This window comes from Streptomyces sp. ME19-01-6, assembly GCF_033793745.1.
Lineage (GTDB): Bacteria > Actinomycetota > Actinomycetes > Streptomycetales > Streptomycetaceae > Streptomyces.
The window spans coordinates 1-57671 of sequence record NZ_JARAXF010000002.1 but is presented as its reverse complement, the minus strand read 5'-3'; the positions used below and the strand labels follow the sequence as shown (position 1 = coordinate 57671).

Genomic DNA, 57671 nt, shown 5'->3' with positions numbered 1-57671 from the left:
CAGGCGGACAGGGCCGGCAGCAGCGCGTCCAGCGAGGTACCCGGCTCGACGTCGAGGAGCGTGGCGACGGCGTCGGCGTCCTCGCCTTCGACGGCCTCCCAGAAACGGGCCGCGGCGAGGTCCGGACCCGCCTCCTTGCCGGGGGGCTCCGGCTCCATGTCCTCGGTGGAGCTGTGGAGCCAGTAGTGGTGGTGTTGGAAGGGGTAGGTGGGGAGGTCGATGTGGTGGGGGGTGGGGTGGAGTGTTTGGTAGTGGTGTTGCCAGTTGGTGGTGTGGCCGTGGGTGTGGGCGTGGGCGAGGTTGGTGAGGATGTGGTGGGTGTCGTCGTGGTCGCGGTGGAGTGAGGGGATGACGGTGGTGGTGTGGTGGGTGGTTTCGGTGGGGGTTTCGGTGGTGGTTGTGATGGCGGGGGTGAGTGTGGGGTGGGGGCTGATTTCGATGTAGGTGTGGTGGTCGGTTTGGGTGAGGGTGTGGATGGCGTTGGCGAATTGTACGGGGTTGCGTAGGTTGCGGTACCAGTAGTGGGCGTCGAGTTCGGTGGGGTCGGTCCATCGGTTGTCGACGGTGGAGTAGAAGGGGATGGTGGTGGGTTGGGGGTGGATGTTGTTGAGGAGGGTGAGGAGGGGGTCTTTGACGGCGTCGATGTGGGGGCAGTGGGAGGCGTAGTCGACGGGGATGCGTTTGGCGTGCACGTGGTGGGTTTGGTAGTGCTGGAGTGCTTCTTCGAGTGCGTCGGTGTCTCCTGAGATGACTGTGGTTGTGGGGGAGTTGGTGGCGGCTACCCATAGCCGGTTGGGCCAGTGGGTGTGGAGGAGTTCGGTGACCTGGTGTGCGGGTTGGGGTACGGAGGCCATGGCTCCGGCGCCTCGTACGGTTTGGAGGGCTTGGCTGCGCAGGGTGATGATTTTGGCTGCGTCTTGGAGTGTCAGGGCGCCGCAGACGTGGGCTGCGGCGATCTCGCCTTGGGAGTGGCCGAGGACGGCGTCTGGTTCGATGCCGTAGGAGCGCCAGAGTGCGGCCAGGGACACCATGATCGAGAACAGGACGGGCTGGACGATGTCGGCGCGTTGCCATGCGGGGTCGTCGGCGGGCTGGTGGAGGATGTCGGCGAGTGACCAGTTGATGTAGGGGGTGAGGGCTTGTTCGCAGGCGGCCATCTGCTCGGCGAAGAGGGGTGAGGTGTGCAGGAGTCGTAGTCCCATTCCTGCCCATTGGCCGCCTTGTCCGGGGAAGACGAAGACGGTGTGGCCACCGGTGGTGGTGGGATGGGTCGCTGTTTGGTGGAGGGTTGGGTGGGGTTGGCCGGTGGCGAGGGCGTTCAGGCCGTGGAGGAGTTGTTCGCGGTCGGAGCCGATGAGGACGGCGCGGTGGTTGAAGGTGGTGCGGCCGGTGGCGAGGGTGTGGCCGACATCGGCGGGTGTGAGGTGTGGGCGGGCGGTGAGGTGTGTGTGCAGGTGGCGGGCCTGGTCGCGTAGTGCTTGTGGGGTCTTGGCCGAGACCACCCAGGGCAGGACGGGTCCCGGCTCGACGGCATGCCCCTCGGGAGCCGGCCGGGACAACGACGGCGTCGCTGCCGGCGCCTGCTCGAGGATGACATGAGCATTAGTCCCGCTGATGCCGAAGGACGACACGCCCGCCCGGCGAGGGCGCCCCTCCCGTGGCCAGGGCACGGACCGGGTGAGCAGCCGGATCGTACCGCCCGACCACTCGACGTGCGAGGACGGCGGGTCCGCGTGGAGTGTGGCGGGCAGGGTCTGGTGCTGAAGGGCCGTGACCATCTTGATGACCCCGCCCACGCCGGCCGCTGCCTGGGCATGGCCGATATTGGACTTGAGCGAGCCGAGCCACAGCGGCCGGTCGTCCGGGCGCTCCTGGCCGTAGGCCGCCAGGAGCGCCTCTACCTCGATGGGGTCGCCGAGCGGCGTGCCGGTCCCGTGCCCCTCGACGGCGTCCACGTCGGCGGGGGAGAGACCGGCGTTGGCCAGTGCCTGGCGGATGACGCGTTCCTGCGAGGGGCCGCTGGGGGCGGTGAGCCCGTTGCTGGCTCCGTCCTGGTTGACCGCGGAGCCCCGTACCACGGCCAGGACGCGATGCCCGAGCCGTTGCGCGTCCGAGAGCCGCTCCACCAGCAGCATCCCCGCGCCCTCGGCCCAGCCGGTGCCGTCCGCCCCGGCCCCGTACGACTTGCAGCGCCCGTCCACCGCCAGCCCCCGCTGCCGCGAGAACTCCACGAAGGTTCCCGGCGTGGACATCACGGTCACCCCGCCGGCCAGGGCCAGCGAGCACTCCCCGGCCCGCAGCGCCTGGCCCGCAAGATGCAGGGCGACCAGGGACGAGGAGCACGCCGTGTCGACCGTCACGGCGGGTCCTTCGAAGCCGAAGGTGTAGGCCACCCTGCCCGAGACGACGCTGCCCGACGTGCCCGTCAGCAGGTATCCCTCCACCTCCTCCGGGGCCACGCGGGAGTGCGGGCCGTAGTCGTGGTACATGACCCCCGCGAAAACTCCGGTTTGGCTGCCCCGTAGCAGCGCGGGATCGATACCGGCCCTTTCGAAGGCCTCCCAGGAGATTTCCAGAAGCAGGCGTTGCTGGGGGTCCATCGCGAGTGCTTCGCGAGGGCTGATGTCGAAGAACGAGGCGTCGAACTGGCCCGCGTCGTAGAGGAAGCCACCGTTCTGGGTGTAGCTGCTGCCGGGCTGCGCCTGATCGGGGCTGTACAGCGTTTCGAGATCCCATCCGCGGTCCGTCGGGAAATCGCCGATGGCATCGGTTCGGTTGGCGACGAGATGCCAGAGGTCTTGAGGGGTCCGGACCTCTCCGGGATAGCGACAGGCCATGCCGATGATGGCGATGGGCTCGTCACCGGCGGTGGCTGCGGTGGCTGTGCTGCGAACGGTCGGGGCGGCGGGGGATTCGTCGCTGTTTTCCTGGAGCCGGGCTTGAAGGTGGTCGACCAGGGCGGCCGGGGTGGGGTGGTTGAAGACGAGAGTGGAGGGGAGGCGCAGGCCGGTCGCCTCGTTGAGGTGGTTGCGGAGTTCGATGCCGGTGAGGGAGTCGAAGCCGAGATCACGGAAGGAGCGCTCGGGGTGGACGGCGTCCGGGCGCGAATGGCCCAGGACGCCGGCGATGTGGCTTTGGACGAGGGCGAGCAGGGCCTGGCGTCGTTGCTCGGGGGCTTGCTGGGCGAGGCTGTCGCGGAGCGCGACCGGGGCGGCGGGCGCATGGCCGCCGGCCCTGGCGAGCCGCTCGAAGAGGGGCGACGGGGGCAGGGCGGCGCGGTTGAGGCGGGTGGGAATGAGCGCGGGGCGATGGGTGGTGTGGACGGCGTCGTAGAGGCCCAGCGCGGTGGCCGTGGTGAGGGGAGTGAGGCCGGTCCGCTGGAAGCGGTGGCGATCCCCGGGGGTGAGGTGACCGGTGATACCGCTGGTCTCCGCCCAGAGTCCCCAGCCGAGGGAGAGTGCGGGCAGGCCCTGGGCGCGGCGGTGGTGTGCCAAGGCGTCGAGGAAGGCGTTGGCGGCGGCGTAGTTGGCCTGGCCCGGGGTGCCGACGGCGGCGGCGACGGAGGAGAACAGAACGAATGCCGACAGGTCCTCATAACGGGTGAGTTCGTGCAGATGGAGGGCGGCGTCGACTTTGGGAGTGAGGACGCTGTCGAGCTGGTGGGGGGTGAGGGAGGTGATGGTGGCGTCGTCGAGGACGCCGGCGGTGTGGATGACGGCGGTGAGGGGGTGGGAGTCGGGGATCGAGCGAAGGAGCCTGGCCAGGGCGCTGCGGTCGCTGACGTCGCAGGCGGCGATGGTGACCTGGGCGCCGAGCTCGGCCAGCGAGGCGTGCAGCCGGTCGGCGCCGGGGGCATCGGGGCCGCGCCGACTGATGAGGAGCACGTGCCGTACGCCGTGGTGGCTGACCAGGTGGTGGACGAGGGCGGAGGCGAGTGTGCCGGTGCCGCCGGTGATCAGGGTGGTGCCGTCGGGATGGGGCGGTGTGGGGAGGACGAGGACGTTCTTGCCGATGTGCCGACCGCCTTGGAGCTGGTGGACGGCGTCCCGGTCCTGGCGGATGTCCCACGTGGCCACCGGCAGCGGCGCCAGGGCGCCTTGCTCGAAGAGATCGAGGACGGTACGGAGGATCTCCTTGACGCGGTGGCCTCCGGCCCGGGCGAGGTCGCAGATCTGGTAGCGGACCCCGGGGTCTTCCTCCGTGACCGGCCAGGTGCCGCGGGCACCCGCACTCCCCACTTTCAGGAACCGGCCGAGCGGGGCACACAGGCGCAAGGACGCCTCGGTCGACTCCTCGGCATCGGCGCGCTCCTGAGCGAGGCAGTCGACGACGACGTCGATGCCGTGTTCTCCGGCGGTGTTGGCGAATCGGGTTTCGAAGTCGAGGGCGCGCGAGGAGGCGACACGCTCCGGGGGAACGCCCTGGGCGCGGAGGGCCTGTCGGCGGCCGGGGTCCGCGATGGCGTAGACCTCCGCCCCCAGGTGGCGGGCCAACTGCACTGCGGCCATGCCCACTCCGCCGGCGTCGGTGTGCACCAGCACCGACTCGCCCGGGCACAGGCCGGCCAGGTCCACGAGACCGTAGTAGGCGGTGGCGAAGGCGACGGGAATCGACGCCGCCTCGGCGAAGGTCCAGCCCTCGGGGATGCGGGCCAGACAGTCGCGCTCAGCGATGGCCATCGGCGCGAAGGCGTCGGGGAACACGCCCAGCACCCGGTCACCGACGGCCAGGTCCGCCACCCCGGGGCCGACCTCCAGGACCACCCCCGCGCCCCCGCCGCCCGGCTCGGGCGAACGCCGCGCCGGTTGTGCCGGATCGAGTGCGGGAGGTGCGTCCCACAAGCCGAGCCCCGCGGCGCGTACGCCGACGCGGACCCGCCCCTCGTCCAGAGGCGCCGTCGCAGCCATCGGCGAGACCGCGCCGAGCCCGTCCCTCCCGGGCCGGTCCCCACCGCCGGGCCGCTCATCGGCGGCCGGGGCGTCGGCGCTCACCCCCGCGCCGGCATCGGCGTGCACCAGCCGTGCCACGCGCACCTCACCCGCCCGCAGTGCGAGCTGCGGTTCAGCCGTGCCCAGAGCGGCGGTGAACACGGCGCGCGAGTCCTCGTGACCGTCGTAGTCCACGAGGCCGAGGCGGCCGGGGTGTTCGGCCTGGGCGGACCGCACCAGTCCCCACACCGCCGCACCCGCCAGATCCGGGATGTCCTCCCCGGCGGCCGCGGCGGCGGCCCCGCGCGTCACGACGACCAGCTGGGCGGCCGTGCATCGCTCATCCGTGAGCCAGCGCTGGAGCAACCCGAGCACTCGGCCGGTGGACGCGCGCACCGCCTCCGGCAGGGCCGTGCCGTCCGGCAGCGTGACGTCGTCCGGGACGGCGCCTTTCTTGGCACCACCCACAGCGTTCCGCGTGGCACCCGCGGCCAGCAGCACCACATCGGGCAGCCGCTCGCCCGCGTCCAAGGCCGCCGTCAGCGCGTCGAAGTCCCGGTATGCCGCGTCAGCCTCGGTTGCCGCGGCCAGCTCAAAGGGGTCCGTGCCCAGCACCGCGCAACGCAACGGGCCGACCGGCGTCGTGGGCCGCCGAAGCGCCGCCCACTCGATCCCGAACAGCGAGTCCTCAGGCACCCCACTGGTGGCCCGTAGCTCGTCCATCGACACCGGGCGCAGCGTGAGCGATGCGAGGCGGGCCACGGGCCGGCCGGAACAGTCGGTGACCTCCAGCGATACGGCATCGGGATCCTGGACCGCCTGCGCCGGGGACAGCCGTACGCGGGCAGCCGTGACTCCGGTGGTGTGGAGCGTGACACCGGAGAAGGCGAAGGGAAGGGCCGACTGGAGCACGCCGCCGGTCGAGGTGAGCGCGGTGGCGTGGAGCGCGGCGTCGAGCAGGGCGGGGTGGAGGCCGTACCGCCACGCATCGTGCGCGCTGTCGGCAGGAAGGTGCAGCTCGCCGAGGATGGCGTCACCGTGCCGCCAGGCGGCGCGCAGTCCCCGGAAGAGCGGTCCGTAGTCGAAGCCGGCGTCCGCCAGCCGCGGGTAGAGGCCGGTGAGGTCGATGGGCTCGGCGCCGGGCGGGGGCCAGCAAATCGCGGGCGGTTCCTCCGTGATCTGGGTACGGGTGAGGCTGCCCGTGGCGTGCCGGGTCCAGGTGGCATCCGTGCGGGAGTAGACGCCGATGGCCCTGCGTCCGGATCCGTCCGGCGCGCCGACGGCGATCTGAAGCGTGGTCGTGCCCCCGCCAGGAGGGAGAACGAGCGGGGTGTGGAGGGTCAGCTCCTCGACGTGCGGGTGCCCGGTGTGACGGCCGGCGTGGAGGGCGAGTTCGAGAAAGGCGGTACCGGGCAGCAGGACGCTGCCGCCGACGGTGTGGTCGGCGAGCCAGGGGTGAGTGGCCAGGGAGAGCCGACCGGTGAGCCGGTAACCGTCCTCGTCGGCCAGTTCCAAGGCGGCGGTGAGCAGCGGGTGATCGGCCCGTGCGAGCCCGGCCGCGGCGATGTCACCGACAGGTGTCGAGTCGTGGAGCCAGTAGTGGTGGTGTTGGAAGGGGTAGGTGGGGAGGTCGATGTGGTGGGGGGTGGGGTGGAGTGTTTGGTAGTGGTGTTGCCAGTTGGTGGTGTGGCCGTGGGTGTGGGCGTGGGCGAGGTTGGTGAGGATGTGGTGGGTGTCGTCGTGGTCGCGGTGGAGTGAGGGGATGACGGTGGTGGTGTGGTGGGTGGTTTCGGTGGGGGTTTCGGTGGTGGTTGTGATGGCGGGGGTGAGTGTGGGGTGGGGGCTGATTTCGATGTAGGTGTGGTGGTCGGTTTGGGTGAGGGTGTGGATGGCGTTGGCGAATTGTACGGGGTTGCGTAGGTTGCGGTACCAGTAGTGGGCGTCGAGTTCGGTGGGGTCGGTCCATCGGTTGTCGACGGTGGAGTAGAAGGGGATGGTGGTGGGTTGGGGGTGGATGTTGTTGAGGAGGGTGAGGAGGGGGTCTTTGACGGCGTCGATGTGGGGGCAGTGGGAGGCGTAGTCGACGGGGATGCGTTTGGCGTGCACGTGGTGGGTTTGGTAGTGCTGGAGTGCTTCTTCGAGTGCGTCGGTGTCTCCTGAGATGACTGTGGTTGTGGGGGAGTTGGTGGCGGCTACCCATAGCCGGTTGGGCCAGTGGGTGTGGAGGAGTTCGGTGACCTGGTGTGCGGGTTGGGGTACGGAGGCCATGGCTCCGGCGCCTCGTACGGTTTGGAGGGCTTGGCTGCGCAGGGTGATGATTTTGGCTGCGTCTTGGAGTGTCAGGGCGCCGCAGACGTGGGCTGCGGCGATCTCGCCTTGGGAGTGGCCGAGGACGGCGTCTGGTTCGATGCCGTAGGAGCGCCAGAGTGCGGCCAGGGACACCATGATCGAGAACAGGACGGGCTGGACGATGTCGGCGCGTTGCCATGCGGGGTCGTCGGCGGGCTGGTGGAGGATGTCGGCGAGTGACCAGTTGATGTAGGGGGTGAGGGCTTGTTCGCAGGCGGCCATCTGCTCGGCGAAGAGGGGTGAGGTGTGCAGGAGTCGTAGTCCCATTCCTGCCCATTGGCCGCCTTGTCCGGGGAAGACGAAGACGGTGTGGCCACCGGGGGTGGTGGGATGGGTCGCTGTTTGGTGGAGGGTTGGGGGGGGTTGGCCGGTGGCGAGGGCGTTCAGGCCGTGGAGGAGTTGTTCGCGGTCGGAGCCGATGAGGACGGCGCGGTGGTTGAAGGTGGTGCGGCCGGTGGCGAGGGTGTGGCCGACATCGGCGGGTGTGAGGTGTGGGCGGGCGGTGAGGTGTGTGTGCAGGTGGCGGGCCTGGTCGCGTAGTGCTTGTGGGGTCTTGGCCGAGACCACCCAGGGCAGGACGGGTCCCGGCTCGACGGCATGCCCCTCGGGAGCCGGCCGGGACAACGACGGCGTCGCTGCCGGCGCCTGCTCGAGGATGACATGAGCATTAGTCCCGCTGATGCCGAAGGACGACACGCCCGCCCGGCGAGGGCGGCCGTTCTCCGGCCAGGGCACCGGCTCCGTCAACAGCCGCACCGCCCCGGCCGACCAATCCACGTAGTCCGACGGCTTGTCCACATGCAGAGTGCGCGGCAGCACACCGTGCTGGAGCGCGAGCACCATTTTGATGACCCCGATGACGCCCGCGGCCCACTGGGTGTGTCCGATGTTCGACTTGATCGATCCCAGCCACAGCGGCCGGTCGGCCCGCCGCCCCTGCCCGTAGGCGGCCAGCAGCGCCTGCGCCTCGATCGGATCGCCCAACCGGGTGCCGGTGCCGTGCCCCTCCACCGCGTCGACCTCCGGAGCCGACAGCCCGGCGTTGACCAGGGCCGACCGGATGACCTGTTGCTGTGACGGACCGCTGGGCGCCGTGAAGCCGTTGCTCGCCCCGTCCTGGTTGACCGCGGAGCCCCGTACCACCGCCAGCACCCGGTGCCCGAGCCGTCGCGCGTCGGACAGTCGCTCGACGAGCAGCATGCCCACGCCCTCGGACCAGCCAGTGCCGTCCGCGGCGGCCGCGTACGCCTTGCAGCGGCCGTCCGGAGCCAGGCCGCGCTGCCGCGAGAACTCGATGAACATGCCGGGAGTCGAGAGGACCGTCGCCCCGCCGGCCAGGGCCAGCGAGCACTCCCCGGCCCGCAGCGCCTGGCCCGCCAGATGCAGGGCGACCAGGGACGAGGAGCACGCCGTGTCCACGGACACCGCCGGCCCCTCCAGACCGAGGACGTAGGAGATCCGCCCCGAGGCGGCGGCGCCGATGTTGCCCGTCAGCAGGTGGCCCTCCAGCTCCGGCGACGCCTGGTGCATCCGGGGGCTGTAGTCGAGCGGGGCCACGCCGACGAACACCCCGGTGCGGCTGCCGCGCAGCGTTGTCGGGTCGATCCGCGCCCGTTCAAGCGCCTCCCACGAGGTCTCCAGGAGCAGCCGCTGCTGGGGATCCATGGCCATGGCCTCGCGTGGCGCGATGCCGAAGAACTCGGCGTCGAACTTGTCGGCGTCGTGGAGGAATCCCGCTTCGCGCTGGTAGTACGTGCCGGGCCGGGCGGGGTCCGGGTCGTAGAGCTGCCGCGGGTCCCAGCCTCGGTCTTCTGGGAAGGGGGAGAGGGCGTCGGTGCCGGCGGCGACCAGTTCCCACAGCTCCTCGGGGGTACGCGCGCCTCCAGGGAAGCGGCCCGCCATGCCGATGACGGCGATCGGCTCGTCGCCGGCCGTGGCCGGACCGACCGCCGCCGCGGGGCCGGGGTGGCCGCCGGCGCCCGGCTCCTCGCCGCCCTGGTGACCGAAGAGAAGGGAGTGCAGATGGTCGGCGACGGCGGCGGGTGTCGGATGGTCGAAGGCCAGGGTGAAGGGCAGCAGCAGTCCGGCGGCGTCATTCAGGCGATTGCGCAGCGCGACCGCGGCCGCGGAGTCGAAGCCCGAGGCGACGAAGTGCTCATGCTCCGCGATGCCGTGGCCCGGTGCGGCCTCCTCGGCGACATCCCCGAGGACCTTGGCCGCCTCGATGCTCACCAGCTCGCGCAGCCGCCGCTTCCGCTCCGCGGGGGAGAGCCGGGCAAGCCGCTCCACCAAGGAGGACTGGCGGGCTTCCGCCAGGTCCGGGGCGTCGGCGAGCTCTACGGACGTGTCCTCGGGCAGCTCGATGGGCAGTTTGATCCGGCGGCCGCCCGGCACCGAGAACGCCGCGTGGTGATCATCCAGCGCGCCCTGTACGTACAGCTCGGCCAGCGCGGTTCGAAAGGACGCGATGGCGGCGTGCCGGCGGCGCAGCGTCGGCACGATGACGACACGCTCACCGCTGACCACCTCCTCGGCGGTGGCCTGCACACACATGGTCAGCATCGGGTGCGGGCTCAGCTCCACGAAGCAGCGTGTGCCCTGTCGCAGCAGCCCCGTGACGACGCTTTCGAACCGGACCGTGTCGGCGAGATTCCGGTGCCAGTAAGCCGCGTCGAGCCTCTGGGTCTCCAGCGGGCCCCCGACGACAGAGGAGTGGAACGGCACCCGCGACGCACCGGCGGTGACCGATGACAGCGAGTCGAGCAGGTCGTCCCTGAGTGCAGCCATGGACGGAGAGTGCGTGGCGACATCGATCGCCACCTCGCGGGCCCGGACACCGGAACGAGTGAGCTCCGCCAACAGCTCCTCGGCGGCTCGCCGATCGCCGGAGACCACCGTCGCCATGGGGCCGTTGACCGCGGCGATCGACAGCCTGCCCGGCCACCGCCGCCGCAGCAACGGAAGCAGCTGCGCCTCGGACCGCGCGACCGCGATCAGCGCACCCGACCCGGAGAGCGTCGCCTGGGCCCGGCCGCTCTCGATCACCACCCGTGCCGCGTCGGACAGCGACAGGGCGCCGGAGACATGGGCCGCCGCGATCTCCCCGATGCAGTGCCCCACGACCGCCGTCGGGCTCACCCCGTGAGATCGCCACAGTTCGGCCAGCCCCACCATGACGGCGAACAGCGTCGGCTGCACCACATCGGTTTGCTCCAGGGGCGGCGCGCCCGGTGTGCCCCGCAGCACCGCCTCCGGTGACCAGGCGACATACGGCTCGAACGCCTCGGCGCAGGCGTCGATGGCCCGACGGAAAGCGGGGGACGCAGTCAGCAGATCCGCGGCCATGCCGGGCCACTGGGTGCCCTGGCCGGGGAAGACGAACACGATCCCGTCGCCGGCCGCGACTGTCGTGTCTCGTACGACACCGGGGGCGTCCTCGCCCCGGGCCACCGCGTCGAGCCCCTGCAGATAACCCTCCCGATTTGCCGCGATCACCGCCGCGCGATGCGTGAGCGCAGCGCCGCTGCTCGCCAGTGTGTGGGCGATGTCTTGCGGACGGAGCCGAGGGTGGTCGGCGACATGGTCGTGGAGCCGCCGCGCCTGAGCTCGCAGCGCGGTTCCGGTGTGCCCGGAGAGGATCCACGGATGACCGGCCACTGCGAACTCATTCTGAGCTTTGGGCAACCGAACCGTCTCCAAATCGGAAGAGGCAGCAGTCAGAACTGAGGACAAGCGGACGCACGCACCGGGGCCGGAAATCGGTCCGATGATGGTTCTGCGGCAGAGCTGACGGGTTTATAGCGCAAAGTGGCAGAGCGGCGGTGGCATCCCACTTGACAGTTCCTCAGGGGACGGTCGAGGTGGTCCGCGGCCCAGGTGAGGCGGTCGCGCGGGTCACCGGCCGCTCATGCCGACCGCGTCCGCCGCTATGGTGGAGCTAAACGGACAGCAGTCCGCTACTGGAGAACGTAACGGACGGCTGTCCGGTGAGTAAGGGGGTTCGGTCATGGGCCCGCGAGGAGGGCGAGTGGAGCCGAAGGACGATGCGCCTCAGCGCTCGGACGCGCAGCGCAACCGCGAGCGCATCCTGGAGGTGGCGCTGGCCGAGCTGACGTGTTCCCCGGACGTACCGCTGAGCGTGATCGCCAGGAAGGCGGGGGTCGGGCAGGGCACGTTCTACCGCAACTTCCCCAGTCGCGAAGCACTCGTGCTGGAGATCCACCGCCGCGAGGTGCGACAGCTGACCGACGGCGCGGCGGAGCTGCTGGCGGTCCGGGACCCCGCCCGGGCTCTGCGCGAGTGGATGGACCGCCTCGCCGAGTTCGCCATGGCCAAGACCGGCCTGGCCGACGCCCTGCGCCAGGCCACCAGTGCCACGGGCGGCCCCGCGAGACCGGGATACTCGCTGGTGGTCGCCGCGATCGAGCTCCTGCTCGACGCCAACCACAAAGCCGGGACCATCCGGCCCGGGGTGACCGCCGACGACTTCGTCCTCGCCATCGCAGGCATCTTTCAGATCGACCCGAACGGGGACTGGCGGCCCCAGGCCACCCGGCTCCTGGACCTCGTCATGGACGGCTTGCGCGCGGGGGCTCCTTCTCGCTGAGGGCGGGAGCGATGTTCTTGTTGTGACGGAGCAGGTTCCGCGGATCCCACACCGCCTTGATCTCTGCGAGCCGCCGGTACTTGGCCTCGCTTCCGTACACGCCGCGACGCCAGGCCTCGCCCTGGTCCTCCGTGAGATTGATGTAGGCGTTGGGGAGGGTGTGCGGCCGCATGCCCGAGGTCCGCAGCAGTCAGATGTTCCCCGTCTCCCGCAGGCGCACGACGGAGTCCGGCCCGGCCCTCGTCGCCGTGCGCGACGCCCTGCCGGCCGACCTGGACGACTTGGTGGCCCGGGCCCAGCGGGAGGGGTCTGTACGGCCGGACGTGAACACGTACGACCTGGTGCTGATGATGGTCTCCCTGCCCCCGCGGATCCCCGAGGACGGCGCCGGCGGCGGCCTCTCCGCCGACCTGGCCGGCCGCCAGCTGTCCGTCCTCCTCGACGGTCTGCGCGCCCCGGGCGCGGAGCGACTGCCCGGCCCGGCCGCCACTCGTCCGGATCTGGACGAGTTCTTCCGCACGCGCTTCGGAATCTGATCGGCGCAATTCGTCGAGGTGGCGCCGAGGTCGTCGGCCTTGCTGACCGGACAGCTGTCCGCTACGTTTCCCGGTAGCGGACAACTGTCCACTTCGCTTGTTGTCGTGGCACGGACGCGACCGCGTCCCTGCGCGCCCTGCCTTCACCCCTTCACGGAAGATGCCCCTGCCATGAAACTCCTCATCCTCGGCGCCACCGGCCCCACCGGCCGCCACGTCATCGACATGGCCCTGCGGTCCGGTGACTCGGTCACGGCCTTCGTACGCAACCCGGCGGCTCTGGACGACCTGGCCGACAAGGTCACGCCGGTCAGCGGAGACGCCACATCGCTCCGCGACGTCTCCTCCGCCGCGGTCGGGCACGACGCGATCGTATCCGCCCTCGGCAGGGGCAATTCCGTACGCGCCGACGGCCTCTTCACGCGCGCCTCGACGGCCGTGATCGGTGCGGCCGGGGAAGCGGGTGTCTCCCGGCTGGTGTGGCTGTCGTCGTTCGGTGTCGGCCACACCTTCGCCTGGTCGAGCGGCCCGCAGAAGCTGATCTACAGCACGCTGCTGCGGTCGATCTACGCCGACAAGGAGATCGCGGACGAGAGCATCCGCTCCAGTGGGCTGGACTGGACCGTGGTCTACCCGACCCGGCTGACCCACGGCCCCGCCAAGGGCACCTTCCGCGCGGACGACCGCCTGCCGATGAAGGGCAACCCGACGATCAGTCGGGCGGACGTGGCCGCCTTCATCCACCACGTGGCACGCGGCGGCGAGTGGATCCACCGCAGCCCAGTGATCACCGACTGACTCCCGACGCCGGTGCCGAGCCCCGGCGGGAAACTGCTGAGTTCGAGGTTCTCCAGTGGGGTGAGAAGCTGCACAGGGGCGCACCCAGCTCCCGCGCCAGATCGGTCAGGCAGCGCAGCCGGCTCTCCAGCGTCTCGTGATCCGGCCGCGCCGGGGCCCGACGAGGATGAGGACGCGGCGGAGGTCCTCGGCTGAGGATGAACAAGCCAGCCGGTCAGTTTTGGAGAAGTCACGCACGTCAGCGGCCCTCTAACATCAGAGCTCGTCCCACAGAGGGGACGCTGCGCGGATGGAGAATGTAATGAGCAATGACACGGGGTTCACGGTCGAGGAGCACGCCGCGATGAAGGAGCGCGCTCGGGAGGTGAAGACGGCCCGCCGCGGCTCCACCAAGACGGACGGCCAGAGTGAAGTGCTGGCGAAAATCGCCGAGATGGAGGCGGGCGACCGCGCCCTGGCCGAGCGGGTACACGCCCTCGTCACGGCGGCGGCGCCGGGGCTCGCGCCGAAGCTCTGGTATGGGATGCCCGCGTACGCGAAGAACGGCAAGGTCGTCTGCTTCTTCCAGTGCTCCGCGAAGTTCAAGGCCCGCTACTCCACACTCGGCTTCAGTGACCAGGCGAACCTGGACGAGGGTGCGATGTGGCCGGCCGCTTACGCGCTGACCGGGGAGCTGACGGCCGGTGATGAGGCGCGGATCTCCGAGCTGGTGAAGCGGGCGGTGAGCTGACCGGACTGCGCCGCGCCCGCACGCCGACCGGGGCTGCGGCGAAGGCGAGGGCGCGGCGCCCCATGCGGCGCCGACCACCGTCGTCTGGACCAATGAGGCCCAGACGACGACGCGCGCATCATCCCGCTCCCCGCGGCAGTTGTCGGGCGCCGGTTCGGGACGGGGCCAGGCGGAGCACGGTGCCCTCACCGTTGGCCGACAACGGCGAAGCGGCAGGCCATCCCCGGCAGACCGTCGGCGAACAGCGCGGGTTGGGCGCGGGGGACGACGCCGCAGGGCGGCCCGACCGGCAGGTCCTCCGCGTCTGTTCTGATTTCCCCCGTAATGAGTGAGATCGCCCGGAGCCTGCGGTGGCCGGTCTCCACGGTGAACAGTTCGTCCCCCGTCGAAGGCCACGTCCACGGGGTGGTCGAGCCCCTCGGCGAGCGGGGTGAGGGTGCCGTTGTCGTCGATGGCCACGATCCGGCCGGCGCCCGCCTCGGCGACGACGAGCGAGCCGTCCGGCCCCACGGCGATACCCAGAGGCTGCTTCAGCCCGGTTGCCCGGCTCCGCGTGGTCTTGTGCACGGGGTCGTAGGTGTGGACGTGCCGTACTGCGAGGTGAGGTGCAGCAGTCCGCGGCATGGGCCGCGCAGGATGAGCACGGCCAGCCCGTCCGCATCGAACCGCTCCGCCTGCTCCCAGCCGGTGGTCAGCAGGCTGATCTCGGACTCGTCCAGCGCGATGTCCCGCTTGGTCTCGGGTGTGGTCGCGGCGAGCGGCGTGATCACGACGATCGCGCCGCCCGTGCGCAGCCGTCGGCCGAGGTCACCCATGACCCGGCCGCGGGCGTACAGGAAGGCGTATGCGAGCCGGAGCGTGATCAGGTCGTAGCCGTTCTCGTGCAGTGGCTCGAGGCCGTCCCTCTCGATGTCCAGCCGCATCCAGCGCACGTCGGCCGGCTGTTCGCTGCCGGCGCGGGCGAGGGCGTGTTCAGCCCAGTCCACGGCATCGACCGTGTAGCCCATGGACGCCAGATGCACGGCCAGTTCGCCCAGACCGCAGCCGACATCCAACGCCCTGCCGCCCTCGGCGGGGGCGGGCACACGCTCGGCCAGCAAGGTTCGCTCGGCGTCCCCCACCGGCCGGAACCCCTCGCCACCGGCGAAGTGTGCATCCCACTCATCCTGTTTTGTGTATCCCAACGGGGAGCTCCCTTTGCGTCGATCGTGCACCGAGGGTCGTCGTCACACCTGCCCTCCCGATCCGGTGGGCGCGGATCACCTCGGCTGTCCCCGGACAGGTCACCAGCCGGTCGATGATCTCGGGTGGGAAGAACCGGAACATGATGCCCTCGGTGATGGGCAGCGCGTCGGGATCGCCGTTCCACCGGCCGATGAAGACCTGGACGCGGGTTTTTGTCCGGCCGTCCGGGCCGGTGCTGCTGATGACCATGAAGCGCTTCAGGCCGGGGATGGTCAGGCCGGCCTCTTCATGGAGCTCACGGGCGATGGTTTCCTCGAGCGTCTCGTCGCCTTCGCGGCCGCCTCCGATGAAGCTCCAGGTTCCCGGGTGGCAGATCCCGGGGATGTTGTCTCGTAGGTGAAGCAGGTACTCACCGGGGTCGTTGAGGAGCATGACAGCCGTGCTGGACGGCTCGGGGAGGCCGGAGGGGGGCTGTGCGTGATTCATCTGGTCACCGCCTTGGAGAGCATGGTCGGTTGCTGTGCCGGGCATGTGCATCAGCGCACGGAGGGGTGAGAAGTGCAATACCAGAAGATTCCCTCAGAAGGGCGCCTGGGTCCTGGTGCTCCAAGAACGGCCCTGATCGCACCCCGTAACGGGTGAGTGCTCCACTTGGCCGGTATGCGCGCCGCTCGGCGAGGGCGGGGCTTCTCGCATGAGGACAGCGGTCGGCTCCGCGTATCACCCAGTAGGTGAGGCAGCTGTGCTGAGCGTGTTGCCGGGAGTCGGGCCGGTACGGGTCAGGCGTTCGCGGGTGTCCATCGGATCCGCGTGCCGCACAGGGACACCACGATCGCCGAAGCGGCCACGACACCCAGGCCCCACACCAGGCTGCTGGAGTTCGCCACGAAGCCGATGACCGGGGGACCTGCCAGCAGGCCAGTCGTTCCCATGGCGGCGACCAGCGCCAGAGCGTCGGGGCCCCGCTTCGCCGCGGCGACATAGACGCAAGGGGTTACGGCCGCGATGCCGAGGCCGACGCAGGAGAACCCGATCAGGGCGGGTACGACACCGCCGCTCAGCAGGGCGAGGGCCAGCCCCGCCCCGGCCAGAGCGCTGCCGAGGACGACGACGCGCCCGTCGCCCCAGCGGGCGCGCCAGCCGTCGGCGAAGAGCCGGGCCAGCACCATCATGCCCGAGACGACGGCGATCCCCAGGGGGGCCAGCTCCGCCGAAGCCTTGGCGACGTCCGTCATGTAGAGGGCCGACCAGTCGTTGATGGCGCCCTCGGTGACGGTACCGAAGGTCATGGCGCAGCACATCCACAGGGTCATGCGGGTCGGCAGGGACCATCCGCCACGGCTTTTCGTCTCGTTCCGCTTCTCCTCGGCGGCCTCGTCCTCCGCCAGAAGCCCGGTTCGCGCGTAGGCGAACAGGAGCAGCAGGACGACGGCGGCCACGCCGAAGTGCACGGCGACCGTCGAGGTCAGCGCGTTCACGCAGGAGGCCAGGAGGGCGGCGAGCAGTGAGCCGCCGCTGAACGTGGCGTGCAGTTTGGCCATGGCGTTGCGCTTGTGCCGGAGTTCGAGCGCGGCTCCCTGCGCGTTCATGGCGACGTTCAGGCACCCCACGAGCACTCCGTCGCAGCACACGACCGCCAGGGCGACGGGGTAGTTCGGTGCCATGGCCAGGGCGATGAGCACCAGCGTCAAGCCCAGGGCCGACAGCAGTGCGAGGCGCTGTGAGCCCAGACGCCTCATCAGCACGGACACGAGGGGGAACGACACACTCGCGCCGACCCCCGCGGCCATCAGGAGGAAACCCACCTCCGCCGCCGTCAGGCCGAGGTCGGCCTTGATGGCGGGGATGCGCGACGCCCAGGTGGCGTACTGGAAACCGAGGGAGCAGAACAGCGCGGCGATCGCCAGTTGGCTCCGGTAGAAGGGATCTCGGACCCGCAGCATGTGCTTCAACCCAATTCCTCGTGCGATGACGTGCCACGCGCGGACACGCCGGACGGCATCGCCCTCGACATGTAGATGACGTCCGGGCCGTAACCGTCCGGGGGGACGACCTCCTGGTGGGCGGTGAAGCCACGCGCCGACCAGTACGTCGCGCTGCCCCCGACGGCGACCAGCGAGATCTGCTCGTAGCCGTGCGTCCTGGCCGACGCGGTGAGGTGGCCGAGGAGGCGCCGGCCCAGCCCCTGGCGCCGGAAGTTCTCCGCTATGACCAGGTCGTGCAGATGCAGATTGGTGGACGGGAACGCGGTGTCCTCGGGCCGGTCCAGTTCCGGGTACCGGTACATCGGATAAGGCAGCGCGAGCACATAGCCCGCGAGCCGGGGGCCCACCTCCAGCGCGCGGCAGGTGCCCGGCGACACGCGCGCCCGGGACTCGAGCGCCACCCGTCCCTCGGACAGGCCGAGGCCGGTGTAGACGCGGGACTCGAGTGCCGCGATGTCGTCCCAGTCGCGCTCGGCGATGTGGCGTATGCGCACCTCGTCGTTCATCCGCCACACACCCCCTTCCCGGACCCGACCGCGCCGCCGCCGTCGACACAGGTGTACGGGAGCGGGCCGAAACCGTTGAAGCCCCGGGTCATGTAGCTGATCGCGTACGCGCCACAGGACAGCACCCAGACCGGGTCGCCCGACGCCAGCGCCTCGGGCACCTGGACCAGGCCGTGCTCATGGGAGTAGGCGTCGTCGCTGTCGCAGGTGGGCCCGGCCACGACGGTGGGCACATGGCGGACGCCGGGGCCGCCGTGTGTGGGGAAGACGAGCGGGTACTGCAACTCGTCCATCTCGTACAGGCCGTTGAACTTCCCGCAGCTCAGGTACAGCCAGTACTGGCGCCGGCCGTCGGGGCCCCGCCGCGCGGACAGCCGGGACACATGTGCCCGGATGGCTCCTTGTCCGGCGACGAGGTAGCGGCCCGGCTCTACGATGAAGTCGAGGTGGTGTCCGCCGATGCCGCCGAGGTACGCCATTCCCTCCCGGATGACGGCGAACAACTTGTCGATAGGAGGGTCGAGCGGTCTGCCGTGTTTGTCGAGATACCCCAGGACAGGGAGGCCGCCGCCGAGGTTGACGTGGTCCAGGGTGATCCCGCGGCGGTCGAGGGCGGCCAGGACGTCCGCGAGGCGTTCGAAGGCGCTGCGCCAGGCTTCGGCCGTCATCTGCTGAGAGCCGACGTGCACGGAGAGGCCGGAGGGCGCCAGACCCAGCTTCCGCGCCGTTTCAAGGATGGTCAGCGCGTCGGCGGTCGAGCATCCGTACTTGTCGCTCAGCCCCCAGAGCGCTCCACGCGTATCGGTGGCGAGTCTGCAGAACACCCGGGCACCGGGGGCGTGTTCGGCGATCGCCGCCACGTCCTCCAGGCTGTCGGTCGCGAAGTCCCTGATGCCGAGCCGGTGGGCCTCGGCGATGTTCCGGTCGGACTTCACGGTGTTGCCGTAGTGCACTCTGCCGATCGGCACACCCGCGCGCACCGCCTGTTCCATCTCCGGGACGCTCGCCGCGTCGACCCCGGCGCCCGCCTCGGCCAGCCGGGCCAGCACCTCGTCGACCGGGCATGCCTTCATGGCGAAGCGGACGGCGACTCCGGGCAGCTCCCGGAGCAGGGACTCGTAGCGCTCCTCGATCCCGGTGAGGTCGAAGACGATCCGGTCGTCCCCGGTGGCCGCGAGCGCGGCGGACAAGGATGTCCCCAGTATGTCCGCGTGTGTCATTGTGGCCTTCGACCCGGACGTCCCGGAGCCTGCGCGAGTGCGGTGTCGCGGGCTGCCCGCACCAGCGGGTCCCACGCCTCGACCAGCAGGGCGAAGTCGGCGATGTCGCTCTGCGCCTCGTCGAGGAGACGCTCGCGGCGCGACGCGAGGAGAGCGGCGAACGTCGCGTATCTGCCGCCGAGCTTCCGATAGGCCGTCTCAATGGTGTCGAGGCGCTGGACGTTCTCCGCCCGGTCGAGCAGGGTGCTCTTTCTGGCCAACTCGGCGATCACGGACGCCCGCACCTGACCCCGGTCGTCGAGGAGGGACTCGCCGGCCGCGGCCATCTCGTCGTAGAGGAAGTTGAAGTAGAGCATCGACAGAAAGAACTTGGCGAACCGCATCTGGTAGGCCGTGAACCCCGGGTCGGTACGGCGCTCCCTGGTGTAGAAGTTCACGATGTGGCGGTTGTGCAGCACGCCGGGCAGCGCGGCGGCGTGGACCAGGTGAATGAGGAAGTAGTCGCTGCCGATGGTGTCGGTCGCGGGCGGCAGCGGCACTCGTTCGTGCACCTGATGGAAGCTGATGTTGCACATGTCCACCCGCATGGGGTCGACGACGGTCAAGGTCGTCCGGTCGCCGGTGAACGCGCCGGTCCCGGGCCCCTGGAAGGACTCGTCGACGAGTTCCCGCTTCTGCTCGTCCGGCCAGTGGCCGGGCGCCCACAGGCTGACCACGTCGTAGTAGACGTCCGGGTCGAGCCGACGGATCTCGTCGATGTCCACGGACAGCTCCCCCACGAAGGAGCCGCCCACCATCGCCACCTGCTTGTGAGTGTCCTCCTGAGCGAGCGCCGTCTCACCGACACCGTGCGCCGCGTCGGCCGCGCGCTTGCCGAGCGACATGAGCTCATGGTGGACGGGGAATACGGTCTCGCCGCGCAGCACCTGGTAGCGGCTGTCGGAGTCCCTGCGGTGGACGGACTCGCACCCGAGCGCCACGGCGATCAGGAACGCGCGGTTGGTGCAGGCACCGTAGGAGAGCCCGGCCGGAAGCATGAGGTCGAGCAGCAGCTCGGGCTTGGTGTGCCCGGTCCGGTGGATCACTTGGCGCAGGAAGTCACGCTGCTCCGCCTCGCCGAGGTGGTGCACGACGACGCCCGGCGCCCCGTGAGCGGCGCGCAGGGCCCGCGCGTGCTCCGCGAACGCGTCGGAGGAGTCCAGGACGAGCAGGTGCACCTCGACGTCGAAGTGTTCGGCGGCGTAGGCGGCCTCCTCGCCGATGGCGGTGACCATCGCGGGGCACGCCCGGTTGGTGGGAAGTGTCAGGCAGATGCTTCGCACGCCACTTCCCTGCCGCTCTGGTCACTCCGGGCGCTCTGGTTGACGTCTTTTCCGTCCCATGAAGTGAGGCCGAGTAGCCTGGCACCCAGGTCGTTCAAGGTGGCGGTGCCGTATCTGAGGGCTTCGGGCTTGTCGGCGTCGCCGAGCAGGGTGGCGTTCCAGGTCGGCGTGGTGAGGTGGCGCCATGACTCGATCCGTGAACGCCGCAGTTCCTCGTGCGATTCGAGAGCGGGCATCATCGAGAGGTACTGGACCGCCCGCACGCCGTTCTTCGAGGTGTTGGGCGCCACTCCGTGGGCCAGCAGGCCGTTCCAGATGAGCAGGTCCCCGGCCTCCAATACCGGTCTTACGATGGGAAGTTCACTCCGGTCGATCCTGGGCCGGATCGGATCGCGGTCGTCCGGCTGGAGCGCCCGCCACCGGTCGAACCGGCGGAACAGCTCGGGGCAGCACTGGAAGCCGCCGAGCTCCGGCTCGGTGTCATGAAGGGCGATGATGCCCTGGACCCGCTGCGGCAGCACACTGAGCGTCGTGTCGACATCCCAGTGGAGTTCGATGTCGAACCCCTTCTCGGTGGGGGCGATCAGGGCCCGGTCGCGGTTGCTGACGTTGGGCGGGTTCAGGTTGAGCCGGTCCAGGGTGACCCAGAGTTCCTCGCAGTCCCACACGTCCACGAACGCGTCGTAGACCCGCTGCGTCTGGCGGCTGTCCCAGATGAGCTGGTGGTGGTACGCCTCGACAAACCCGTAGATGTGCAGCTCCCGGTCCAGGTCGGACCGGTACTCGCGGTCCTCGTACCAGGTCTGGGGGCGGCCGGGGTCGAGCCCTTGGAAGTCCCAGCTGAAGTCCAGCAGTCGGCGCGCCGCCGAGGCGGGGATCGCCTGCTTCACCACGGCGTAGCCATAGGTCTGCCAGAAGGCGAAGTCATCCTCGGACAGCACCCTCAGCCGACGTGTCTTGGTGAGGTCCCGCAGCTGGGTCCGGGCCAGGTACGTCTCGCCGTCCGAGCTGAAGTACGGGACGTCCGAGGGGGACCGATGCAGGTAATGGTCGGGCTTTGGCATGCAGTGCTCCAAAACTGAAAACTCTCCGTCGCAGATCGCGAACATCACTGGTCCGCTGAGACTGCTGGTGACGAAGGCAGGACGGTGTCAGGCGCCGGAGCGTAGTGTCCCTCCGCTCCATGCTGTACTGACACCTTCACAAAAATGGACTAGACCAAATGCGTTGTCAACAAGTGAATTCCCTAGACCTGTTGACCGAAGCCACGATGGCCCCTTCTTGACACCGGCGATTCAACTGGGCAAGTATCCGTTGGTCTGGACCAAAGATCTTCGAAAGGCGTGGTCGATGTCTCCCAGCAAGCCCAGCAGGGACCTGCGAGGACTCGCGCTCTCCGTCCTGCAGCCGGGGTTCGTGGGCACGGAGGCACCGGAGTGGATTCTGCGTGACATCGGTAACGGCCTGGCCTCCGTCGTGCTCTTCGCCCGCAACATCGAATCCCCGGACCAGCTCGCCCGGCTGACCGCACAACTCCGTGCCGAGAACCCGTCGTTGATCGTAGCGATTGACGAGGAGGCCGGTGACGTCACCCGGATCGAGTCCACGACCGGCTCCACCCGCCCCGGCAACTTCGCCCTCGGGACAGTGGACGACACCGAGCTGACCGAGTCCGTCGCCGCCGACCTCGGCCGCCAACTGCGCGCCGCGGGCGTCAGCCTCAACTACGCGCCCACCGTGGACGTCAACTCCAACCCGGACAACCCCATCATCGGGGTCAGGTCCTTCGGGGCGGACGCCAAAGCGGTGTCCCGGCACGCCGCCGCCTGGATCAGGGGACTCCAGTCGGCCGGGGTCGCCGCCTGCGCCAAACACTTCCCCGGCCATGGGGACGTCGCCGTCGACTCCCACCACAGCCTGCCCAGTTACGACGCCGACCTCGACCAGATCGCCGCACAGGCCCTTCCGCCCTTCCGCGCCGCACTGGACGCGGGGGTCCGCGCGGTCATGAGCGGCCACCTCCTGGTGCCCGCCTACGACCCGGAGCTGCCCGCCACCCTCAGCCGCCGTATCCTCGACGGCCTGCTGCGCCAAGAGCTCGCTTTCGACGGACTGATCGTCACCGACGCCATAGAGATGGGGGCCGTCGCCGACGGCCACGGGATCGACGGGGCCGCGGTGCGCGCTGTCGCCGCCGGAGCCGACGCCATCTGCGTCGGCGGGGAGAGCGCCGAGGAGGCCACCGCCCAACTGCTCGCAGGCGCCCTCGTCGACGCCGTGGCCGCCGGGGACCTCGCCGAGGAGCGGCTCGCGGAGGCGGCGGACCGTGTCCGGGCGTTCGCCGAGTGGTCGACGGAGCTGGGCCGGGCCGCCCCCGCCGGTGCGGTCGACGGTGACATCGGCTTCGCCGCCGCCCGCCGGGCCATCCGCATGACCGGCTCCGTGCGGGAGTCGCTGCCCCTGGCCGCCCCGCCACACGTGGTGGAATTGGTGCCCGCCACCAACCTGGCCATCGGCAAGGAGACCCCCTGGGGCGTCGCGGCCCCGCTGAGCGAACGGCTCCCCGGCACGACCTCCGTCCGGATCCACCCGCAGCAGCTGCAGACGCGGGCCGCCACCCTGGAGGCGTCCGCGCTGACGCCCGCCTCCGGACGCCCGCTGGTCGTCGTCGTCAGGGACGCCTCCCGGCACACCTGGATGGGCGGCGCCCTGGCGGACCTCGTAACGGCGCGCCCGGACGCGATCGTCGTGGAGATGGGCCTGCCGGGCGCCATCGCCCCCGGCGCGGTGTACATCTCCACGCACGGAGCCACTGCCGCGTCCGGGGTGGCCGCGGCGGAGGTTTTGGCGGGTACGGACTGAGGTCTCACGTGCCACCGTGCGGCCGACAGCACAAGGTGGTACGTCTCCGGGTCGTCCTGCCGGACGAGCCGGAGAGTGTGTCTGGCACGGATCGAGCGGTGGACCACGCGCTGCCCCTTGCAGCAGCGAACGCGCGACGGATGAGCGTGACGCGTGGGGCCGGTCGGCTTCGACCCGCGTGACTACGAAGGCCTGCCCTGGGCCGACGGGCTGATGAGCTCGTCGGTGACCCTCCTGGGTGACGCTGGGCCAGCAGCGCACTGCGGCGGACGACGTCGCGTCCGTGTGCTTCGTACTCACGCCGGGCCAAGGGATGGCTGGGGCGTGAGCCGACGCCGATTCCTTCGGGCGGAATGTGTGCTGGGGCAGGCGGACGATCAGCGGCGCCGCAGTGACGGGTCGAGCAGCGCGGACGGAGTGTCGTCGCGTCAGGCGTGGAAGCGCCGGTACGGGACATCGCGGCCCAGGCCGGCGTCGGGGTGGGCACGATCTACCGCCACTTCCCGACGCGAGCGGATCTCATCATCGCGGTCTACCGGCACCAGGTCGAGGCCTGCGCCGAGGCAGGTCCGGCCCTGCTGGCGAGCAGCGCGACTCCGTACGCCGCACTGGGGCAATGGATCAACCTCTTCGTGGATTTCCTGGTCATCAAGCACGGACTCGCCGCCGTGCTGCAGTCCGACAACGCCGGCTTCGACACGCTGCACGCCTACTTCCTCGACCGCCTCCTGCCCGTGTGCACCCAGTTGCTCGAGGCCGCAACCGCTTCTGGCGAGATTCGATCCGATGTGGAGGCCTACCAGCTCATGCGCGGTGTCGGGAACCTCTGCATCGGCGCCGAGCACGACTCCCACTACGACGCGCGTCGACTGGTCGAACTCCTCATCGCGGGACCAGGCCGACCGCACTGACGATCGGCCAGGCGGGACCGTTATGTGGCGCCGGGCGCCGCCACGGTCAGCGCGTAGTCCACCCCGACCGTGAACTCTCCCGACCTGCCCCGGATTTTCAGCGTGTGCTCTCCGGCCTTCAGTGGGGGCAACTGAACCCACAGCCCGCATCCCGTCCCGGTGAAGCGGCCGCTCGCCTCGGTCACGGGGTTCCTGGGCGCGGCCGTCACCGTGATCGTCGTCCCTCGGTAACGGTCCGGACGGAGGTCCCGGCCGTCCAGGCTCGCCGTACCCGTGGCCGTTTCCATGAAATCGGCACAGTCCCCGGCGCCGCCCACGAGGTTGACAAGAGGAAACGCGACAGGGCGGCCGCTTGGCACGGTGCAGGACCGTTCGACCTGGCCGCCGAAGGTCCCGGCCAGAAACCACACGTCGTCCGGCTGGTTGCGGCGGCATGACCGTCCGTCCTCGTCGGCCACCGGGTTCGCTGACGTCTCTTCCGACGCCGCCCACGTCCACCATCGTCCCTGCAGGTCCGCGGGGGAAAGCCGGGTGGCGGCCGGTGCCGGGGGCGAGGGGGCTGACGACGACGGTACTGACGGCGAGGGCGCCGATGGCCGGTCCGAGTCCGCGGCCCGCGATCCGCCGCCACCTCCTCCTCCGCACCCGGCGAGCGCGACCACCGCCGCGGCGGCGATCCCTATCCATCCCGTCCGGCTGTTCATTCCCCGCTCCTCTCAGGCATCCGGAGATTCCCGACCAGTCGGCCAGTCCGCCAGTCCGCGCAGCCTATCCCGGCGTAGCGACGCACGGCGTGGCATCGGTGTCTGTCCAGAGCGGGCCATCCGCGCGATCGTCTGAAGCGTCAGGTGCCCAGGTGAACGGTGGCTCACCGCGCCGCTCCTGGGTGCCGTACTCCCGGTGTCCTTCCACCCCCAGGGAGTGCAACTCATGTCCTTCGCACGACAGACGAACGCACCGCAGACGAACGACTACGGCCGGATCCATGGCGGCGACGGGCCATGGCCGTCGTGAGCCCGCCCGGCCCGGGAGCCCGCCCGGCCCGTCGGCCCGGCCAATCGGGTCAGCCCTGCCGACCGGGTCAGCCCAGCCCGTGGCGCGCGGGATCCGGCCGGTGCACCCCCCGGGGCCGGTAGCCGAGCGCCTCGGCGACGCCGAGGTGGTCGGCCAGCAGCCAGGCGATGGCCAGCCACATCTCCGTCCCCTGAAGGCCGGGAACATGGGGTGCGCGGCCGCCGGGCTCCAGCGCGAAGGAGAACCCGGCACCGTCCTGCCACCGCCCCAGCAGCCGCTCCAGCTGCCCGCGCGCCCAGTCGCGGCCCTCGGCGATCCGGTGCCCCGTCTGCCGGGCGCACAGCCACAGCGGATGGATCACGTCGAGGACATCGCAGGCGTCGCCGCGGTCCGGGCCGAAGAACGCGCGGTCCCGGCTGTGCGCGAGCACCGTGTCCACGGTCCGCTCCGGGTAGGGAAGAGGCAGCCCGAACTGCGCGAACGTACCGCGGCTGGCCCGGTAGAAGCCGTTGACCGGCTGCCGCCACCGGTCGCCCGCGCCCGGCGCGCCCCACAGCCCGTGCCCAGGGTCGGCGCGGCTCAGCAGCCAGCCGAACAGCGCCTCGGCCGCGGGAGCGCGCAGCCCGAAACCGTCGAGGTCGCGCAAGACCGCGGTGCCGACCCCGTCCACCCAGTGGCCCGAGCGCCAGGCCCCGGTCCGCCACGGCAGCCCGTCCAGCCGGTCCACGAGATCGGTGGGCGCGAGGTCCTGCACGGCGCGCACGGGGTGGGCGAAGCGGGAGCCCAGCAGGTCGAGGGCGTAGCCGACGGACAGGATGTGGTACATCGCCGTGTCGTCGGCCAGGGACGGTGGACCGGCGCCGTACTCCGGGACCAGGCCTGTGTCCGGGTCCTGCAGAGAGCGCAGCCGCTCGGCGAGTTCCGCGCCGTCCGACCCCGGTGGGGGAGCGCCCAGCAGCAGATCCGAGATCTCCACGGCGTCGCACACCGCGCGCACCGTCCGGTCGGCGCCCGGACGGTCGGTCCAGCCGTCCCCGTCCCGGCAGCGGGCGAGGAGGTCCGGCGCCTGCTCGCGGGCGCGTACGGCGAACCGCTCCAGCCGGACATCCAGGGCGTCCGCCGAGCGCGGGGGCGCGCTGGCCGGCGCGTCCCGCCGGTCGCGCAGCCGCCGCGCCGGGTTCCCCGCGGCGACCGACCAGGGCGGGAGGTCCTTGGTGACCACCGCGCCCGCCCCGATCACACAGTGGTCGCCGATGGTGACCCCGTCGACGACCACGACGTGCGAGCCGATCCACACGTCGTCGCCGATCACGATCCCGGCCGAGGTGAGCGGCTGGCGGTGCACCGGACGGTCGGGCGCGAAGGAGTGGTTGAAGCCCAGCAGTGAGGTGTGCGCGCCCACCCGCACCCCGTCGCCGAGCCGGATCCGGCCGCGCGCCGTCGAGTAGGGATTGAGGGTGCAGTCGCGGCCCATGGTCACATCGTCGGCGACCACCGCGTGCGCGCCGATGTACGAGCGCTCGCCCATCCGCAGCCGGTCGGTGGACACTCCCGCCCACGGTGAGACGAAGACCCGCTCGGCCAACTCGACCTCGCCACCGCCCGCGGCGAGCCGCCGTTGGTGGTCCAGCTGCTCCGCGCGCTCCTCCTCGGTGGCCGCGCTCCAGAACTCCCAGGGGCGGTAGTCGTATCGTCCGGGCCGTGTGGGCTCATCTGCCATGCGTACCGGCCACCCTTTCCTGCCCCAGGCCCTCGACGTGCTCGACCGTATCCGACTCCGCCACCGAGCGGAAGCGGCAATTCCACAGGCGCAGCCCGCGGATCGGGGCGTGGGCACAGCCGCGGGCGAGCACTCCGCGGTGGAAGTCGCAGCTGAGGAACTCCTTGCGGAGATGGGTGACGGTGAGGTCGGCGAGCTGGATGTACCAGAACATCACCGGCATCGGCATGGGCGATCCCGGCTTCCGAAGCATTGTCATCCGGCCCCGCCCCGGTGGTGACGTACACGAGGCGAACGGACGCCACAACTCTCTCTACGGTCCGATCACCACACGGTGGACGCGGAAGGATGACGGTGCCTTCACCCTGGACGTCTCGGTGCCGGTCAACACGACCGCCGAAGTATGGCTGCCCGCCGCCACCTCCCGCGCCGCGTCCGGCATCACCCACGACGGGGCGACCTTCCTGCGCCTTGACGATGGCTGCGCCGTCTACGCCGTGGGCTCCGGCTCCTACCGCTTCACCGCTCCCTGAGGCCGGCGCTCGTCAGCCTGGCGGGGCGTGATCTCCGCGATCCGCAGCGCCTGCCTCGGAGGCGAAGAGCTTCGCCATGCCCGCCTCCATGTCCACGCGCCGGCCCGCGTCGGCCTCCCGCGCCGCGTACAGGGTGAGCTGTCGTGCCGCGGTCAGCGACGTGGCCATGTCGGCGAGGTGGTTGCCGATCGACTCGCGCTCCCGCGCGTAGGCCAGCGCGTCCTCCAACACCGCCCGGCCGACCCCGAGCGCACGGGAGGCGACCTGGAGCGTGCCGGTCTCCAGCCCCTTCATCATCTCGGCGAACCCCGTGCCCTCGACACCGCCCAGGACGGCGTCGGCCGGTGCCCGGTAGTCGTCGAAGGAGAGCTCACAGCTCTCCACACCCTTGTAGCCGAGCTTGGGCAGGTCGCGTGAGACGGTCCCCCTGGTGCGCTGGGGCTGCATCGGGGTCGGTCTTGCACAGCAGGACCTGGGAGCGGCGGGAGTTGGTGATCCAGGTCTTCGAGCCGCTCACCACACAGCCGTCCGCCTCCCTGCGGGCGACGGTACGCCTTGCCTGCAGGTCGGAGCCGCCACTGGGCTCGGTCAGTGCCATGGTGACCCGGATCTCGCCGGTGGCTATCTTCGGTGGATAGCGGCGCTTCCGCTCCTGCTCGTCCTCGGACAAGAGAGCGAGGGTGCTCATGCGGTGAGGCTCCTGGAAAACGGAATGGGTGCGGGCGGGCGGATCAGACGACGCGCTCGGCCCGGAGGGTGTCGATGTCGGCCGCGCTGTGGCCCCAGCCCGGCGAGGATCGTGTCGGTGTGCTCACCGACGGCCGGGACCGCGTCCATACGGGGGGTGACACCGGCCAGATCCACGTCCGGCACCAGCGCGGGCACCACGGCCCCCGGGATGCCCACGTCGCGCCAGCGGCTCCGGGCGCCCAGCACGGGGGTGGCCGAGGAACTCCCCGACGCTGTTCACACGCGCGTTGGCGATCCCCGCGCTGACCCACGCGCGCTCCAAACTCGTCCGGAAAATTTTCGGACTCGATAGCCCCAAGGGACCCATGTCGGCTGGAGTTGCCGACCGTGCTGCAAAGGCGCAGCTCGGAAGGCAAAGCTCAGAAGGTCATCAGTGGAAGCAGAGGAGGAAGTTCCTTCCGGAATGATTCCGGAAGAAAGCGTTGACGCTGTGTCAGTCTCGCTGCATACTCCGCAACGATCGTCGCCAGTCGGCGCGCAACCGTCGCCCGCCGGAACGGCCTTGCGGCGGGCGGCCCGTCGTCGATTGCGTGAAAACGTCCCTCACCCGAACCTGCGCAAGGAGGAAGAATGCTACGAAGCGCGCGCAACCGCTTACGGATCGCGCTCATCGCCGCGGCCACGGCCGCCATGGCGGCGTTCTCGGTGGCTCCGTCCCCGGCGGCCACGCCCGGGGAGGCACGAGGCGAGGCGCTCTGGGCCAACTGCCCCAATGGGTACGTGGGTCTGACGTACGACGACGGACCGAACCCCGCATCGACGCAGGCGCTGCTCACCGCTCTGCGGGCAGGCGGGGCCAGGGCCACCTTCTTCATCTGGGGACAGCACGCCGAGCAGTATCCGGACCTGCTCAGGGCCGAGCAGGCGGCGGGCATGTGGATCGCCAACCACACCGCCACGCACCCCCACCTCACCCAGATCGGCGAACCGGCCGCGTACAACGAGATCGCCACCGCGCAGAACACCATCCGGCGCATCACCGGACAGACGCCCACCCTGTTCCGGCCGCCTTACGGGGAGACCAATGCGCAGGTCAAGTCCGATGAGGCCCGCCTCGGGCTGACCGAGGTCCTGTGGAGCGTGGACTCCCGGGACTGGAACGGCGCCAGCACACAGCAGATCGTCCAGGCCGCCGCCACCATGCGGGCCGGCAGCATCATCCTCATGCATGACGGTGGTTACCAGAGCACCGTCGGCGCTGTGCCGCAGATCCTCAGCGGGCTCGCCGCACGGGGGCTGTGCCCCGGCCGGATCACCGCCGGAGCCGGCGGCGGCGCGGTCGTCACCGCTCCCTGAGCCCGTCCGCGCCACCCGTCGTCACCACGAGATCACTCCACCACGGCCGCCGGCGGGGTCCGGGGTGCCGGGGCGCGACCCGCGTCTCCGGTACCCCGGATGAAGCGACGGCCGCAGAAACCTTAACAAGACGCTACACACACCTCCTTCTTGTCGTATGTTGCACAGATGAGCTCACATGACCTTGAGCGCCGACCTCCTTCCACACCCGTCGGCAAGATAGACAGCGCGCTGGCGATACTGATCATCATCGGTATCGCCTATGGGTTCTACTGGCTGATCTCCAGCCTTGCTTCGTCCTACATAGGGTTTTTCACCTGACGCGCCGTGCTGCGGGCCTCTCCGCCAGGTAGTCTCAGTGATTGATACCGCGTTTCACTCACGGAGGCCGTATGACCTCGCCCGCCGCCACCTCCTCTGTTCTCGGGCCGGGCTCCGGCGCTCTGGACCGTGGTCTGGCCATACTCGATCACATGGCTGTGGCCCGCACATGCTCCACGCAGGATCTCGCCGCGGCGCTGGGGCTGAGCCGCAGTACCGCCTACAGGCTGGTCGACCGGCTTGTCGAGGGCGGCTGGCTTGCCGTGGAGCAGGGGAGTGGGCTCTTGCGGCTCGGCCCTTCGGCCACTCGATTGGCCTACGCGGCGGTGGGCTCCACGGATCTGACCGCTACGGCGATGCCGGTCATCTCCCGGCTGATGCGTGAGACCCGGGAGACGGCCAGCCTCGGGGTGCCGAACGGGGCGAACATGGTGTTCGTGCACCGCGAGCGCGGTCCGCGTCCGGTGGCGGTGACGAGCGAGCTGGGGGCGGGGCGGCCGCTGCACTGTACGTCGCTGGGGCGGGCTTATCTGGCGGCTCTCCCACAGCAGGTGTTGGAGGAGAAGCTGGGAGAGCTTGTGGCTTCGAGTGAGTCTCCGGTGGATGAGGACTCGGTCGGTGCACTGCGGAAGGTCCTCCAGGAGACGCGGGAGCGCGGCTGGTCGGAGGATCGGCGTGAGTTCGACGAGTCCAGTTGCTGCTGCGGCGTCGCCGTCTACGATCACACCGGCATGCCCGTCGCGGCGATCAGCGTTGCCGGAGTGGCGGAGCGCATGGAGCGGATCCTGAGTGAAGTGGGTCCGCTCGTGGCCGAGGCGGCCGCTGAGATTTCGGCGGGCCTCGGCCACGTGCGGCGCTGAGCACACGGCCCGTGCCGCCCGGGGAGGGGCGGCACGAGCCGTGTGCTCTGGGGGTCAGCGCGTCCGGACCAGGATGCTGTGATCCTCCAGACGGTGGGCGCGTACCCATTCCTCGTCGACGGTGACCCCGATGCCGGGGCCGTCGGGATGGCCACCGTGCCGTTCTCCGGTATGAAGGGGGGTTGCGAGGACGCCTTCCCGCAGGGGGTTCTCGCCCCGGTCGAATTCGAAGATCAGCGGCTCCCCGCCGGCCATGCCGAAAGGTGCCCGGGGCACCGCCGACAGCAACTGAAGCGTCGCGGCCTGAACGACCCCGGTGCCCCACCAGCAGCGCGGGGACAACCGCAGGTTGAAGGCCGCGGCGAGCTGGCGGATGGCCTGGGCCTCGGTGAAATCGCCGCATTTGGCCAGGTCGGGCTGGACGATGTCGAAGCGGTGCTCGGCGATGGCGCCCCGGAAGCCGTAGCGGGTGTAGAGGCCTTCGCCACCGGAGAGCGGCAGGTGCGCATCGCGCAGTTCGCGCCAGCCGGCGCTGTCCTCGGGCGGCAGCGGCTCCTCCACCCAGTACGGGTCGAGGTCGCGCAGCCGGGCCAGGGAACGGCGGACGGTCGCGACGGTGGCGTTCGCGTTGTAGTCGACGATCACCAGGCCGTCGTCGCCCATGGCCGCGCGGGCGGCAGCGGTACGCTCCCGGTCCTCGCCCGGGGAGAGCCCGATCTCACCGAGATCGCCTTCCTCTTCGCCGAGATCAGGACCGAGGGCGGCCATGAGGGCCTGGGCTTCAGCTACTCCAAGCGCGCCGGCGGGCCCGCCATCTACGCTCACGCCAAGGAGATCGTCCCCGAGCTGATCGGCGAGGACCCGAGCGACACCGGCAGGCTGTGGAACAAGCTGGTGTGGGCCGGTGCCTCCATGGGGCGCAGCGGCGTGGCCGTCCAGGGCATCGCGGCCCTCGACACCGCTCTGTGGGACCTCAAGGCGCGGCGGGCGGGTCTTGCCGCTCGCCAGACTGCTGGGCGCACACCGCGACGCGGTGGACGTCTACAACACGAGTGGCGGCTACCTGTCGATGCCGATCAACGAGGTGCTGGAGAACATCGACCGGGCCCGGGCCCGGGCCCGCGGCGTCGGCGGCATCAAGCTCAAGGTCGGCTCGCCGGATCCGTCGGTTGATCTCAAGCGCGTCGAGGCGGTGCGTGAGCACCTCGGCGACGATGTTCCGCTGATGGTCGACGCCAACCAGCAGTGGGACCGGATCACGGCGACCCGGGTCGGCCGGGAGGGGCACGCCGCCCTCGCGGCCACGCTCGACACCCCCATCGCCACCTGCGAGAGCCTGACCAGCGTGGGCGAACACGGGGCGCTCATCGAGGCGGGATCGTCCGACTTCGTGCAGCCCGATGCGCCCCGGGTGGGCGGCATCACCCCCTTCCTGCAGATCTCGGCGCTCGCCGACCACAGAGGCCGTGCCCTGGCGCCGCACTTCGTGATGGAGATCCATGTCCATCTGTCCGCGGCCTATCCGCGCACGGCGTGGGTGGAGCACTTCGAGTGGCTGGAGCCGATGTTCAACGAACGCCTTGAACTGAAGGACGGCCGCATGATCATCCCGGACCGTGGCGGACTCGGCCTCTCCCTCAGCGAGCAAGCCGCCGCATGGACCACGGAGTCGGCGGTGTTCGGCAGCGGCGCCTGAGGAACGGGAGGTGCGAGGTCAGGGCGCCGCTGCCACGAGGCCGCGTACGCGGGCGGCAACCGGCGGCTCGCACCCCTCCAGTGCCTTCTCCAGTCCGTCCCGATCGGTGAGGGGGCGCATATTGACGAAGTCCCGCGCCCAATCCGGTGCCGCGCCGCAGTCGGCGACCAGGACCTGAACGGCCTGGCCGGCAGGCAGCAGGTCGAACCAGCGCAGCCCGAGCGTGGCGAGGCCGGCGGGGGTGGGTTGCCCGATCAGCCGAAGCCGCGCCAGGCCGCCGTCGGGGTAGATGTCGAGCTTGACGTGGGTGACGGGGCGGGAGGGGCAGGAGACGTCGATACGGAAGCGGTGCCGGGTGTCCCGCTGCAGCCGGGTGCGCGGCAGCAGGTCGAACCATGCCTTGGGGTCGCCCGGGTCCGCGTCCATGGCGTCGATGCCCCGCAGCCGGGCCGAACCCGGTGAGTTCCCGATGAAATACGAGGTGTCGATGGCGGCTTGGGTGAGGTGTCCCCGCGTGGCGAGTTCGACGGTCATCCAGTCGTTGCCGCCACCGCGGCGTCGGCGGGTTTCCCATCCGTCGCCCATCACGCGGGGGAGTCCCGGGGAAAGCACGTTGTTGGGCGGGGAGTAGAAGCGGTCACTGGCGTCGACGACGCGGCCACCGTTCTCCACCGCGGCCAGGTCCCAGGCCGAGCCGGTGAGGAACCGCGGGTCCGGGACCACGCTTCCGTGTACACGCAGCCGGGCCACCCCGCCGTCGGGGTGGATGTTGAGGCGGACATGAGTGAAACGCATGTCGGTGTCGACGTCGAAGCGGTGTTCGGTGTCTCCGCGCAGAGGGCTCAGCTGAACGATCGGCAGCCACTCGGCTTCTTCGAGTTCGGCCGGCGTGGGGTAGCCCTCGGCGGCGCATGCCTCGAGCGAGCAGGACTCCGGGTAGTTGCCGGTGAAATGGGCCGTGTCGACGACGACACCGCGGATCACCCCGGGGGCGCCGAGGCGGACGATCGCCCAGTCGTGGTCGCCCTCCTCGTATTCGGGCCGCCGGCGTCGGGTTTCCCAGCCGTCCATGATCTGGCCTTTGTGCCCGAAGGTGTGCGGCTGGAAGACGGGTGCCGCGGGGCGCAGCAGATTCTCCTTCTCGGCGAAGAACTCGTCGTTGGCCGCGATCACACCGCCGCCAAGGGCACGGGCGGCGAGGTCGGGAAGCTGGGTGAGGTCGCTCATGTTCTCTCCTCGGGTGACGGAACCATGCGCTGGGGCCTCCCGGCGGCGTTGACGCGGCCACGGAGCACGCACGCCGCCGGGAGGGATGATGTGGGGGGAGGGGGAGCCTGCTCCCGAAGGGTCACCCGAGAGTCACCCGAGGCCCACGCGGAGCGCCGTCGGGGCGTGGCCGGGGCTGGTGGCCAGTTCCTCGAACTCGGTGATGTTGTCCAGCTCGGTGCCCATGGAGACGTTGGTGACGCGTTCGAGGATGACTTCGACGACCACCGGCACCCGGTGCTCGGCCATGAGCTTTTTGGCCTCGTCCAGAGCGGGCGCGATGCGGTCGGGCTCGAAGACGCGGATGGCCTTGCAGCCCAGCCCTTCGGCGACCTTGACGTGGTCGACGCCGTAGCCGCCCACCTCGGGGGCGTTGACGTTGTCGAAGGACAGCTGGACGCAGTAGTCCATGTCGAAGCCGCGCTGGGCCTGGCGGATCAGGCCGAGGTAGGCGTTGTTGACCACCACGTGGAGGTAGGGAATCTGGAACTGGGCACCGACGGCGAGTTCCTCGATCATGAACTGGAAGTCGTAGTCGCCGGAGAGGGCGACGACGGTGGCGTCCGGCTCGGCCGTCGCGACCCCCAGGGCGGCGGGCACGGTCCAGCCCAGCGGTCCGGCCTGGCCGGCGTTGATCCAGTGCCGGGGATGGTAGACATGGAGCATCTGCGCGGCCTGGATCTGGGAGAGCCCGATCGTGGAGACGTAGCGCGTGTCGCGCCCGAACGCCCTGTTCATCTCCTCGTAGACCCGCTGCGGCTTGACCGGCACTTGGTCGAAGTGGGTCCTGCGGAGCATGGTGCCCTTGCGCTGCCGACAACTGTCGGCCCAGTCGCCGCGGTCCCTGAGGACTCCGGCGGCCCTCAGCTCCCTGGCCGCCTGGACGAACAGTTCCAGCGCGGGCTTGGCGTCGGAGACGATGCCCAGGTGCGGGGCGAAGACGCGGCCTATCTGGGTGGGTTCGATGTCGACGTGGACGAAGGTGCGGCCCCGGGTGTACGTATCGAGGCCGCCGGTGTGGCGGTTGGCCCAGCGGTTGCCGATGCCGAGGACGAAGTCGGACTCCAGAAGGCCGGCGTTGCCGTAGCGGTGGGAGGTCTGCAGACCGACCATGCCCGCCATGAGGGGGTGGTCGTCGGGGATGGTGCCCCAGCCCATGAGCGTGGGCACCACCGGCACCCCGGTCAGCTGGGCGAACTCCACCAGCAACTCGCTCGCGTCGGCGTTGATGACCCCGCCCCCGGCGACGATCAGCGGCCGCTCGGCGGCCTGGAGCAGTTCGATGGCCTTGTCGATCTGTGCTCTGGTGGCCGACGGCTTGTACACCGGCAGCGGCTCGTACGTCTCCGGGTCGAACTCGATCTCGGCCATCTGGACGTCGATGGGCAGATCGATCAGGACCGGCCCGGGCCGGCCCGAGCGCATGAGGTGGAAGGCCTGCTGGAACGCGCCGGGCACCTGGGCGGGTTCGAGGACGGTCATCGCCATCTTGGTCAGCGGTGCCGCGATCGAGGCGATGTCGACGGCCTGGAAGTCCTCCTTGTGCAGCTTGGCCACCGGCGCCTGGCCGGTGATGCACAGGATCGGGATCGAATCGGCGCTCGCCGAATACAGACCGGTGATCATGTCGGTGCCCGCGGGGCCGCTGGTGCCCACACAGACGCCGATGTTCCCGGCCCTGGCGCGGGTGTAGCCCTCGGCCATGTGGGAGGCACCCTCCACATGCCGGGCGAGGACATGAGTCAGGCCGCCGTTCGTGCGCATCGCGGAGTAGAAGGGATTGATCGCCGCACCGGGCAGGCCGAAGACATGGGCGGTGCCCTCACGCTTGAGGATCTCCACCGCCGCCTGGGCCGCGGTCATACGAGCCATGAGGATGCTCCTGTCGGTCGGTACATCGAAGTCGGTACATCGAAGGGGCGTGGGTTCAGTGGGTGTCGCGGCCGGCCAGGCGCTCGACCCCGCGCAGCAGCGCGGAGTGGTCCAGGCCGCCGTCGCCGCGGGCGCGGGCCGAGGCGACCAGCTGGGCGACCACGGCGCCCACGGGCAGGGGCGCCCCCACCGCGCGTGCGGCGTCGGTGACGATGCCCATGTCCTTGTGATGCAGGGCGATACGGAAGCCGGGCTTGAAATCACGGTCGAGCACCGCCCGCCGCTTGCGGGCCAGGACGGTGGAGCCGGCCAGGCCGCCGCCCAGGACCTCCAGGGCCGCCTTCAGGTCCACCCCGGCGTTCTCCAGGAAGACCACGGCCTCGGCCAGGGCCTGGAGGTGGATGGCGACCATCAGCTGGTTGGCGGCCTTGACCGTCTGTCCGGCCCCGTGCGGGCCCACATGCACGATGGTGGTGCCCAGCGCCTCGAACACCGGCCTGGCGTCGGCGAAGTCGTCCGGATCGCCGCCGACCATGATGGACAGCACGCCCTCGACGGCGCCCGCCTCTCCGCCGGACACGGGGGCGTCGAGTGTACGCAGGCCCTTGTCCCGCGCGGCGGCGTCCACCTCCAGCGAGGTCTGCGGGGTGATGCTGCTCATGTCGATCAGCAAGGTGCCCGGAGTGGCGTGTTCCAGGACGCCGCCCTCGCCGAGGACGACCTCCTTCACCTGCGGGTCGGCCGGGACCATGGTGATCACGACCTCGGCGTCGCACACCGCGCCGGCGATGCTGTCGGCGCCCCGGCCACCGGCCGCGACCAGGGTGTCCACGGCCGCGCGGCTGCGGTTGTAGCCGGTGACGGTGTGGCCGGCCCGTACCAGGTTGGCGGCCATCGGGCCGCCCATGATGCCCAGGCCGATGAAGGCGATCTTCCGTGAAGTGGCACTCATCGTAGGTTCCTTCGTGTCGTGCGTGTCGTTGGGGTCGTCCGTGTGGTCGGGGTTGTCTCGATCCCGGTCAGGCATGGTGGTCGTTGCCGCGCCGTTCGCGCGGGAGCCAGTCGAAGCTGTCCACGCTCGGGCCCTCGGGCTTGTACTCCAGGCCCACCCAGCCGGCGTAGCCCACGGTCTGGAGGTCCACCAGCAGCCCGTCGAGGTCCAGTCCTCCCGTACCGGGCGCTCCCCGTCCGGGCGCGTCCGCTATCTGTACGTGTCCGATGCGGTCGGCGTGGGCGGCGATGACACCGGCCACGTCGTCGCCGTTGACGGTGAGGTGGTAGAGGTCGGCCAGGAGACGGAGGTTGCGGCTGCCGGACTCGGCCACCACCCGGTCGATGACGGCGAGCGTGTCCGCGGCAGTGCGCAGCGGGTACGCAGGGGCGCCGCTGACCGGCTCCAGCAGGACCGTGCCGCCGACGCGTTCCACGGCCTTGGCGGCCAGCGCCAGATTCTCCACCGCCAGGTCGTCCTGGACCGCAGGGGCGACGCCGTCGACCCGGTTGCCGTACAGGGCGTTGAACGACCGGCATCCCAGTTGCTCTCCGATCGCCACGGTGACGTCGATGTTGTCGCGGAACTCCGCTGCCCGGGCCGGCCAGGACACCAGGCCGCGGTCGCCCCCGGGCATGTCCCCGGCGAAGAAGTTCAGCCCGGTCAGCCGGACACCGGCATCACGTATCGCCCGGACGAAGGCGTCGACCTCCGCATCCGTCGGCACGGCCGTCGCGTAGGGCCACCAGAACTCGACCGCGTCGAACCCGGCGGCCTTCGCAGCGGCCGGACGCTCTAGCACCGGCAGTTCGGTGAACAGGATCGACACATTGACTGTGCAGGGAAGTCGGTTCTTCATCAGTTCTCCCGGCCGAGGGTCGTCAGGTACGGACGCCAGCCGCCGAAGGCGGTGATCTCCTTGTGGATGCCCTTCTCCAGCTCGCCACGGTGAAGGACCATCGAGGAGGACGACGAGCCGTCCTGGAGCCGGATGATGCCGAACTCCAGCTCCGGCGGCTCGGTGGGCAGCAGGTGGTCGCGGAGCACCTCATCGGGAACGTCGTAGACCTCGCCGTCCACCGCGGCGTCGACGCCGGGGTCGGGCAGCAGCCCGGGGCAGGTGTCCCGGATCGAGAAGAAGCGGTAGCCGGGAGCGGTACGGGTCCGCGCCACGAGCGGGGCCCCGCGCAAGTGGTGATGGAAGGGGCCGCCCTCCATCGCCTGGCCGTTGAGGAACATGTGTGCCATGGGATCTCCCTTGGACAGGGGGCGTGCGATCAGCCAGGGGTGCCGGCGCCTCGGACCGCGGCGGCGACCGCGGGTGCGACGGCAGGGTCGAAGACGCTGGGGACGATGAATGCGGGGCTCAGCTCGTCGGCCGCCACCGTGTCGGCGATGGCGCGCGCTGCCGCGATGAGCATGCCGTCGGTGATCTCGCGGGCGCCCGCGTCCAGGAGTCCGCGGAAGATACCGGGGAAGGCCAGGACGTTGTTGATCTGGTTGGGGAAGTCGCTGCGGCCCGTGGCGACGACGGCGGCGTGGCGCCGCGCCTGGACGGGATCGATCTCCGGGTCGGGATTGGACAGCGCGAAGACGACCGCGTTCGGTGTCATACGGGCGACGTCGGCGCCGGTCAGAATGTTCGGAGCGGATACGCCGATGAAGACGTCCGCGTCCTTCAGAGCCTCGGACAGGGTGCCGGAGCGGTTCCGGCGGTTGGTGTGCTCCGCGATCCAGACACGGTTCCCGTCGAGCCCGGACCGTCCGGGATGGACGGCTCCGCCACGGTCACAGGCGATGATGTCGCCCGCTCCCTCGGCAGTCAGCAGCCGGATGATGGCGGATCCCGCGGCTCCCACCCCGCTGACGACGATCGTGACGTCGGCGAGTTCCTTCCCCACGACGCGCAGGGCGTTGGTGAGTGCGGCCAGGACGACGACCGCCGTGCCGTGCTGGTCGTCATGGAACACCGGGATGGCGAGCCGGTCGCGCAGCCGTCGTTCGATCTCGAAGCAGCGTGGTGCGGAGATGTCCTCGAGATTGATGCCGCCGTAGACCGGGGTGAGGAGCTCGACCGTCCGTACGATCTCGTCGGTGTCCTGGGTGTCCAGACACACCGGCCAGGCGTCCACGTCGGCGAACCGCTTGAACAGGGCCGCCTTGCCCTCCATGACGGGCAGAGCGGCCGCCGGTCCGAGGTTGCCCAGTCCGAGGACGGCCGATCCGTCGGTCACCACAGCCACGGTGTTGCGCTTGACCGTGAGGCGTCGGGCCTCCTCGGGTCTGTCGGCGATGGCCTCACAGATCCGCGCCACTCCCGGTGTGTAGGCGCGGGACAGGTCGTCCCGGTGGCGCAGTTCGACCCGGGGAGTGACCTCCAGCTTGCCACCGAGGTGCATGAGGAACGTGCGGTCGCTCACCTCGCGCACATACACATCCTCCAGCGCCATGACCGCTTCGGCGATGGCTTCGGCATGTGCTCCGTCGACGGCGTCGCAGGTGAGGGTCGCGACGATGCGGTCGGCGCTCGTCTCGACGACCTCCAGGGCGGTGAGCGCGCCCGCGGCACCACTCACCGCCCTGGCCAGCCGTGAGGTGGAGGTGGCCACCGCGGGAGCCTCCACACGGAGGGTGACGGCGTATCCGGGGCTGGGTGTGGACATGCGCTGACCTCGCAGGGGCGGGAGGGGCCCGGCAGGGAGCCGGAGCTTCTGCGATGCGGATATTATTTTCTGCATCGCGGAATAACAACCCCCCTCGCCTGCTCTCGCCCGCCGGTCTTCGTGGGTGCCTCGCCCTGCGCCTCACGCTTCGGTGGCATTGCGTGGCAGGCTCGTCGGCGCGGTGGCGGGGTCCGGTCGAAAGAGTGCGTCAGGGGTGCGAAAAGCCTTGACAGGCCCTCGTGGCGGACCTATACATCTGCCAATTGAAAATTCATTTCCGCATAGTGAAAAAGCCTTGCCGTGTCTCGCCTGTTGGCGAGGCATCGCGGTGCGTGGCGTCCCAACGGCACCGCACGTGGCACCACCCAGACGGCCTCGCCCCCTCAGCGGTGTACGGCCCGGCCCAGGAGGTTCTCGACGTGAAACCCATCCATCTGCTCGGCGCGATCCCGTTCCTCGGGATCCTCGGCGGGATCTTCTTTGCGAACCGGGTGACGCCCTACGTCCTCGGTATGCCGTTCATCCTCTTCTGGCTGGTCATGTGGGTCGTGCTGATCTCGGCGACCATGGCCGTCATCTACCGTCTGGACCCGGCGAACCGGGAGGAGCAGAACTCGTGATCGCTCTCGCCGTCATCTTCGTCTTCCTCCTCGCGGCCCTGGGCCTGGGACTGCGCGCCCGCCGCGGCAGGGACATGGATCTCGAACAGTGGTCGGTGGGCGGCCGCGGCTTCGGGACGGTCTTCGTCTTCCTGCTGCTGGCCGGCGAGATCTACACGACCTTCACCTTCCTGGGCGCCTCGGGATGGGCCTACGGCAAGGGCGCACCCGCCTACTACATCCTCTGTTACGCCTCACTGGCCTACGTCTTGTCGTACTGGCTGCTGCCGGCCGTGTGGCGCTACGCCAAGCAGCACCGGCTGATCTCGCAGTCCGACTTCTTCGTCGCCAAATTCGACAGCCCGCTGCTCGGCGCGCTGGTGGCCCTCGTCGGAGTCGTCGCGATGGTGCCCTACCTCGTCCTGCAGCTGAAGGGGCTGGGGATCATCGTGTCCGTCTCCTCCGACGGCCGTATCTCCTCCCACTGGGCCATTGTGATCGGCACGGTGGCGCTGACCCTCTATGTGACGATCTCGGGCATCCACGGCTCGGCCTGGACCTCGGTGCTCAAGGACGTCGCCATCCTCGCGGTCGTCCTCATCCTGGGCATCTACCTGCCGATGCACTACTACGGCGGTGTCGGGGAGATGTTCCGGGCAGTGGACCAGGCCCACCCCCACGCCCTCACCCTGCCCTCCAGCGGCATGAGCACATCGTGGTTCGCATCCACCGTGCTGCTCTCGGCGGTCGGCTTCTACATGTGGCCGCACACCTTCAGCGCCTCCTACAGCGCCCAGAACGAACGCGTCTTCCGCCGCAACGCCATCTTCATGCCGCTCTACCAGCTCATCCTGCTCTTCGTCTTCTTCGTCGGCTTCACCGCCGTCCTGGTCGTGCCCGGCCTCAAGGGCGCCGACGCGGACCTGTCCCTGCTGCGCATCACCACCGCCACCTTCCCCTCGTGGTTCGTCGGCATCGTCGGTGGCGCGGGACTGCTCACCGCGCTGGTCCCCGGGTCCCTGCTGCTCATGACCTCCGCGACCTGCCTGGCGAAGAACGTCTACCGCCTCGCCCGGCCCCACACCAGCGAGAAGCACATCGCCCGCTTCGCACAGCTGCTCGTGCCGGCCCTCGCCCTGATCTCCCTCTACTTCACCTTCAACGGCGGCAGCTCGATCGTCTCGCTGCTGCTCATGGGCTACGCACTGGTCACCCAGCTCTTCCCCGCGCTGCTGGCGAGCCTCGCGCCACGACAGATCGTCACCAAACAGGGAGCAGCCGCGGGCATCGTCGTCGGAGTCACCACGGTCGCCGTCGTCACCCTCTCCGGCGTCACGGTGGGCAGCCTGCTACCGGCGCTCCCTCAGGCGATCAAGGACCTCAACGTAGGCATCATCGCCCTCGCCCTCAACACCGTGGCGATGGTGGCCGTCTCCGCCGCCACCCGCACCGCGAGCCCGGCCACCGCCGTCCCCCTGCGGCCCGAATCCGAAGCCACGGCCGGCACCGGCTGACCTGACCCGCCCCTCGGGCCGGGGCCTCCTGGGGGCGGTCCCGGCCCGCGGACGAGGTTGAGGCCATGTGAACCGGCGGCCGCAGAAACCTTGCCAAGCCGAACGCGTCCGTGCTGGTCAGCGGCCGAGGGGCCTGGCGTGCTCGAAGGCGTCGTCGATGAGCACGACCTGGCGACCTGCGGCGGCCAGCAGGGAGGCCGCGATCGCGGCCCTGAAGCCGCTGTGGCAGTGGACCCAGATCTCGGCGTCCGGCAGGGTGGGCAGGGCGTGGGGCAGTTCGGGCAGCGGTATGTGCCGGGCGCCGGGCAGGTGGCCGCGACGCCACTCGCCGCCGCTCCTGACGTCCAGGATCTCCATCGGCCGCCCGGCCAGGGCGGCGGCCAGAGTGGTGAAGTCCGTACGCGGGTAGGAAGTCAGCCACCGGGGGCCCGCCCACTCCAGCGGGTTTCCGGTGGCGACGGCCACGGGATGGTCGAAGCCGATCCGGAGGAGTTCCTTCCTGGCGGCTTCGAGTTGTTCCGCGTCGGTGGCCAGCAAGGTGAGCGGGGTGCCGAACGGCACCAGCCAGCCCAGGTACGTGGCGAAGGCTCCGCGGGCGTCGATGTTCACCGTGCCCCGCAGGTGGGTGTGCGCGAAGTCCGCTCGTGGCCGTACATCCACCACCCATTCGTTGGCCGCGATGCGGGTGGCCAGCTCGGTCAGGCCCGCGGAGCGGGGAGCGCCGAGGTCGGCCACGGGTGTCGGCCCGGTGGCATTGATCGTGGCCATCCGGTGGTAGTACGCGGGGTAGGGCTCAAGGCCGGACAGGGCGCCGGCGACGAAGGCGTCCTCGTCCAGAGTGAAGACGGGATTGGCGGCACGTTCGCGGCCGATTGTCGAACGCTCGACCGCTCCGGCCGTCGCCGCCGCACAGAAGCTCCCGAAGCCATGGGTCGGCAGGACCACGGTGTCATCGGACAACACCTCGGCCAGATGGCGGGCCGACCGGTACTGCCGACGCGCCAGCGGCTCGGCCAGTTCCGCCCCCATCAGGTCGGTGCGCCCGGTCGTCCCGTACAGCACCGACCCCCCGGTGCACACGAGCCGCGGCGCCCCACCGTCGAGCGTGAACGCGTACGCCAGGTGATGGTCGGTGTGCCCGGGCGTGGCGATCACCCGGATCCTCAGCTTCCCGACCGGGATCTCGTCCCCGTCGCCCGCCCGTACGGCGTCGAAGCCCAGCTCGGGGCCGGCCGGCACCACGTAGACCGCGTCCAGACGGCGGGCCAGTTCCAGACCGCCCGTGACGTAGTCATTGTGCACGTGGGTCTCCACCACCGCGCCGAGCCGCCATGCCCGCGAGTCGAGCACGGCCGTGATCCGCTCGATGTCACGCTGAGGGTCCACCGCGACCGCGACCGTGCCATCCGTGATCAAGTAGCTGCGATTGCCCAGACCGAGCGTGGCAAGCTGGACCACGTCCAGATCTTCGATGGCGGCCCCGTGGCGTCCACCGTCTGCCTCAGCCGCTGGGCTCCTGGACACTTCCGCTCCCTCACGAGGACGGGTGGAGGCCCCCTTCGCCCCCTTCAATCACCTTTCGATGGGCACGCCGACCATCGAGCCGTACTCGGTCCACGACCCGTCGTAGTTCTTGACGTTCGGATGGTCGAGGAGTTCATGGACGACGAACCAGGTGTGGGCGCTGCGCTCACCTATGCGGCAATAGGCGATGGTGTCCCTGCCGAAGTCGATACCGGCGTCACGGTAGAGGGCCCGCAGCGCCTCGTCGGATGTGAAGGTGCCGTCTTCGTTGGCCGCCTTCGACCAGGGGACATTCCTGGCAGTAGGGATGTGGCCGCCGCGCTGCGCCGCTTCCTGCGGCAGGTGGGCAGGGGCCAGCAGTTCCCCGGAGAACTCCTGCGGCGAGCGGACATCGATCAGGTTCCTGTCGCCGATCGAGCCGAGCACCTCATCCCGGAACGCCCGGATCGAATAGTCCGGCTCTTTGGCCGTGTAATCGGTCCTGGGCCGCTGCGGCGCCTCGTCGGTCAGCGGTCTGGACTGCAGCTCCCACAGCTTGCGGCCACCGTCGAGCAGCCGCACCCGGTCATGTCCGTAGATCTTGAAGTACCAGTAGGCGTAGGCGGCGAACCAGTTGTTGTTGCCGCCGTACAGCACCACCGTATGGTCAGGCGCGATGCCGCGCTGTGACAGTAGTTCCTCGAAGTGCTCGCGGTCCACGAAGTCCCGGCGGACCGGATCCTGCAAGTCGTTCTTCCAGTCGAATTTCACCGCGCCGCGGATATGGCCCTGCTCGTAGGCGCTCACATCCTCGTCCACCTCGGCGAACACCAACTGAGGATCATCCAGGTGCTGCTCTGCCCAGTCGGCGTCGACCAGTGACTGCTCACGGCTCATCGTCGCCTCCATCTCATCCGGGCGAACGAAGACCTTCCGTAACGTCAAAGGTACGCTCAGTCGTATCGAGTTCTTCCATATCCAGGACAACTCTCGATGCCTCGGCAGTCAACTCGGCGTGAGGCCCCCACGCGTCGAGCCGGGCGGCCGGCGGCGCGATCGGGCACGGCATGCCGTAGCTGCGCGTACGCCCTCTATATGCCGCCAGCCTCATTGAATCGCACGATTTCCTCCATCGTTTGCTGCAGTTTCAGCTCGTCCTGGTCGGAAACGATTGCTTGTCCAACGCGGCCGTACGGCCCGGCCGGCGCATCAGGTGAATATTGGATCTCATCAAAAAGGAAGTTGCGTTCGAAATCCTTCTGTGTCAAATTGCCGCCCCTGGGGCGACGTAGGAGTATGTATCCGTAGAAGCGATCAGGTGCACTGCTGTCCAGGGTTTCAGTCACCTCTTCCCCGAGTGCGAGGCTGATTTCGACGTCAAAGAGATCGACGCCGAATGTCAATTTATTGATCTGAGGGGATAGCGCCCCTGGGAGGCGGATGGCGCACTCGCCAAAAGTCAGCCCCGATTCTTGCGTGAACGCTTCCAGATGGAAAACGCAATCGGGTGGGTTCAGGCTGGCGAGCGCCTGCCTGGCGAGTTTCTCCGCTTGATGGAACAGTGTTGAATGCCGCCTTCTGTCCAGGATGTGTGCGGCCAGGACACCGCCTTGTACGGCATTGAGCGGTGAGATGTGGTTGCGGCTCATGGATGACCACCGAAGATCGCCATTCTTCCAGATGCCATCAATGTAGACTTCTGAGCCGTCTATGAAGGACTCGGCGACGATCTCGACATCCGACTGACCGGGGAACAGCTTCAAAGCTCGTGAATACTCTTCCGGAGAACGGATGATGTTCGTGCGCAGGGCGCCGGCTCCGGTCGCCGGTTTGATCACGAAGGTGGCCCCGAGGTCGTCGGAAAGCTCCGTGAACGAAGTATCCTTCGATAGGTATCGGCAGCGTGCGCGCTTGACCTGGGGCGGCAGCTTGCTCTTCTGTAGATATTTATCCCGGAAATAAAGATTCGCCTTTGAGTCGGTATTCCCGGGCAGATTCAGCTGTTGTCGCAAATAGGCTGCCCCGAAAACGCCCATCTCATGGACGGTCAGCACTCCTGCTGCATCATCAATGTGAGCGGAGAGTGCTGCTCGCAATATTTCCTGGGCGTTCTCCATGTCGGCGACGCGCTTGAATCTCCGACCCTCTGGCGTGTTCACCGGCGGCTGTACGATATAGAAGGGCTCCAAGTCTCGGCGCTGCAGCGCCTGGTCGAGACCGTCCCTATGTCCGATAACAATCATCGTCGGCATTCTTGTCTCTCCCCGTTACGGCTGACCAAAACCTTGAGAAGTGATTTGCCATACTGCCACCCGAGGCAGACACGGTGGCATCATTCCATAGGGGTGCGGAAATGTGGCGTGTGATGTGAGCCACAAGTCGATCTCTGTAATGGGTGGCATGGAGCCACTTATTCCATTCCTGCCCACCTGGGTGTATTCGCCATGCCGGCTGACGTCGATGCCTGCGTCGGCTGCAGTCGGTCACGACGTCACGGATGCCGCTCGACCGCTCGAACCGGCAGGTAGCGCGGGGGCGGGGCGACCGCGCCGGTGTGGGGGCGGACTCTCGCGTCGGGAAGGCATTCCAGGCGCCACCGGCTCGCGATCGTCGCCACGACGAGGGTGAGCTCGGCCATGCCGAGGACATCTCCGACGCACTTGCGTGCGCCACCGCCGAATGCCTTGAAGGCGCCGCGCGGGGTGACCGAGTCGGACTCCGGATGCCAGCGGTCGGGGGCGAATTCTCTGGGGTGTTCGAACAGGTCGTCGCGGCGGTGGAGGATGAGGGGGACGACGAGAACGGTGGTTCCGGCCGGCAGCTTCCGTCCGGCCAGGCGGACCTCCCTGGTGGTCTTGCGGAAGAGGGTCCACGCGGGTGCGTACAGGCGCAGTGTCTCGGTGAGCACTCGGCCGGTGAAGGCCAGGTCGGGAAGGTCCTTCCAGCGGGCCGGCCGCCCGCCCAGCACGGCGTCGACTTCGTGGTGCAGTCGGCGCTCGGCCGCCGGGTGCTGGGCCAGCAGATAGAAGACGGAGGTCAGTACGGTGGCTGGGCTGTGACTGCCGGCCGCCAGCATGATGATGGCCTGGTTGCGGACCTCGGTGTCGTCCAGCCGCTCACCGCTGTCCCCCCGGGCGGCGAGCAGCGCCGCCAGCATGTCCTTCCCCGTCTCGCCGGCTCGCCGGTAGTCCGCGACGATGCGGTCCACGGTGCCGCGGAGCTGATGGACGGCCCGCCGCTGACGCCGCTCCGTCGAGCTGAGCCGACTGATCAGCCGCGCGATGCCATGGGGCGGTGTGACTCCACCGGTCATTGCGAGGAACAGGCGGCACACCTCGTCCATCGTCGCGGCGTCCACCCGGTCGGAGAACAGCATGCGGACCACGGATCGCAGGGTGAGGGTATGCAGCACGGGAAAGAGGTCGAACGTCTGCCCCGCCTGCCATGAGTTCGGCAGGGCGGCGGCTTCGTCCTCCACCACCGGGGCGTACCCTTCGAGCCGGTCGCGGTGGAACGCCGGCTGGATGAGGCGGCGTTGTCTGCGATGGCCGGGGTGTGTGGCAGTGGCCACACACTCTCCGAAGAGCTCCCGGCAACGCTCCTGCACCGCGCCGCCGCGGTCGAAGGTGCGGTCGTCCGCCAGGATCTGCCGCACCAGCTGTGGGTGGCATGGCACGTACACCCGCTCGCGCCCGAGTCTGATCTCGACCAGGTCGCCGACGCCCGGCAGCGACTCCAGGAAGCGAAGGGGTTCCCGCTGCAGTTGTCGGGCGTGGCCCAGCAGGGGAAGCGCTCCGGGCGCGAGGCCGGTGGTGAAGGGGTCGGACATGGTTCTTCCCCGTTCCGTCGGTTCTGAGTGTCCGGCGAGGTGCCGTCCTCGCACCGCCTGAGGAAGGCTCCGGTCTCGCCGTCCTCGGGGTATCCGGACCGTAGGAAGGCCCCGGGGCCTCGCGGAACCCCCTAACGGCCCCTGACCAGGCAGGTCGCGCGCCGCCGACAGGCCGTCGGAGCAGGGCGGGAGGCGCTCCGCCGCCGTACGAGGACGATTCCGCCGAGCCTCGAGCGAACCCGCACACACTGCGGTCCGGAATTAGTCATGATCCGTGACATCAGTCCGGGAGGGCCATGCTCATTGACCGGAGCGCTCACTTGGAGCTGGCGGAGGCGACGCTTCATGAGTGCGCGGCAGGCGATTTCCGGCTGTTGGTCGCCGAGGGCGGGCCGGGGTGCGGCAAGAGCGAATTCCTGAAGCGATTCCTGGGGATCGCGGCCGAATCCGGTGCCGTGGTCTTCGACGCGCCAGGTCTGCCCGGCGAGAGCGGCACCCCCCTCGGGCTCGTACGGCGGTTGGCCGAGCACCCGGCGTTGCCGGACCGGACCCGCGAGAGGCTGCGCCCCGCCCTGGCACAGGGCGGGCCCCGGGCCGCGGAGCGGCTGGGCGGGGCGCTGTGCGCGCTCTCCGCGTCCGCACCGCTGGTGATCGCGGTCGATGATCTGCACCACGCGGACCAGGTTTCGGTGCGGCAGCTGCTGCATGTCGCGCACCACGCCCGCTCGGCCAGGATCCTGCTGATCGGCACGGAGAGCCCGTACGGCCCGCAGGGCCCGTACGGCCGGGGCGGCGACCCGCTGCTCGGCGCCGAACTGCTGCGCCACCCCGGCTTCCGGCGCATCACGCTCGACCCGCTCAGCCCCGAAGGCGTGGCCAAGCTGGCCGGCACACTCGGCAATCAACCGGTGGACGGCCGCCTCGGCAGCGAGTGCTACGTGTTGACCGGCGGCAATCCGCTGTTGTCGCGGGCCCTGCTGCAGGACCGGTGGGCGGTGCCGGACACCGGTGGCCGGGTTCCGCGACCCACCGTCGGGGGACCGTTCCACCAGGCGGTGACGGCCTGCCTGGCCCGCACCGGTACGCCCACCCGGGACGTCGCCGGCGCACTGGCCGTCCTCGGGTCGTCCGCCACACCCTCACTGTTGAGCCGACTGCTGGGCCTGGACACCGCCGCGGTCGACCGCGCCCTCCAGGTCCTGGAGCTGAGCGGATTGACGGACGGCCACCGCTACCGGCACCCGGTCGTCGCGGCGGCCGCCCTGGACCATCTGGACACCGCCGACCGGCGGCAACTGCACGAGCGGAGCGCCCTGCTGCTGCACGACCAGGGTGCCCGGGCCACCGAGGTCGGTGAGCACCTGCTGGCCGCCCAGCCCACGGTCCCCTCCTGGGCGGTCGCCGTGCTGCGCGACGCCGCCACCCAGGCCCTGGTCGACGACGACGCGCCCGCGGCGATCCGCTATCTGGATCTCGCCTGCCGCGCCTGCCAGGAGCCGCCCCAGAGGGCCGCGACCCGTATCGCGCTCGCCGCCGCCACCTGGCGGGTCAATCCGTCCGCCGCCGAGCACCACCTCGGCGAGACGCTCGCCGACCTGCCCACCGGCGCACTGGCGGACGGCGACGCGGCCCTGCTCGTACGGCTGCTGATCGGCTGTGGCCGACTGGAGGAGGCGGGCCGGGCGCGGGCCCGGCTGCAGGCAGTCGGCCACCCGCGCAACGGCCCCGGCCCGGACCCGGGCGCGGTGTGGCCGTCGGTGGTGCACCCCTGCCCCTGGCCCATCGCGTCCGAAGAGAACCGGCCGCAGCCCTCGCCCGACACCGCCGCCGCCCGCGAGCCCTGGGACGAGACTCCCGGCCCCGGCACGGCCGCCGCCGTCTGGGGCATCCCCGGCCCCGGCACCAGCGAGGCCGCCGCGGACGAGGCCGAGCGGCGGCTGCGCGCCTGCCCGCTGCTGGACGGCACGCTGGCGGTGGTGGCCAACGCCGTACGGACCTTGCTGCGGGCCGGCCGGACGGCCGATGCCGAGGAGTGGTGCCATCGGCTGCTGAAGGAGGCGACGGCCCGGCGCTCGCCCGGCTGGCGGGCGGAGTTCCTCGCCATCCTGGCCGAGATCGCCCTGCGCAAGGGCGTTCTGGCGGACGCCGAGGAGCGCGCCCGGCAGGCCCTGGCCTGCCTGCCCGGCCGCGGCGGCAGCGTCCTCGTCGGAGGTCCGCTCGCCTGCCAGGTCCACGCCTACACCGCCATGGGCCGGTACGACGACGCGACTCGCGTGCTGCACCACCCGGTGCCAGGCGCGCTGTTCCAGAGCGCGTACGGCCTGGCGTACCTGCGCGCCCGCGGCCACTACCACCTGGCCACCGACCACTGCCGCGCCGCGCTCGGCGACTTCCTGGCCGCCGGCCGCATGGCCCAGCGCTGGGGATTCGACCACCCCGCCCTGCTGCCCTGGCGCACCGACGCCGCCCAGGCGTTCCTGCGGCTCGGCGAGCGCGCCAAGGCGGCGCGGATGATCACGGAACAGCTGTCCTGGACCCCTTTGTGGAGCGACCCGCACACCCGGGGCGTCTCGCTCCGGCTCCGGGCCCGGGTCGCCGCCGCACCGGAGCGCCCGCACCTGCTCACCCAGGCCGTCGAGGTCCTGCAGCAGTGCGGGGACCGGCTCGAACTCGCCCGGGCGCTCGCCGACCTGGGGGACGCCTACCGGCGCGTCGGCGAGTCGGTCCGGGCCAACAACATGCGGCGCAGGGCGTGGCGGATGGCCGAGGAGTGCGGTGCCAAGGCGCTGTGCGACACCATTCTGCCGTGGCAGTCGATGGGCGGCGGGGACCGGCCGGACCTCCCCGGCCGCGACCAGGGAGCGGGACTGAGCGAGTCGGAACTGCGCGTGGCCATCCTCGCCGCGAACGGCAACTCCAACCGCGAGATAGCGCTGCAACTGTGCGTGACGATGAGCACGGTCGAGCAGCATCTGACGCGTGTGTACCGCAAGCTGCGCATCAGCCGCCGGCAGCAACTGCCGAAGAGTCTGATCGGCCCGGTGGGAACACCGGCGACGGACCGCAGAGAGCTGTCCTCATTCTGACGAGGTTCCGACGAGCCGTCCGAACACACCGTCCGTGATGCCACGGAGGTCCACAGGTTGGAGATGCCGATGGCCGCTGGCCACGACAAGGTGATCCAGGCGCTCCGGGCGTCCCTCAAGACCAACGAGCGGCTGAGGGACCAGATCCACCGGCTCACCACGGCGGCGCGGGAACCCATCGCCATCATCGGCATGGCCTGCCGCTATCCGGGCGGGGTGCGATCGGCGGAGGACCTGTGGGAGCTGGTGGCCGCCGGCCGGGACGCCATCGGCACCTTCCCCGACGACCGGGGCTGGGACATGGCGCGGCTCTACGACCCCGACCCGGAACGGGCCGGCACCTCCTATACCCGGCATGGCGGTTTCCTTTACCACGCGGGCGAGTTCGACCCGGGCTTCTTCGGCATCAGCCCGCGCGAGGCGCTGGCGATGGACCCGCAGCAGCGGCTGCTGCTGGAGATCTCCTGGGAGACGTTCGAGCGGGCCGGGATCGACCCGGCCTCGGTGCGCGGCAGCCGGACCGGGGTCTTCGCGGGCGTGATGTACCACGACTACGGCTCCCGGCTGCACACCGCCCCCGAAGGCTTCGAGGGCTATGTCGGCAACGGCAGCGGCGGCGGCGTGGCGTCGGGCCGGGTCGCCTACACCCTCGGCCTCGAGGGCCCGGCCGTGACCGTGGACACCGCCTGCTCCTCCTCGCTGGTCGCCCTGCACCTGGCCTGCCAGGCGCTGCGGGCGGGCGAGTGCTCACTCGCCCTGGCGGGCGGCGTGACGGTGATGTCCACCCCCAGCCTGTTCGTCGAGTACTCCCGGCAGCGCGCCCTGGCGGCGGACGGCCGGTGCAAGGCGTACGGGGCGGGGGCGGACGGCACCGGCTGGGCGGAAGGCGCCGGGATGCTGCTGGTGGAGCGGCTCACGGACGCCCTGCGGCTCGGCCACCGGGTGCTGGCGGTGGTACGGGGCGGCGCGGTCAACCAGGACGGCGCGAGCAATGGTCTCACCGCCCCCAACGGCCCCGCACAGCAGCGGGTCATCCGGCAGGCGCTGGCGAGCGCCGGGGTGTCGGGGTCCGAGGTCGACGCGGTGGAGGGACACGGCACGGGTACCAGGCTCGGCGATCCGATCGAGGCACAGGCCCTGCTGGCGACCTACGGCCAGGGGCGGCCCGGGGACCGGCCCCTGTGGCTCGGCTCGATGAAGTCCAACGTCGGCCATGCGCAGGCGGCCGCCGGCGTGGGCGGGGTCATCAAGATGGTGATGGCCATGCGGCGCGGGACGCTGCCGCGCACGCTGCACGCGGACGAGCCGTCGCCGCACGTCGACTGGGACTCAGGCGCGGTACGGCTGCTGACGGAGCCGGTCGCGTGGCCGGAGTGCGGCCGGCCCCGCCGCGCCGCGGTGTCCTCCTTCGGGGTGAGCGGCACCAACGCCCATGTGATCCTTGAGGCGGCGCCGCAGACGGAAACCGAGGACGGTCCCGCGCCGCAGGACGCGCCCGTCCGTGCCGTGGCGGGGCCGCTGCCCTGGCCCGTGTCGGGCGCGACGGCCGAAGCGCTGCGGGCCCAGGCCGCAGAACTGCGCCGCTTTGTGGCGGCCGACGAGCAGCTGCGTCCCGCCGACGTCGGGCACACCCTGGTCTTCGGCCGGTCGGACCTCGCACACCGCGCCGTCGTCCTCGGCTCCGACCGGGAAACCCTGCTGCGCGGACTGGACGCCCTGGCCGCGGGGGAGCCGGACGACGGTTCGGTCGTGCGGGGCGTGGCGGCGGCCGGGACCGGTGCCGGAGTGGTGTTCGTCTTCCCCGGACAGGGCGGCCAGTGGGCCGGCATGGGGCTGCGGCTGCTGGAGACCTCGTCCGTCTTCGCCGAGCGGATGGCAGAGTGCGAGGCGGCGTTGGCGCCGTATACCGACTGGTCGCTGATCGACGTCCTGCGCCGAACCCCCGGGGACCCGGCGTGGGAGCGGGCCGATGTCGTCCAGCCGGTGCTGTTCTCGGTGATGGTGTCGCTGGCGCAGCTGTGGCGCTCGTACGGCATTGAACCGGACGCCGTACTCGGCCACTCCCAGGGCGAGATCGCCGCTGCCCACGTCTGCGGCGCGCTGACCCTGGACGACGCCGCAAAGGTGGTCGCCCTGCGCAGCCGGGCCCTGCAGACCCTGCGCGGCTCGGGCGGCATGGCCTCCGTACCGCTGCCGGCGGACGACGTCACCGGGCTGCTGCGGACCGCGTGGCCGGACCGGCTGTGGATGGCCGCCGTCAACGCCCCCACGGCCACGGTGATCTCCGGCGACGCGGAGACACTGACGGAGGCGCTGGAGCACTACCGGGGCCAGGGCGTCGACGCGAAGCGGATCCCGGTCGACTACGCCTCCCACTGCCCGCACGTCGAAGCCGTGGAGCAGGAGCTGTCGAGCCTGTTGCGGGGGATCGCCCCACAGGCCGCCGACATCCCCTTCTACTCCACCGTGGACAACCACTGGGCCGACACCAGCGGCCTCGACGCCCGGTACTGGTACCGCAATCTCCGACAGCCCGTACGGTTCGCCGAAGCGGTCCGCGCCCTCGGCGCCGCCGAGTACCACACGTACATCGAGGTCGGCCCGCACCCCACCCTCACCCCCGCCATCCAGGACACCACCGAGGCAGACGGCGCCGCGGCCACCGTCGTCGGCTCCCTGCGCCGCGGCGAGGACGACGCCCGCCGTATCGTGACTTCGCTGGCCCTCGCCCACACCCATGGCCTGCCCGTGGCCTGGGACCGCCACTATCGGGCGCTTGCCCCCGCGGCCAGCCATGTCGACCTCCCCACCTACGCCTTCCAGCGTCGCCACTACTGGCTGGACGCTCCGGCGACGGCCGGGGACGTGACGGCCGCGGGGCTGGGCCCGGTCGGCCATCCACTGCTCGGCGCGGTGGTCGGGCTCGCCGAGGGCGACGGATATCTGCTCACCGGGCGGCTCGCCCCGCACACCCACCCCTGGCTCACCGACCACTCGGTCGCCGGCACCGTCCTGCTCCCGGGCACGGCGTATGTGGAACTGGCCGCGCACGTCGGCGAACACCTCGGCTGCCCTCGGCTGGAGGAGCTCACCCTGCACACCCCGCTCATCCTCCCCGAGAGCGGCGGCGTGGCGCTACAGGTGGCCGTCGGCGCGGCGGACGAGACCGGCCGCCGCGCGCTGAGCGTCTACGCACAGCGCGACGACGACCCCGGGCGCGACACGGCGGCCCAGGGAGCGTGGACCCGGCATGCGACCGGCACACTGGCGGCGGAGAGCGTGGCCGATGGCACGGATGGTGCCGATGGCGTCGGGCCCCTGGCGGCGGTGTGGCCTCCGCCGGGCGCGGAGCCCGTGGACATCAGCGGCCTCTACGACAGGCTGGCCGCCGCGGACTTCGGCTACGGCCCGGCCTTCCAGGGGCTGTGCGCCGTCTGGCGGCACGGCCAGGAGACCTACGCCGAGGTACGGCTGCCCGACCAGGTGGCCGCCGACGCGCCACGCTTCTGCCTCCACCCCGCCCTGCTCGACGCCGCGCTGCACCCGCTGGCGCTCGACAGCGGTCGACGGGAGGAGAACACGCCGGAACACGGTCGGCTGCCGTTCGCCTGGCGCGGTGTCCGCCTGCGCACCCCGGGCACTCCGGCGTTGCGCGTACGGCTGCGGCCGCTGGGGCCGGACACGGTGGCCGTCGACGTGGCCGACGAGACGGGCGCGCCGGTGGCCTCGGCCGAGTCGCTCACGCTGCGGCCGGTGGTCATGGAGGACCTGCGGGTCCTCGGCGGCCACCCGGGCGACGCCCTCTACGCCCTGGAGTGGGCCGCCGCGCCCGAGCCACCGACGACGGTCCTCGGGCGGTGTGCCGTGCTGGGCCACGCCACCCCTGGATGGGCCGCGGCGCTGGAGACGGCGGCTGCGGAGCCCGTACGGCGATATCCGGACCTCGCCGGGCTGGCGGCGGCCCTGGACGCGGGAGACCCACCTCCGGACCTGGTGTTCGTGGGCAGTCCTCCGGCTGCAGCCGGGCCCGATGACACGACGGTCGCCGACGTTCACACCCGTACCCGACAAGCGCTCGACCTGCTCCAAGGCTGGCTCGGCGAAGCCCGGCTGGCCGGGGCGCGCCTGGCCGTCGTCACCTGCGGCGCGGTGGCCACCGCGCCGGCTGAGGGAGTGACAGACCCGGCGGGCGCGGCGGTCTGCGGACTGGTGCGATCCGCCCAGGCCGAGGAGCCCGACCGCATCCTCCTGGTGGACCTGGACCCGGCCGAGGAATCGTGGGTGGCACTTCCGCGGGCTGCCGCGCTGGGCGAACCGCAGGTGGCCATTCGGGCCGGCCACCCGCACGTGGCCCGGCTGGTTCGAGCGGGCACCGAGGCGGACGCCCTGCCTGCGCCGCCACAGGGGAGCGGCGGCTGGCGGCTGGACTCCGTCGAAGCGGGCACGCTTCAGGGGCTGGCGCCGGTGGCGTCCTCGGCCGGATCCGCCCCGCTGGGCCCGCGCCAGGTACGGATCGAGGTGCGCGCGGCCGGGCTGAACTTCCGCGATGTCCTGGTGGCCCTGGGGATGGTCCCCGGGCAGCGGGGGCTGGGCAGCGAGGGCGCGGGGGTGGTCCTCGAAGTCGGGCCGGAGGTGGCTGACCTGGCGCCCGGGGACCGGGTGACGGGCGTGTTCGCGGACGCGTTCGGTCCGTTCGCGGTCGCCGACCGGGCCACCGTAATCCGCGTCCCCGACCACTGGTCCTTCGCCCGGGCCGCCGCCGTCCCCGTCGTCTTCGCCACGGCCTACTACGGGCTGGTGGACCTCGCTGGACTGCGTACGGGCGAGTCGGTGCTGGTGCACGCCGCGGCCGGCGGGGTGGGGCTGGCCGCCGTCCAACTGGCCCGCCATCTGGGCGCCGAGGTGTACGCCACGGCGAGCCCCGGCAAATGGGACACCCTCCGCGCCCAGGGGATTCCCCAAGAGCGCATGGCCTCCTCCCGCACCCTCGACTTCGAGAACCGGTTCGCCGGCCGGGACATCGACGTCGTTCTCAACTCCCTGGCCCATGAGTACGCCGACGCCTCGCTGCGCCTGGTGGCCGACCGGGGTGGCCGGTTCCTGGAGATGGGCAAGACCGACATCCGCGACCCGGGGGAGGTGGCGCGGGCGTACCCCGGCGTCGACTACCGGGCGTACGACCTGATGGAGGCCGGACCCGAGCGCGTCGGGGAGATCTTGCGCACCGTGCTGGGGCTGTTCGACGAGGGCGTGCTGACCCCGCTGCCGCTCACCTGCTGGGACATCCGGCAGGCCCGAGACGGCCTTCGCCAACTCCAGCAGGGCCGCACCGTCGGAAAGAACGTGCTCACGCTGGACCGTACCCCCGACCCCGACGGCACCGTCCTCATCACCGGAGGCACCGGCACCCTCGGCGCCGCGCTCGCCCGCCATCTGGCCGCCACCGGCCGAGCACGGCATCTGCTGCTGATCAGCCGCCGTGGCCCCGACGCGCCGGGGGCGCCCGAACTCATCGCCGAACTAGATCAGTTGGGCGCGAAGGCGACCGTCTCCGCCTGCGACGCCGCCGACCGTGCCGCGCTCGCCGACCTGCTCGGGCGGATCCCCGCCGAGCACCCGTTGACCGCCGTCGTCCACGCCGCGGGCACCCTCGACGACGCTACGCTCCGCTCCCTCACCCCGCGCCACCTCGACACCGTTCTGTCCGCGAAGGCCGATGGCGCCTGGCATCTGCACGAGCTGACCCGCCATGCGGACCTGGCCGCGTTCGTGCTGTTCTCGTCCGCCGCGGGCGTCCTGGGCTCGCCGGGGCAGGGCAACTACGCCGCCGCCAACGCCTTCCTCGACGCGCTCGCCTTCCAGCGGCGGGCAGCGGGGCTCCCGGCGGTGTCCCTGGCGTGGGGGCTGTGGGAAGAGGCCAGCGGCATGACCGGCCACCTCGACCGGGCCGACCGCACCCGCATGGCCCGCGTCGGCTTTCGGCCGCTGGCCACGGACGAGGCCCTGGCGTTGTTCGACAACGCCCTCACCGACGGCCCACCGCTGCTTCTCCCGGCCCGCATCGACACCAAGGCGCTCCGCGCCACCACCGCGCCGCCCCTGTTCCGGGGCCTGGTACGTCCCACCGGTCACCGGTTCCGCCCCGCGGCCCCCGACGGCCGCGCCTCCCTCAGCGCCCGGCTGGCCGGGCTCGACCCCGCCGGACAGAACGAGGCCCTGCTCGCCCTCGTCCGCGGCCACGCCACCACGGTCCTCGGCCACCCGAGCCCCGACGCCATCGCTCCCGAGGCGACCTTCCGAGACCTGGGGTTCGACTCCCTCACCGCCGTGGAGCTCCGCAACCGCCTCAAGGAGGCGACCGGCCTACGGCTCCCCGCCACCCTCGTCTTCGACCACCCCACTCCTGCCGCTCTCGCCCAGCACCTGCGGGACGGACTCCTCGGCGCCGCCGATACGGCCACCCTCCCGGCCATCTCGGCCCCGGCCCCGGGCGAGGCGATGACCGGGGCGGATGAGACGATCGCGATCGTCGGCATGGCCTGCCGCTATCCGGGCGGCGTACGCACCGCCGAGCAACTCTGGGACCTCGTCGCCTCCGGCACCGACGCCATGAGCGAATTCCCCACCGACCGCGGCTGGGACCTCGACCGCCTCTACGCCCCCTACGACCAGGACCGGCCCGGCACCACATACACCCGCCACGGGGGCTTCCTCGACGGCGCGGGGGAGTTCGACGCGGGGTTCTTCGGCATCGGCCCGCGCGAGGCGCTGGCGATGGACCCGCAGCAGCGGCTGCTGCTGGAGACTTCCTGGGAGGCTTTCGAACACGCCGGGATCGACCCCACGTCGGTCCGGCGGAGCCGGACCGGAGTCTTCGCCGGCGTGATGCCGACGGACTACGGCCCCCGGCTGCAAGACACCGTGGCCGAGGTCGAGGGCTATGTCCTCACCGGAAACTCCGGCAGCGTCGCCTCGGGGCGAATCGCCTACACGCTGGGGCTTGAGGGGCCCGCGGTGTCGGTGGACACGGCGTGTTCGTCGTCCCTGGTCGCCCTGCATCTGGCCTGCCAGGCACTGCGGGCCGGGGAGTGCTCCATGGCCCTGGCCGGCGGGGTGACGGTGATGGCGACACCCGGTGCCTTCGTGGAGTTTGCGCGGCAGCGTGGGTTGTCGGTGGATGGCCGGTGCAAGGCGTTCGGGGCGGGGGCGGATGGCACGGGGTGGGCGGAGGGTGTGGGGGTGTTGTTGGTGGAGCGGTTGTCGGATGCGCGGCGGTTGGGGCATCGGGTGTGGGCGGTGGTGCGGGGGAGTGCGGTGAATCAGGACGGGGCGAGTAATGGGCTGACGGCGCCGAGTGGTCCGTCGCAGCAGCGGGTGATCCGGCAGGCGCTTGCCGCCGCAGGGCTGGCGGCTCCGGAGGTTGACGCGGTGGAGGGGCATGGGACGGGGACGCGGCTGGGTGATCCGATCGAGGCGCAGGCGTTGCTGGCGACGTATGGTCAGGAGCGCCCGGGGGGTGTGCCGGTGTGGTTGGGGTCGGTGAAGTCGAATATTGGGCATGCGCAGGCTGCGGCGGGGGTTGCGGGGGTCATCAAGATGGTGATGGCCATGCGGTATGGGGTGTTGCCGCGGACGTTGCATGTCGAGGAGCCGTCGGAGCATGTGGACTGGTCCTCGGGCGGGGTGCGGCTGCTGTCCGAGGCCGTGCCCTGGCCGGAGACGGGTCGTGCGCGGCGTGCGGGGGTGTCCTCGTTCGGGGTCAGCGGCACCAACGCCCACATCATCCTCGAACAGGGACCGTCGGAGGAGCACCATGTCGGGGCGGATGCCTCGTGCGGGTCGTTTCCGTGGATGGTGTCGGCCAAGTCCGAGCAGGCACTGCGGGCGCAGGCGGCACGGCTGCGCTCGTATCTGGCGGCTCATGGTGAGGTGCATCTGGCCGATGTCGGGTATGCGCTGGCCACTGGCCGTGCGGCCTTTGACCACCGGGCTGTCCTCCTGGGCCCGGAGCGGGAGGACTTCCTGCAAGGGCTTCAAGCCCTGGCAGCCGGCGCCGAGCACGCGGGGCTTGTGCGGGGCATGGCCGCGGGGGTCGGGAAGCTGGCGTTCGTGTGTTCCGGACAGGGCACCCAACGCCCCCGCATGGGACACGAGCTCTACCACACCTTCCCCCTCTTCGCCCAAGCCCTCGACGAAGCCTGCACACACCTCGACCCACAC

At 70.6% G+C, this 57671-nt stretch carries 35 protein-coding genes and 5 pseudogenes (1 of these 40 running past the window's edge); 16 read left to right on the top strand and 24 right to left on the bottom strand.

Annotation, left to right across the window (positions count from 1 at the left end; translation table 11 throughout):
• Nucleotides 1-10934, bottom strand: the 5' portion of a protein-coding gene (locus PV419_RS03975) for a type I polyketide synthase (protein ID WP_319686254.1). It extends 8587 nt beyond the left edge of the window; the window shows 10934 of its 19521 coding nt (coding positions 1-10934); it begins with the start codon at nucleotides 10932-10934; its stop codon lies off the left edge, out of view.
• A gap of 349 nt (nucleotides 10935-11283) precedes the next feature.
• On the opposite strand from PV419_RS03975, the gene PV419_RS03970 reads away from it, so the two are divergent.
• Nucleotides 11284-11883 (top strand): TetR/AcrR family transcriptional regulator, encoded by a 600-nt coding sequence (locus tag PV419_RS03970; RefSeq protein ID WP_415925224.1) that lies wholly within the window; start codon nucleotides 11284-11286, stop codon nucleotides 11881-11883.
• Here the strand turns inward: PV419_RS03970 and PV419_RS03965 are convergent.
• Nucleotides 11846-12055 carry a BBE domain-containing protein gene (locus PV419_RS03965; protein WP_319686252.1) on the bottom strand — a complete coding sequence of 70 codons (210 nt, stop codon included), beginning with the start codon at nucleotides 12053-12055 and terminating at the stop codon, nucleotides 11846-11848. The two genes, PV419_RS03970 and PV419_RS03965, sit on opposite strands and share 38 nt — an antisense overlap.
• Here PV419_RS03965 and PV419_RS03960 point away from each other — a divergent pair.
• The 3 genes from PV419_RS03960 (at nucleotide 12054) to PV419_RS03950 (ending at nucleotide 13947) form a co-directional block, all read left to right on the top strand.
• Nucleotides 12054-12419: a hypothetical protein gene (locus PV419_RS03960; RefSeq protein ID WP_319686251.1), complete on the top strand. Its 366-nt coding sequence runs from the start codon at nucleotides 12054-12056 to the stop codon at nucleotides 12417-12419. The two genes, PV419_RS03965 and PV419_RS03960, sit on opposite strands and share 2 nt — an antisense overlap.
• A gap of 171 nt (nucleotides 12420-12590) precedes the next feature.
• Entirely contained in the window at nucleotides 12591-13217 is a 627-nt protein-coding gene (locus tag PV419_RS03955; protein WP_319686250.1) for an NAD(P)-binding oxidoreductase, read from the top strand.
• Nucleotides 13218-13518: 301 nt separating this feature from the next.
• The gene (locus PV419_RS03950; RefSeq protein WP_319686249.1) at nucleotides 13519-13947 is read left to right on the top strand and encodes a DUF1801 domain-containing protein; all 429 of its coding nucleotides are present in this window, start codon (nucleotides 13519-13521) and stop codon (nucleotides 13945-13947) included.
• Nucleotides 13948-14065: 118 nt separating this feature from the next.
• On the opposite strand, the pseudogene PV419_RS53145 reads toward PV419_RS03950, so the two are convergent.
• The 7 genes and pseudogenes from PV419_RS53145 to PV419_RS03910 form a co-directional block, all read right to left on the bottom strand.
• A pseudogene (locus tag PV419_RS53145) lies at nucleotides 14066-15131 on the bottom strand (methyltransferase domain-containing protein).
• A complete protein-coding gene (locus PV419_RS03935) occupies nucleotides 15109-15564 on the bottom strand; it encodes an NUDIX hydrolase (protein WP_319686248.1) in 456 nt (151 codons plus the stop codon). The pseudogene PV419_RS53145 and the gene PV419_RS03935 overlap by 23 nt, the downstream one beginning before the upstream one ends.
• Before the next feature lie 347 nt (nucleotides 15565-15911).
• On the bottom strand, nucleotides 15912-17219 hold the full coding sequence (locus tag PV419_RS03930) for an MFS transporter (protein ID WP_415925236.1): 1308 nt from the start codon (nucleotides 17217-17219) through the stop codon (nucleotides 15912-15914).
• Nucleotides 17192-17623, bottom strand: a pseudogene (locus PV419_RS03925) (GNAT family N-acetyltransferase); the annotation flags it as partial. The gene PV419_RS03930 and the pseudogene PV419_RS03925, both read right to left, overlap by 28 nt.
• Nucleotides 17620-18843, bottom strand: a complete 1224-nt coding sequence (locus PV419_RS03920) for a type III PLP-dependent enzyme (protein ID WP_319686246.1) — start codon at nucleotides 18841-18843, stop codon at nucleotides 17620-17622. The pseudogene PV419_RS03925 and the gene PV419_RS03920, both read right to left, overlap by 4 nt.
• Entirely contained in the window at nucleotides 18840-20165 is a 1326-nt protein-coding gene (locus tag PV419_RS03915) for a DUF6271 family protein (protein ID WP_319686245.1), read from the bottom strand. Before PV419_RS03915 ends, PV419_RS03920 begins: the two co-directional genes overlap by 4 nt.
• On the bottom strand, nucleotides 20147-21229 hold the full coding sequence (locus tag PV419_RS03910) for a phytanoyl-CoA dioxygenase family protein (RefSeq protein WP_319686244.1): 1083 nt from the start codon (nucleotides 21227-21229) through the stop codon (nucleotides 20147-20149). Before PV419_RS03910 ends, PV419_RS03915 begins: the two co-directional genes overlap by 19 nt.
• A 286-nt stretch (nucleotides 21230-21515) precedes the next feature.
• Here PV419_RS03910 and PV419_RS03905 point away from each other — a divergent pair, with 286 nt between their 5' ends.
• Both PV419_RS03905 and PV419_RS03900 read left to right on the top strand, forming a co-directional pair.
• Nucleotides 21516-23027, top strand: a complete 1512-nt coding sequence (locus PV419_RS03905; RefSeq protein ID WP_319686243.1) for a glycoside hydrolase family 3 protein — start codon at nucleotides 21516-21518, stop codon at nucleotides 23025-23027.
• 422 nt (nucleotides 23028-23449) lie between these two features.
• Nucleotides 23450-23938: pseudogene (locus PV419_RS03900) on the top strand (TetR/AcrR family transcriptional regulator); the annotation flags it as partial.
• Between the two features lie 20 nt (nucleotides 23939-23958).
• On the opposite strand, the gene PV419_RS03895 reads toward PV419_RS03900, so the two are convergent.
• From PV419_RS03895 to PV419_RS03885, 3 genes are all read right to left on the bottom strand, one after another.
• Nucleotides 23959-24642, bottom strand: a complete 684-nt coding sequence (locus PV419_RS03895; protein WP_319686242.1) for a signal protein — start codon at nucleotides 24640-24642, stop codon at nucleotides 23959-23961.
• A gap of 377 nt (nucleotides 24643-25019) precedes the next feature.
• Nucleotides 25020-26672, bottom strand: a complete 1653-nt coding sequence (locus tag PV419_RS03890) for an acyltransferase (protein ID WP_319686241.1) — start codon at nucleotides 26670-26672, stop codon at nucleotides 25020-25022.
• A complete protein-coding gene (locus tag PV419_RS03885) occupies nucleotides 26662-26886 on the bottom strand; it encodes a hypothetical protein (RefSeq protein ID WP_319686240.1) in 225 nt (74 codons plus the stop codon). Before PV419_RS03885 ends, PV419_RS03890 begins: the two co-directional genes overlap by 11 nt.
• Between PV419_RS03885 and PV419_RS03880 the strand changes: the two genes are divergently transcribed.
• Nucleotides 26873-27205, top strand: a complete 333-nt coding sequence (locus PV419_RS03880) for an alpha-L-rhamnosidase C-terminal domain-containing protein (RefSeq protein ID WP_319686239.1) — start codon at nucleotides 26873-26875, stop codon at nucleotides 27203-27205. The genes PV419_RS03885 and PV419_RS03880 overlap by 14 nt on opposite strands.
• A 54-nt stretch (nucleotides 27206-27259) precedes the next feature.
• On the opposite strand, the pseudogene PV419_RS03875 reads toward PV419_RS03880, so the two are convergent.
• A pseudogene (locus PV419_RS03875) lies at nucleotides 27260-27857 on the bottom strand (acyl-CoA dehydrogenase family protein); the annotation flags it as partial.
• Nucleotides 27858-28525: 668 nt separating this feature from the next.
• Here PV419_RS03875 and PV419_RS03870 point away from each other — a divergent pair.
• The 3 genes from PV419_RS03870 (at nucleotide 28526) to PV419_RS03860 (ending at nucleotide 30432) form a co-directional block, all read left to right on the top strand.
• Nucleotides 28526-29251: a polysaccharide deacetylase family protein gene (locus PV419_RS03870; protein ID WP_319686238.1), complete on the top strand. Its 726-nt coding sequence runs from the start codon at nucleotides 28526-28528 to the stop codon at nucleotides 29249-29251.
• 168 nt (nucleotides 29252-29419) lie between these two features.
• A complete protein-coding gene (locus PV419_RS03865) occupies nucleotides 29420-29572 on the top strand; it encodes a hypothetical protein (protein ID WP_319686237.1) in 153 nt (50 codons plus the stop codon).
• Between the two features lie 71 nt (nucleotides 29573-29643).
• Complete coding sequence (locus PV419_RS03860; RefSeq protein WP_319686236.1) at nucleotides 29644-30432, top strand: IclR family transcriptional regulator; 789 nt, start codon at nucleotides 29644-29646, stop codon at nucleotides 30430-30432.
• A 54-nt stretch (nucleotides 30433-30486) separates the two neighbouring features.
• On the opposite strand, the gene PV419_RS03855 is transcribed toward PV419_RS03860, so the two are convergent.
• A complete protein-coding gene (locus PV419_RS03855) occupies nucleotides 30487-31257 on the bottom strand; it encodes a mandelate racemase/muconate lactonizing enzyme family protein (RefSeq protein WP_319686235.1) in 771 nt (256 codons plus the stop codon).
• Here PV419_RS03855 and PV419_RS03850 point away from each other — a divergent pair.
• Nucleotides 31159-31371, top strand: a pseudogene (locus tag PV419_RS03850) (enolase); the annotation flags it as partial. The gene PV419_RS03855 and the pseudogene PV419_RS03850 sit on opposite strands and share 99 nt — an antisense overlap.
• Nucleotides 31372-31426: 55 nt before the next feature.
• Nucleotides 31427-32128 (top strand): mandelate racemase/muconate lactonizing enzyme family protein, encoded by a 702-nt coding sequence (locus PV419_RS03845; RefSeq protein ID WP_319686234.1) that lies wholly within the window; start codon nucleotides 31427-31429, stop codon nucleotides 32126-32128.
• An 18-nt stretch (nucleotides 32129-32146) separates the two neighbouring features.
• On the opposite strand, the gene alc is transcribed toward PV419_RS03845, so the two are convergent.
• The 6 genes from alc to PV419_RS03815 all read right to left on the bottom strand — a co-directional run bounded on the left by alc (nucleotide 32147) and on the right by PV419_RS03815 (nucleotide 38920).
• Nucleotides 32147-33355, bottom strand: a complete 1209-nt coding sequence (alc, locus tag PV419_RS03840) for an allantoicase (protein WP_319686233.1) — start codon at nucleotides 33353-33355, stop codon at nucleotides 32147-32149.
• A 132-nt stretch (nucleotides 33356-33487) separates the two neighbouring features.
• Complete coding sequence (gcl, locus tag PV419_RS03835) at nucleotides 33488-35266, bottom strand: glyoxylate carboligase (protein WP_319686232.1); 1779 nt, start codon at nucleotides 35264-35266, stop codon at nucleotides 33488-33490.
• A 55-nt stretch (nucleotides 35267-35321) separates the two neighbouring features.
• On the bottom strand, nucleotides 35322-36218 hold the full coding sequence (locus PV419_RS03830) for a 2-hydroxy-3-oxopropionate reductase (protein ID WP_319686231.1): 897 nt from the start codon (nucleotides 36216-36218) through the stop codon (nucleotides 35322-35324).
• Between the two features lie 67 nt (nucleotides 36219-36285).
• Nucleotides 36286-37116: a hydroxypyruvate isomerase family protein gene (locus PV419_RS03825; protein WP_319686230.1), complete on the bottom strand. Its 831-nt coding sequence runs from the start codon at nucleotides 37114-37116 to the stop codon at nucleotides 36286-36288.
• On the bottom strand, nucleotides 37116-37505 hold the full coding sequence (locus tag PV419_RS03820; RefSeq protein WP_319686229.1) for a gamma-glutamylcyclotransferase: 390 nt from the start codon (nucleotides 37503-37505) through the stop codon (nucleotides 37116-37118). Before PV419_RS03820 ends, PV419_RS03825 begins: the two co-directional genes overlap by 1 nt.
• A gap of 29 nt (nucleotides 37506-37534) precedes the next feature.
• Complete coding sequence (locus PV419_RS03815; RefSeq protein WP_319686228.1) at nucleotides 37535-38920, bottom strand: NAD-dependent malic enzyme; 1386 nt, start codon at nucleotides 38918-38920, stop codon at nucleotides 37535-37537.
• Between the two features lie 419 nt (nucleotides 38921-39339).
• Here PV419_RS03815 and PV419_RS03810 point away from each other — a divergent pair, with 419 nt between their 5' ends.
• Nucleotides 39340-39540, top strand: a complete 201-nt coding sequence (locus PV419_RS03810) for a DUF3311 domain-containing protein (protein WP_319686227.1) — start codon at nucleotides 39340-39342, stop codon at nucleotides 39538-39540.
• Nucleotides 39537-41033 carry a sodium:solute symporter gene (locus tag PV419_RS03805; protein WP_319686226.1) on the top strand — a complete coding sequence of 499 codons (1497 nt, stop codon included), beginning with the start codon at nucleotides 39537-39539 and terminating at the stop codon, nucleotides 41031-41033. Before PV419_RS03810 ends, PV419_RS03805 begins: the two co-directional genes overlap by 4 nt.
• 117 nt (nucleotides 41034-41150) lie before the next feature.
• On the opposite strand, the gene PV419_RS03800 is transcribed toward PV419_RS03805, so the two are convergent.
• The 4 genes from PV419_RS03800 to PV419_RS03785 all read right to left on the bottom strand — a co-directional run bounded on the left by PV419_RS03800 (nucleotide 41151) and on the right by PV419_RS03785 (nucleotide 46365).
• The gene (locus PV419_RS03800) at nucleotides 41151-42557 is read right to left on the bottom strand and encodes an MBL fold metallo-hydrolase (protein WP_319686225.1); all 1407 of its coding nucleotides are present in this window, start codon (nucleotides 42555-42557) and stop codon (nucleotides 41151-41153) included.
• A gap of 48 nt (nucleotides 42558-42605) precedes the next feature.
• Nucleotides 42606-43433, bottom strand: a complete 828-nt coding sequence (locus PV419_RS03795; RefSeq protein WP_319686224.1) for a sulfurtransferase — start codon at nucleotides 43431-43433, stop codon at nucleotides 42606-42608.
• 194 nt (nucleotides 43434-43627) lie between these two features.
• Nucleotides 43628-44788 (bottom strand): ATP-grasp domain-containing protein, encoded by a 1161-nt coding sequence (locus PV419_RS03790; RefSeq protein WP_319686223.1) that lies wholly within the window; start codon nucleotides 44786-44788, stop codon nucleotides 43628-43630.
• Between the two features lie 239 nt (nucleotides 44789-45027).
• Nucleotides 45028-46365 carry a cytochrome P450 gene (locus tag PV419_RS03785; RefSeq protein ID WP_319686222.1) on the bottom strand — a complete coding sequence of 446 codons (1338 nt, stop codon included), beginning with the start codon at nucleotides 46363-46365 and terminating at the stop codon, nucleotides 45028-45030.
• A gap of 296 nt (nucleotides 46366-46661) precedes the next feature.
• Between PV419_RS03785 and PV419_RS03780 the strand changes: the two genes are divergently transcribed.
• Both PV419_RS03780 and PV419_RS03775 read left to right on the top strand, forming a co-directional pair.
• On the top strand, nucleotides 46662-49451 hold the full coding sequence (locus PV419_RS03780; protein ID WP_319686221.1) for a helix-turn-helix transcriptional regulator: 2790 nt from the start codon (nucleotides 46662-46664) through the stop codon (nucleotides 49449-49451).
• A gap of 69 nt (nucleotides 49452-49520) precedes the next feature.
• On the top strand, nucleotides 49521-57671 hold an 8151-nt coding region (locus tag PV419_RS03775), incomplete at its 3' end, for an SDR family NAD(P)-dependent oxidoreductase (protein WP_319686220.1).

Bases quoted from the DNA above. Each gene is read 5' to 3' on its own strand.
- PV419_RS03970 (WP_415925224.1), top strand. From the start codon at position 11,284: ATGGGCCCGCGAGGAGGGCGAGTGGAGCCGAAGGACGATGCGCCTCAG.
- PV419_RS03960 (WP_319686251.1), top strand. From the start codon at position 12,054: ATGCCCGAGGTCCGCAGCAGTCAGATGTTCCCCGTCTCCCGCAGGCGC.
- PV419_RS03965 (WP_319686252.1), bottom strand. From the start codon at position 12,055: ATGCGGCCGCACACCCTCCCCAACGCCTACATCAATCTCACGGAGGAC.
- PV419_RS03955 (WP_319686250.1), top strand. From the start codon at position 12,591: ATGAAACTCCTCATCCTCGGCGCCACCGGCCCCACCGGCCGCCACGTC.
- PV419_RS03950 (WP_319686249.1), top strand. From the start codon at position 13,519: ATGAGCAATGACACGGGGTTCACGGTCGAGGAGCACGCCGCGATGAAG.
- PV419_RS03935 (WP_319686248.1), bottom strand. From the start codon at position 15,564: ATGCTCCTCAACGACCCCGGTGAGTACCTGCTTCACCTACGAGACAAC.
- PV419_RS03920 (WP_319686246.1), bottom strand. From the start codon at position 18,843: ATGACACACGCGGACATACTGGGGACATCCTTGTCCGCCGCGCTCGCG.
- PV419_RS03910 (WP_319686244.1), bottom strand. From the start codon at position 21,229: ATGCCAAAGCCCGACCATTACCTGCATCGGTCCCCCTCGGACGTCCCG.
- PV419_RS03905 (WP_319686243.1), top strand. From the start codon at position 21,516: ATGTCTCCCAGCAAGCCCAGCAGGGACCTGCGAGGACTCGCGCTCTCC.
- PV419_RS03895 (WP_319686242.1), bottom strand. From the start codon at position 24,642: ATGAACAGCCGGACGGGATGGATAGGGATCGCCGCCGCGGCGGTGGTC.
- PV419_RS03890 (WP_319686241.1), bottom strand. From the start codon at position 26,672: ATGGCAGATGAGCCCACACGGCCCGGACGATACGACTACCGCCCCTGG.
- PV419_RS03880 (WP_319686239.1), top strand. From the start codon at position 26,873: ATGTACCAGAACATCACCGGCATCGGCATGGGCGATCCCGGCTTCCGA.
- PV419_RS03885 (WP_319686240.1), bottom strand. From the start codon at position 26,886: ATGTTCTGGTACATCCAGCTCGCCGACCTCACCGTCACCCATCTCCGC.
- PV419_RS03870 (WP_319686238.1), top strand. From the start codon at position 28,526: ATGCTACGAAGCGCGCGCAACCGCTTACGGATCGCGCTCATCGCCGCG.
- PV419_RS03865 (WP_319686237.1), top strand. From the start codon at position 29,420: ATGAGCTCACATGACCTTGAGCGCCGACCTCCTTCCACACCCGTCGGC.
- PV419_RS03860 (WP_319686236.1), top strand. From the start codon at position 29,644: ATGACCTCGCCCGCCGCCACCTCCTCTGTTCTCGGGCCGGGCTCCGGC.
- alc (WP_319686233.1), bottom strand. From the start codon at position 33,355: ATGAGCGACCTCACCCAGCTTCCCGACCTCGCCGCCCGTGCCCTTGGC.
- gcl (WP_319686232.1), bottom strand. From the start codon at position 35,266: ATGGCTCGTATGACCGCGGCCCAGGCGGCGGTGGAGATCCTCAAGCGT.
- PV419_RS03830 (WP_319686231.1), bottom strand. From the start codon at position 36,218: ATGAGTGCCACTTCACGGAAGATCGCCTTCATCGGCCTGGGCATCATG.
- PV419_RS03825 (WP_319686230.1), bottom strand. From the start codon at position 37,116: ATGAAGAACCGACTTCCCTGCACAGTCAATGTGTCGATCCTGTTCACC.
- PV419_RS03820 (WP_319686229.1), bottom strand. From the start codon at position 37,505: ATGGCACACATGTTCCTCAACGGCCAGGCGATGGAGGGCGGCCCCTTC.
- PV419_RS03815 (WP_319686228.1), bottom strand. From the start codon at position 38,920: ATGTCCACACCCAGCCCCGGATACGCCGTCACCCTCCGTGTGGAGGCT.
- PV419_RS03795 (WP_319686224.1), bottom strand. From the start codon at position 43,433: ATGAGCCGTGAGCAGTCACTGGTCGACGCCGACTGGGCAGAGCAGCAC.
- PV419_RS03790 (WP_319686223.1), bottom strand. From the start codon at position 44,788: ATGCCGACGATGATTGTTATCGGACATAGGGACGGTCTCGACCAGGCG.
- PV419_RS03785 (WP_319686222.1), bottom strand. From the start codon at position 46,365: ATGTCCGACCCCTTCACCACCGGCCTCGCGCCCGGAGCGCTTCCCCTG.
- PV419_RS03780 (WP_319686221.1), top strand. From the start codon at position 46,662: ATGCTCATTGACCGGAGCGCTCACTTGGAGCTGGCGGAGGCGACGCTT.